The organism is Streptomyces sp. R41, assembly GCF_041053055.1.
Classification (GTDB): Bacteria; Actinomycetota; Actinomycetes; order Streptomycetales; family Streptomycetaceae; genus Streptomyces.
On the sequence record NZ_CP163443.1, the window covers coordinates 4,320,077 to 4,377,747 of the forward strand.

The 57,671-nt window shown below is 70.5% G+C and carries 43 protein-coding genes (1 of these 43 cut by a window edge); 24 read left to right on the forward strand and 19 right to left on the reverse strand.

The genetic code is table 11. From position 1 onward, the window contains the following. Positions 1-234: 234 nt before the first annotated feature. The 6 genes from AB5J53_RS19865 (at position 235) to AB5J53_RS19890 (ending at position 11,102) form a co-directional block, all read left to right on the forward strand. The gene (locus AB5J53_RS19865; protein WP_369247000.1) at positions 235-1,143 is read left to right on the forward strand and encodes a carbohydrate ABC transporter permease; all 909 of its coding nucleotides are present in this window, start codon (positions 235-237) and stop codon (positions 1,141-1,143) included. Positions 1,144-1,318: 175 nt separating this feature from the next. Beyond that, the gene (locus AB5J53_RS19870) at positions 1,319-3,595 is read left to right on the forward strand and encodes a CDP-glycerol glycerophosphotransferase family protein (protein WP_369247001.1); all 2,277 of its coding nucleotides are present in this window, start codon (positions 1,319-1,321) and stop codon (positions 3,593-3,595) included. Positions 3,596-3,719: 124 nt separating this feature from the next. Then, positions 3,720-5,882: a CDP-glycerol glycerophosphotransferase family protein gene (locus AB5J53_RS19875; protein WP_369247002.1), complete on the forward strand. Its 2,163-nt coding sequence runs from the start codon at positions 3,720-3,722 to the stop codon at positions 5,880-5,882. A 1-nt stretch (position 5,883) separates the two neighbouring features. Next, on the forward strand, positions 5,884-8,106 hold the full coding sequence (locus AB5J53_RS19880) for a CDP-glycerol glycerophosphotransferase family protein (protein ID WP_369247003.1): 2,223 nt from the start codon (positions 5,884-5,886) through the stop codon (positions 8,104-8,106). Between the two features lie 56 nt (positions 8,107-8,162). Further along, complete coding sequence (locus AB5J53_RS19885; RefSeq protein WP_369252344.1) at positions 8,163-9,437, forward strand: hypothetical protein; 1,275 nt, start codon at positions 8,163-8,165, stop codon at positions 9,435-9,437. 84 nt (positions 9,438-9,521) lie between these two features. Further along, entirely contained in the window at positions 9,522-11,102 is a 1,581-nt protein-coding gene (locus tag AB5J53_RS19890; RefSeq protein ID WP_369247004.1) for a hypothetical protein, read from the forward strand. A 98-nt stretch (positions 11,103-11,200) separates the two neighbouring features. Here the strand turns inward: AB5J53_RS19890 and AB5J53_RS19895 are convergent, their stop codons facing one another. After that, positions 11,201-11,614: an organic hydroperoxide resistance protein gene (locus AB5J53_RS19895; RefSeq protein WP_369247005.1), complete on the reverse strand. Its 414-nt coding sequence runs from the start codon at positions 11,612-11,614 to the stop codon at positions 11,201-11,203. Positions 11,615-11,737: 123 nt separating this feature from the next. Between AB5J53_RS19895 and AB5J53_RS19900 the strand changes: the two genes are divergently transcribed. Further along, positions 11,738-12,244, forward strand: coding sequence for a MarR family winged helix-turn-helix transcriptional regulator (locus tag AB5J53_RS19900; RefSeq protein WP_369247006.1), 507 nt, complete (start codon positions 11,738-11,740; stop codon positions 12,242-12,244). Here AB5J53_RS19900 and AB5J53_RS19905 read toward each other — a convergent pair. Then, complete coding sequence (locus AB5J53_RS19905) at positions 12,241-13,806, reverse strand: hypothetical protein (protein WP_369247007.1); 1,566 nt, start codon at positions 13,804-13,806, stop codon at positions 12,241-12,243. The genes AB5J53_RS19900 and AB5J53_RS19905 overlap by 4 nt on opposite strands. 93 nt (positions 13,807-13,899) lie before the next feature. Between AB5J53_RS19905 and AB5J53_RS19910 the strand changes: the two genes are divergently transcribed. From AB5J53_RS19910 to AB5J53_RS19930, 5 genes are read left to right on the forward strand one after another with little or no spacing between them, the layout of a single operon-like run. After that, complete coding sequence (locus AB5J53_RS19910; RefSeq protein WP_369247008.1) at positions 13,900-15,180, forward strand: glycosyltransferase 87 family protein; 1,281 nt, start codon at positions 13,900-13,902, stop codon at positions 15,178-15,180. A 55-nt stretch (positions 15,181-15,235) separates the two neighbouring features. Beyond that, the gene (locus AB5J53_RS19915; RefSeq protein WP_369247009.1) at positions 15,236-16,831 is read left to right on the forward strand and encodes a glycosyltransferase family 2 protein; all 1,596 of its coding nucleotides are present in this window, start codon (positions 15,236-15,238) and stop codon (positions 16,829-16,831) included. A 58-nt stretch (positions 16,832-16,889) separates the two neighbouring features. Further along, positions 16,890-17,870, forward strand: coding sequence for a UDP-glucose 4-epimerase GalE (galE, locus tag AB5J53_RS19920; RefSeq protein WP_369247010.1), 981 nt, complete (start codon positions 16,890-16,892; stop codon positions 17,868-17,870). Positions 17,871-17,912: 42 nt separating this feature from the next. Continuing rightward, entirely contained in the window at positions 17,913-18,851 is a 939-nt protein-coding gene (locus AB5J53_RS19925; protein WP_369247011.1) for an ADP-ribosylglycohydrolase family protein, read from the forward strand. 47 nt (positions 18,852-18,898) lie between these two features. Further along, on the forward strand, positions 18,899-19,588 hold the full coding sequence (locus tag AB5J53_RS19930) for a class I SAM-dependent methyltransferase (protein ID WP_369247012.1): 690 nt from the start codon (positions 18,899-18,901) through the stop codon (positions 19,586-19,588). A 2-nt stretch (positions 19,589-19,590) separates the two neighbouring features. Here AB5J53_RS19930 and AB5J53_RS19935 read toward each other — a convergent pair whose 3' ends face one another. Next, positions 19,591-20,238 (reverse strand): response regulator, encoded by a 648-nt coding sequence (locus AB5J53_RS19935; RefSeq protein ID WP_369247013.1) that lies wholly within the window; start codon positions 20,236-20,238, stop codon positions 19,591-19,593. 25 nt (positions 20,239-20,263) lie between these two features. Beyond that, positions 20,264-21,457: a histidine kinase gene (locus AB5J53_RS19940; RefSeq protein ID WP_369247014.1), complete on the reverse strand. Its 1,194-nt coding sequence runs from the start codon at positions 21,455-21,457 to the stop codon at positions 20,264-20,266. 169 nt (positions 21,458-21,626) lie between these two features. On the opposite strand from AB5J53_RS19940, the gene AB5J53_RS19945 reads away from it, so the two are divergent. Continuing rightward, positions 21,627-21,809 carry a hypothetical protein gene (locus AB5J53_RS19945; protein WP_369247015.1) on the forward strand — a complete coding sequence of 61 codons (183 nt, stop codon included), beginning with the start codon at positions 21,627-21,629 and terminating at the stop codon, positions 21,807-21,809. A 62-nt stretch (positions 21,810-21,871) separates the two neighbouring features. On the opposite strand, the gene AB5J53_RS19950 is transcribed toward AB5J53_RS19945, so the two are convergent. Continuing rightward, the gene (locus AB5J53_RS19950; RefSeq protein WP_369247016.1) at positions 21,872-22,498 is read right to left on the reverse strand and encodes a TetR/AcrR family transcriptional regulator; all 627 of its coding nucleotides are present in this window, start codon (positions 22,496-22,498) and stop codon (positions 21,872-21,874) included. Between the two features lie 171 nt (positions 22,499-22,669). Here AB5J53_RS19950 and AB5J53_RS19955 point away from each other — a divergent pair, with 171 nt between their 5' ends. Then, complete coding sequence (locus AB5J53_RS19955) at positions 22,670-23,590, forward strand: ABC transporter permease (RefSeq protein WP_369247017.1); 921 nt, start codon at positions 22,670-22,672, stop codon at positions 23,588-23,590. Between the two features lie 4 nt (positions 23,591-23,594). Beyond that, positions 23,595-24,407, forward strand: coding sequence for an ABC transporter ATP-binding protein (locus AB5J53_RS19960; RefSeq protein WP_369252346.1), 813 nt, complete (start codon positions 23,595-23,597; stop codon positions 24,405-24,407). Positions 24,408-24,434: 27 nt separating this feature from the next. Here AB5J53_RS19960 and AB5J53_RS19965 read toward each other — a convergent pair whose 3' ends face one another. From AB5J53_RS19965 to AB5J53_RS19980, 4 genes are all read right to left on the reverse strand, one after another. After that, on the reverse strand, positions 24,435-25,592 hold the full coding sequence (locus AB5J53_RS19965; protein ID WP_369247018.1) for a glycosyltransferase: 1,158 nt from the start codon (positions 25,590-25,592) through the stop codon (positions 24,435-24,437). Next, complete coding sequence (locus AB5J53_RS19970; protein WP_369247019.1) at positions 25,589-28,477, reverse strand: CDP-glycerol glycerophosphotransferase family protein; 2,889 nt, start codon at positions 28,475-28,477, stop codon at positions 25,589-25,591. Before AB5J53_RS19970 ends, AB5J53_RS19965 begins: the two co-directional genes overlap by 4 nt. 37 nt (positions 28,478-28,514) lie before the next feature. Continuing rightward, positions 28,515-29,024 (reverse strand): GtrA family protein, encoded by a 510-nt coding sequence (locus AB5J53_RS19975; protein WP_369247020.1) that lies wholly within the window; start codon positions 29,022-29,024, stop codon positions 28,515-28,517. A gap of 170 nt (positions 29,025-29,194) precedes the next feature. Beyond that, positions 29,195-34,135, reverse strand: a complete 4,941-nt coding sequence (locus tag AB5J53_RS19980; protein WP_369247021.1) for an NAD-glutamate dehydrogenase — start codon at positions 34,133-34,135, stop codon at positions 29,195-29,197. Positions 34,136-34,916: 781 nt separating this feature from the next. Here AB5J53_RS19980 and AB5J53_RS19985 point away from each other — a divergent pair. Further along, positions 34,917-35,483 (forward strand): DJ-1/PfpI family protein, encoded by a 567-nt coding sequence (locus tag AB5J53_RS19985; protein WP_189184671.1) that lies wholly within the window; start codon positions 34,917-34,919, stop codon positions 35,481-35,483. A gap of 206 nt (positions 35,484-35,689) precedes the next feature. Here AB5J53_RS19985 and AB5J53_RS19990 read toward each other — a convergent pair whose 3' ends face one another. Both AB5J53_RS19990 and AB5J53_RS19995 read right to left on the reverse strand, forming a co-directional pair. Then, complete coding sequence (locus tag AB5J53_RS19990; protein ID WP_369247022.1) at positions 35,690-36,355, reverse strand: HAD family hydrolase; 666 nt, start codon at positions 36,353-36,355, stop codon at positions 35,690-35,692. A gap of 108 nt (positions 36,356-36,463) precedes the next feature. Next, complete coding sequence (locus AB5J53_RS19995) at positions 36,464-36,979, reverse strand: hypothetical protein (protein WP_369247023.1); 516 nt, start codon at positions 36,977-36,979, stop codon at positions 36,464-36,466. A gap of 977 nt (positions 36,980-37,956) precedes the next feature. Here AB5J53_RS19995 and AB5J53_RS20000 point away from each other — a divergent pair. Then, positions 37,957-38,226 (forward strand): Rv3235 family protein, encoded by a 270-nt coding sequence (locus tag AB5J53_RS20000; protein WP_369247024.1) that lies wholly within the window; start codon positions 37,957-37,959, stop codon positions 38,224-38,226. A 129-nt stretch (positions 38,227-38,355) separates the two neighbouring features. Here AB5J53_RS20000 and secA read toward each other — a convergent pair whose 3' ends face one another. Continuing rightward, positions 38,356-41,169 carry a preprotein translocase subunit SecA gene (gene secA, locus AB5J53_RS20005; RefSeq protein WP_369247025.1) on the reverse strand — a complete coding sequence of 938 codons (2,814 nt, stop codon included), beginning with the start codon at positions 41,167-41,169 and terminating at the stop codon, positions 38,356-38,358. 244 nt (positions 41,170-41,413) lie between these two features. Between secA and AB5J53_RS20010 the strand changes: the two genes are divergently transcribed. Then, entirely contained in the window at positions 41,414-41,998 is a 585-nt protein-coding gene (locus AB5J53_RS20010) for a GNAT family N-acetyltransferase (RefSeq protein ID WP_369247026.1), read from the forward strand. Positions 41,999-42,278: 280 nt separating this feature from the next. Next, positions 42,279-43,469: a winged helix-turn-helix domain-containing protein gene (locus tag AB5J53_RS20015; RefSeq protein ID WP_369247027.1), complete on the forward strand. Its 1,191-nt coding sequence runs from the start codon at positions 42,279-42,281 to the stop codon at positions 43,467-43,469. Positions 43,470-43,535: 66 nt separating this feature from the next. Here the strand turns inward: AB5J53_RS20015 and AB5J53_RS20020 are convergent, their stop codons facing one another. The 7 genes from AB5J53_RS20020 to mtnA form a co-directional block, all read right to left on the reverse strand. Next, complete coding sequence (locus tag AB5J53_RS20020; protein WP_369235919.1) at positions 43,536-44,282, reverse strand: response regulator; 747 nt, start codon at positions 44,280-44,282, stop codon at positions 43,536-43,538. A gap of 206 nt (positions 44,283-44,488) precedes the next feature. After that, positions 44,489-45,214 (reverse strand): ribosome-associated translation inhibitor RaiA, encoded by a 726-nt coding sequence (gene raiA, locus AB5J53_RS20025; protein ID WP_369247028.1) that lies wholly within the window; start codon positions 45,212-45,214, stop codon positions 44,489-44,491. 281 nt (positions 45,215-45,495) lie between these two features. Beyond that, a complete protein-coding gene (locus AB5J53_RS20030) occupies positions 45,496-46,434 on the reverse strand; it encodes a ComF family protein (protein ID WP_369247029.1) in 939 nt (312 codons plus the stop codon). Between the two features lie 245 nt (positions 46,435-46,679). After that, positions 46,680-48,524 carry an LpqB family beta-propeller domain-containing protein gene (locus tag AB5J53_RS20035; protein ID WP_369247030.1) on the reverse strand — a complete coding sequence of 615 codons (1,845 nt, stop codon included), beginning with the start codon at positions 48,522-48,524 and terminating at the stop codon, positions 46,680-46,682. After that, a complete protein-coding gene (gene mtrB, locus AB5J53_RS20040) occupies positions 48,514-50,601 on the reverse strand; it encodes an MtrAB system histidine kinase MtrB (protein WP_369247031.1) in 2,088 nt (695 codons plus the stop codon). Before mtrB ends, AB5J53_RS20035 begins: the two co-directional genes overlap by 11 nt. A gap of 1 nt (position 50,602) precedes the next feature. Beyond that, the gene (mtrA, locus tag AB5J53_RS20045; RefSeq protein WP_015659998.1) at positions 50,603-51,292 is read right to left on the reverse strand and encodes a two-component system response regulator MtrA; all 690 of its coding nucleotides are present in this window, start codon (positions 51,290-51,292) and stop codon (positions 50,603-50,605) included. Positions 51,293-51,300: 8 nt separating this feature from the next. Then, a complete protein-coding gene (mtnA, locus tag AB5J53_RS20050; protein ID WP_369247032.1) occupies positions 51,301-52,446 on the reverse strand; it encodes an S-methyl-5-thioribose-1-phosphate isomerase in 1,146 nt (381 codons plus the stop codon). 141 nt (positions 52,447-52,587) lie between these two features. Between mtnA and AB5J53_RS20055 the strand changes: the two genes are divergently transcribed. The 5 genes in view from AB5J53_RS20055 to AB5J53_RS20075 are tightly spaced (at most 4 nt apart) and all read left to right on the forward strand, a layout consistent with a single transcriptional unit that may run on beyond the window. Then, the gene (locus AB5J53_RS20055; protein ID WP_369247033.1) at positions 52,588-53,952 is read left to right on the forward strand and encodes a glycerophosphoryl diester phosphodiesterase membrane domain-containing protein; all 1,365 of its coding nucleotides are present in this window, start codon (positions 52,588-52,590) and stop codon (positions 53,950-53,952) included. A 4-nt stretch (positions 53,953-53,956) separates the two neighbouring features. Beyond that, positions 53,957-54,703, forward strand: coding sequence for a DUF4129 domain-containing protein (locus AB5J53_RS20060; RefSeq protein ID WP_369247034.1), 747 nt, complete (start codon positions 53,957-53,959; stop codon positions 54,701-54,703). Continuing rightward, a complete protein-coding gene (locus tag AB5J53_RS20065) occupies positions 54,700-55,890 on the forward strand; it encodes a DUF4350 domain-containing protein (protein WP_369247035.1) in 1,191 nt (396 codons plus the stop codon). The genes AB5J53_RS20060 and AB5J53_RS20065 overlap by 4 nt, the downstream gene beginning before the upstream one ends. Further along, positions 55,890-56,879 (forward strand): AAA family ATPase, encoded by a 990-nt coding sequence (locus AB5J53_RS20070; RefSeq protein ID WP_369247036.1) that lies wholly within the window; start codon positions 55,890-55,892, stop codon positions 56,877-56,879. Before AB5J53_RS20065 ends, AB5J53_RS20070 begins: the two co-directional genes overlap by 1 nt. Continuing rightward, positions 56,879-57,671, forward strand: partial view of a DUF58 domain-containing protein gene (locus AB5J53_RS20075; RefSeq protein ID WP_369247037.1) — the 5' portion only. Its footprint extends 518 nt past the window's final position; only the first 793 of its 1,311 coding nucleotides appear in the window; its start codon is at positions 56,879-56,881; its stop codon lies off the right edge, out of view. Before AB5J53_RS20070 ends, AB5J53_RS20075 begins: the two co-directional genes overlap by 1 nt.

The window sequence follows — 57,671 nt, forward strand, 5'->3', positions numbered from 1 at the left end:
GGCGGCTTCGGCGGGAGGTGCGGCGATGACGGCACGCCCGTTTTTCGGCCGGGGGTTCGGGGGTCGCCCCCCCGGGAAAACGCAGCAACGTCCGGCGGCTTCGACGGGAGGTGCGGCGATGACGGCACGCCCGTTTTTCGGCCGGGGGTCCGGGGGCCCGCGGCGACAGCCGCTGACGTCTCAGCCCGCGGAGAAATGCAGCAATGTCCGGCGTCTGCGACGGGAGGTACGACGATGACCGCCCATGCCGACAGGCTGCCGAAATCCGCGCCCGTCAGCGCCGTGAAGGCCAAGCAGTCCCTCGGCGCACGGCTCGCCGGCGGCGTCAGCGGCGGGCTGCTCCGGGTCTTCCTGCTCCTCGTCGGCCTGTTCTGGCTGGTGCCGACCATCGGGCTGCTGCTGTCCTCGCTGCGCAAGCCGGAGGACATGAGCGCGAGCGGCTGGTGGAAGGTCTTCAGCGAGCCCTCGCAGCTCACCGTGGACAGCTACCAGAAGCTGCTGGAGAACAGTGACATCACCAACTCGCTGGTGAACACGGTACTGATCACGGTCCCGGCCACCGTCCTCGTCGTCGTGATCGGTTCGCTCGCGGGCTACGCCTTCGCCTGGATGGAGTTCCCCGGCCGCGACTGGTGGTTCCTCGGCGTGGTCGGACTGCTGGTCGTTCCCGTGCAGGTGGCGCTGATCCCGATCGCCGAACTCTTCGGCAAGATCGGCATCTTCGGGTCGATCATCGGCGTGGTCTTCTTCCACGTGGGCTTCGGCCTGCCCTTCGCGGTGTTCCTGCTGCGGAACTTCTTCGCGGAGATCCCGCGGGAGCTCCTGGAGGCGGCCCGGCTGGACGGCGCGGGTGAACTGCGCCTGTTCGTACGGGTCGTGATGCCGCTCGGCGGTCCCGCGATCGCCTCGCTCGGGATCTTCCAGTTCCTGTGGGTGTGGAACGACATGCTCGTCGCGCTGGTGTTCTCCAACTCGAGCAGCCAGCCGATCACGGTCGCACTGCAGACACAGGTACGCCAGTTCGGCAACAACATCGACGTGCTGGCGCCGGGAGCGTTCATCTCGATGGTGATCCCACTCGCCGTGTTCTTCGCGTTCCAGAGGCAGTTCGTGTCCGGAGTCATGGCGGGCGCGGTGAAGTAGAGCCCGGGAAAAGAGCACTTGAGGGGCGGGTCGACAGCGGGCCGCCCCTCCGTGTTGTCACCGGCCCGTCCCTCCCCGTTCACCAAAGTTCCCCCGTATGCCACATCTGGCGTAACCAAGTCACCCCTTCGGCCGTTCCCGGGCAGGTATGCCCGCGCCGACCCATGGATGTCCCTTGCCCAGGTTCAGTGTCATCGTCCCCGCGTACAAGGTTCAGGCGTACCTGCACGAGTGCCTGGAATCCGTCCTCGAGCAGTCCTACCCGGACCTCGAACTGATCGCGGTCGACGACTGCTCGCCCGACGCCTGCGGGGCGATCATCGACGAGTTCGCGGCCCGCGACGCCCGCGTACGCGCCGTACACCTGCCGGAGAACGTGGGCCTGGGCCGCGCCCGCAACGCGGGCCTCGAACAGGCCACCGGCGACTACCTGATCTTCCTGGACAGCGACGACAGCCTCACCCAGGACGCGCTGCGCGCCATCGCCGACCGGCTGAAGGAGACCTCCGAACCGGACGTCCTGGTCTACGACTACGCGCGCACGTACTGGTCGGGCGAGGCCGTCCGCAACCAGTTCGCCGCGCAGTTGACGGAGCAGGGGCCGGCGCCGTTCCGGCTGGCCGACCGGCCGGGGCTGCTGCGGGTCCTGATGGTGGTGTGGAACAAGGCGTACCGCCGGGAGTTCGTCGAGCGCGAGGGCTTCGCCTTCCCGCCCGGCTACTACGAGGACACGCCCTGGACCTATCCGGTGCTGATGTCCGCCGAGACGATCGCCACCCTCGACCGGGTCTGCGTCCACTACCGCCAGCGGCGCCACGGGAGCATCCTCGGCACGAGCAGCCGCAAGCACTTCGACATCTTCGAGCAGTACGACCGTGTCTTCGCGCACATCGACAGCCGCCCTGAGCTGGCCCCCTGGCGCCCGGTCCTGTTCCGCCGCATGGTCGACCACTTCTCGACGGTGTTCGTGAGGCGCGGCCGGCTGCCACGCGGCTCGCGGGCCGAGTTCCTGCGCAAGTCCCGTGCCCACTACCGCCGTTACCGCACACCGGGCGCCCCGGTCCCGCTCCGCACCCGCGTGCGGCACGCACTGGTCAGGCTGGGCACCCATCGCGCGTACCGCCTGCTGTCACTGGCGTCCCACGTCCGCAGACACACCGTGTACCGGGCCAAGGCGCTGCTGCGCAGGACCCGGGGCGCCGCGCTGCAACTCCACTACCGCGTCCAGCTCCGCCTCCCGCTGCGCGCCGACCGTGCCGTCTTCTCCAGCTACTGGGGCCGCGGCCACGGCTGCAACCCGGGCGCCCTGGAGTCCGCGTTCCGCACCTGGGCGCCGCACATCACCACCGCGTGGATCGCGCACGCCGAGCACCATCACACGATCCCGGCCTCGACGCGCAGGCTGCGCCCCGCCACGGCCGCGTACTGGACGGCGCTCGCCCGCTCCAAGTACCTGGTGAACAACGTCAACTTCGACCGGCGCCTGGTCAAGCGCCCCGGCCAGATCATGATCCAGACGCAGCACGGGACCCCGCTCAAGCACATGGGCCTCGACCTCCAGGACCGCCCGGCGGCCTCGCGCGGCACGGACTTCGCCGAGCTGCTGCGCAGCGTCGACAAATGGGACTACTGCCTGTCCGCCAACCGCCACTCCACCCTGGTCTGGGAGCGCGTCTTCCCGTCCTCGTACACGACGCTGGAGTACGGCCTCCCCCGCAACGACGTCTTCCAGCAGGCGACTTCGGGGGACGTGACCCGGCTGCGCGAGTCGCTCGGCATCCCCGAGAGCGCGGTCGCTGTCCTGTACGCGCCGACGTACCGCGACTACCGCCGCACCCAGCGCCGCACCCTCGACCTGGAGCGCATGCTGCGCCAACTCGGTCCACGCTTCGTCGTGCTGACCCGCGCCCATCACTCGTACGCGGGGTCCCCGGCGAGCGCCGCGCCTTCTTCGTCGGGCCGCCTCATCGACGTGTCCGACCATCCGAGCATCGAGTCGCTGTGCCTCGCCTCGGACGTGCTGGTCACCGACTACTCGTCCCTGATGTTCGACTACGCGGTCCTGGACCGGCCGATCGTGATCCACGCGGACGACTGGGAGGCGTACGAGGCGGCCCGCGGCACCTACTTCGATCTGCGCGCCTTCCCGCCGGGCGCGGTCGCGCGCAGCGAGGACGAGCTGATCGACATCTTCGCGACGGGGCACTGGCGCGGCTCACGCTCCGCACAGCTGCGGGCCGCGTTCCGCGAGCGCTTCTGCCCGTACGACGACGGGCGCGCCGCGGAGCGGGTCGTACGCCGTGTGGTCCTTGGCGAGACCGCCGGCCTGCCGCCGTTCATCCCGCTCGCCGAACGGCACCCGGTCCCGTCGGCGGCCGCGGCCCGCCCTGCCCCGCCCCTCGCGACCGTGCCGCCGCCCGGCGGCGCCGTCCCCGCCACCGAGAACCTCTGAACCGGAGTCCGCGTGCCCTCCAGCCCGTCGCGGCCCACCCCCACCCGGCCGGCCACCTGGCGGCCCGCCGGGCGACCGGGGCGATGAAACCCCAAGCTCAGTGCCCCTTGAGAGAAAGAGCAGAATGCCCCGCTTCAGCGTCATCGTGCCCACCCATGGAGTCGCCGGGCGACTGGCCCAAGCGCTGGACTCGGTCCTCAGCCAGTCCTTCGGCGACTTCGAGCTGATCCCGGTCTGCGACGCGCCCGACTCCCCGGCCGGGACGGTCGCCGCCGCGTACGCCGCCCGGGACTCCCGGGTGGCTCCGGTCCACTCGCCGCCGTCGGGCGGGCTGAGCGCGGCGCGCAATGCCGGGATGGCGGCGGCGAACGGCATGTATCTGCTCTTCCTCGACGGCGACGACGATCTGGTGGCGGGCGCGCTGGGAGCCCTGGACATCAAGCTGCGGGCCGACACGGATGTCCTCTACTTCGGGCACGAGCGGGTGCACTGGTGGGAGGGCGAGTCGAGCAGGCCCCCGCTCGACAAGGACCCGGAGGTCATCGGCGTACACGTCCCGGCGTGGAGCGCGGCCTACCGTCGCGCCTTCCTCACCGAGAACGGGCTCACCTTCCCCGGCGGGCACTTCACGGACGCGGGCTGGGGCGGCCTGGTGACCCTCGCGAGCGAACGCACGGCGGTACTGCACACGGTCTGCGTACGTCATCACCTGCGCCGCCAGGGCAGTCGCCTCAACACCCCGGGCGAGCACCATTTCGAACTCCTCGACCAGGTCGCATCGGTGCTCGCCCGTGCGGCCGAACAGACCGTGTCCGCGGCCAAGGCGCACGCGCTGTTCGGTCAGCTCTTCGCCCTCGTCCTGAAGACGGCGGCGCATCCGACGCGGGTGCCCCCACGCCGCCGCCGGGCCTTCTTCCGCCGCGCGGGCAGGCTCTACCGGCGCCACCGCCCGGCCGGGTTCCGGCCGCCGCCGGGCAGTCTCGGAGTGCAGCACCGGTTGCTCGCGACCGGCGCCTACAGCGCGTTCCGGGCTTTGCGCGGCGCCAACCAGGCGGCCGCGAAGGCGGCACAGAAGGTGCCGCGCCCGAAGATGCTGCGCACCCGCGTGCTCTACGCGGCCCACCTCCGTCGCGCCCTCGACGAGAACCTCGCCGTGTACTGCGCGTACTGGGGCCGGGGCTACGCCTGCAACCCGGCCGCCATCCACGCCAAGGCCCGCGAACTCGCCCCGCACATCCGCTCGGTCTTCCTGGTCGAGCCCGAAGCGGTGGACGCGCTGCCGAAGGGCATCGACCACGCGGTGATCGGCAGCCATCGATCCTGGGAGGTGCTGGCCCGCGCCAAGTACCTGATCAACAACGCCAACTTCGCGGACGGCGTCGTCAAACGCCCCGGCAGCGTCCACGTACAGACGCAGCACGGGACCCCCCTGAAGAAGATGGGCGTCGACCAGTCCACGTACCCGGTGGTGGCGGCCGCGACCGGCAGCTTCACCAAGCTGCTGACCCGGGTGGACCGCTGGGACTACAACCTCTCCTCCAACCGGCACTCGACCCAGATGTGGGAGCGGGCCTTCCCTGGCACGTACGAGGCGCTGGAGTACGGCTATCCGCGCAACGACGTCTACTACACGGCGACCGCCGACGACGTGGCCCGCGTGCGCGAGCGGCTGGGCGTCCCCGAAGGCAGGACCGCCCTCCTCTACGCGCCCACGCACCGCGACTACAGCACCGGCTTCGAGGCGCGTCTCGACCTGGAGGCCTTCTGCGAGGAGATCGGCGAGGACTTCGTCGTCCTGCTGCGCGCCCACTACTTCTACGACGAGGGCGACCGGCGAAAGAGCAGCGGCCGGATCATCGACGTCACCGGGCACCGCTCCTCGGAGGACGTCTGCCTGGCCGCCGACGCGCTGATCACGGACTACTCGTCGATCATGTTCGACTACGCCAACCTCGACCGGCCCATCGTCGTGTACGCGGACGACTGGGAGATCTACCGGGAGACGCGGGGCGTCTACTTCGACGTGATGCAGGCGCCGCCGGGGCCGGTGGCCCGCACTCCGCAGGACCTGGCCCGGGTCTTCACCGAGGCCTCCTACGCGGACTCGGCCTCCACGGCCCTGCGTGCCCGATTCCGCGAGCGCTTCTGCCAGTTCGACGACGGAAGGGCAGCCGAAAGGGTCGTACGAAGAGTGCTCCTGGGTGAGCCGCCCGAGGCCATCCCGCCCGTGGTGCCGCTCGCCGAGCGTCTGCCGGCCCCCGCCGCGTCCACCCTCGTAAGGAGCTGACGTGCCCCGCTTCAGCATCATCGTGCCCGTCTTCAAGGTGCAGGGCTTTCTGGCCGAGTGCCTCGAATCGGTCCTGGAGCAGTCGTACACGGACCTCGAGGTGATCGCCGTCGACGACTGCTCGCCGGACGGCTGCGGCGCGATCCTCGACGAGTACGCGGCCCGCGACCCGCGCGTACGGGTGCTGCACCTGCCCGAGAACGTGGGGCTCGGCCGGGCCCGGAACGCCGGAATGCCGTACGCCACCGGGGACTTCCTCTTCTTCCTCGACAGCGACGACACCCTCACGCCGGGCGCCCTGCGCGCCATCGCCGACCGCCTGGACGAGACCGCCGACCCGGATCACCCCGACGTCCTCGTATTCGACTACGCGCGCACGTACTGGTGGGGCGGGACACGCAGGAACGTCCTCGCGCGGGTGCTCACGGAGTCGGGTGACGGTACCTTCACGGCCGCCGAACACCCGGAGATCCTGGAGCTGTTGATGGTGGTGTGGAACAAGGTCTACCGCCGCGAGTTCGTCGAGCGCGAGGGCTTCGCCTTCCCGCCCGGGTACTACGAGGACACGCCCTGGACGTTCCCGGTGATGCTCAGCGCGGAGCGGATCGCCACGCTGGACCGGATCTGTCTCGCCTACCGCCAGCGCCGCCAGGGCAACATCCTGTCCACCACCAGCCGCAAGCACTTCGACATCCACGACCAGTACGAGCGGGTTTTCGCCTTTGTCGACTCCCGCCCGGAGCTGGCGAGTTGGCGCCCCTATCTGCATCGCAAGATGGGCGAGCACTGTCTGGACATCCTCTCCAAGCCGGACCGGCTGCCCGAGTCCGACAAGCGCGAGTTCTTCCGGCTGACGGCCGCGCTCTTCCGCAAGCACAAGACCACCGAGCCGGTGCCTCGCGAACTGCGGGTCCTGGAGGGCGGGTTCGCGCGCTATCGGGCCCGGCGTCAGGCGGGCCGCCTCGGCAGGGAACTGGGGAGGCGCGGGCAGCAGGCGCGCAAGGCGGCCGCCACGCGGGTCAAGCGCGGCTGGTCCGCGGTGCACGAACACCGCTCGCTGGATGCGAACCTGGCGGTGTACTCGGCGTTCTCGCACCGCGGGGTGCTCGGCGACCCGGCGGCCGTGTACCACAAGGCGCGGGAGATCGCCCCGCACATCCGCGGGGTGTGGGTGGTGCGGGGCGAAGAGGAGGCGGCGCTGCTTCCGGAGGGCGTCGAGCACGTGCTCCTCGACTCCCTGCGCTACCGCCAGGTCACCGCGCGGGCCACGTACTTCGTCAACAACGTCAACTGGCCCGGCACACTCGTCAAACGCCCCGGCAGCGTCCACGTCCACACCCACCAGGGCACCCCGCTGAAGTACATGGCGGCCGACCTGCTGGACAAGCCGGGCGCCCGGCACGGCCTCGACGTACCGCAGATGCTGCGCCGCGCGGACCGCTGGGACTACAGCCTGGTCGCCAACCGCCATTCCGAGCTGGTCTGGGACCGCGCCTACCCCTGCCACTTCACCTCGCTGCGCAGCGGCAGCCCGCGCAACGACGTCCTCGTGCGCGCGCGGCCGGAAGACGGTCTGGCCGTCCGCGAGCGTCTGGGCATCCCGGCCGACCACCGGGTGGTGCTGTACGCGCCGACCCGCCGCGACTACGTCCGGGGCGGGCACGTCGACCGCATCGACCTCGCCCGCTTCGCCGACGATCTCGGTGAGGGCCACACCCTCGTCGTACGGCTTCATCCGTCGCTGGCGGACGGCCCGGCGCGCGGGATGGGACTGTCCGAGCTGCATCGCCGCAAGATCGTGGTCGACGCGACCGACGAGCCGCACGTCGAGGACCTGATGCTCGCCTCCGACGTGCTGGTCACGGACTACTCGGCCCTCATGTTCGACTACGCCAACCTCGACCGGCCGATCGTGCTGCACACCGACGACTGGGGCGCGTACGCGGCGAGCCGGGGCGCCTACTTCGACATCACGGCGGACGCCCCCGGCCATGTGGCGGGTTCCTACCGGGAGTTGGTGTGGCTGTTCGCGTCCGGGGCGTGGCGGGACGCGGACGCGGCGCGGCTGCGGGCCGGGTTCCGGGCGCGGTTCTGCGAGTTCGACGACGGGCGGGCGGCCGAGCGGGTGGTGCGGACGCTGATGCTCGGAGAGAAGGCCGACGAGCCGGCCCCCGTCGTCCCGCTGCCGGCACAGGCGGGGCACGACGTCCTCGCGTCGTCGTGAGCGTGCTCGTGCGCTGTGCCGTGGGGCCCCGGTCGCCGCGCTCCCCGCGGTCCTGGGTGATCGTCCTGGCCGCCGTGTTCGCCGCCCTCCAGCTCGCGAACGTCACCGGCCGGGACACCCCCGACACCAAGAACTACCTCTCGTACGCGCTGAGTCTGCGCGGCGAGAGCAAGCACGACGCCGCGGCGATCACGATCGACTACGTCTGCGCCGGGAAGGCGTCCATCGCGCGCCGCAACCAGAGCGTCAACGTGGTGCGCTTCCACGCGCCGAGCCCCACGAAGCGGGTCATGGAGGACTGCCGGCGCGATCAGTGGTGGGGGGTGTCGAAGCGGCTCACGGCCGGGGAGACGGCGGGGCACACCACGCCGTTCATGCCGCCCCGCTTCATGCGGATCTTCGAGGTGCGGCCGGGGTATCCGGCGCTGCTGGTCCCCTTCATCACGGTGCTCGGCGTGAAGTGGGGCCTGTGGGCGTCGAGCGTCCTCATCACGGTCGCCGGAGGCGTCCTCGCCTTCCTCGTGCTGCGCACCCTGCGCGCCCCCGCGGTCGCGGCCCTGACCGGACAGGGCCTCTTCTACGTGCTGCCGTGCGGCACGACGGCGATGCGCCCGATGACCGAGGGCCTGCTGCTGACGCTGACCCTGGCGGCGCTCTGGGGCTGCGCGCTCGTGCTGGAGGGCCGCGCGCGGGCCGGAACCCGGCTCGTCGGCGGGTCCCTGGCGCTGCTCTTCACGGTGAAGCATTCGCACGCGCTGTTCCTCGGGCTGTGCCTGGCGGCCGCGTGCGCGGTGATCGGAGTACGGCGCGGGGGGCTGCGGCAGCCGCTGCGGGGACTCGAAGGTCCGCTGCGGGCCCTGACGGTGGTGGCGGGCTGCGGGGCGCTGGCCACGGTCGTCGCGGCGCGGGTGCTGCACTACCCGTCCGAGTCCGAGAGCATCCAAGACCTGCTCACGGCCCACTTCTCCCGCCCCGACCGCACCCACCTGTGGTCGGAGTTCCTCCATCTGGAGCTCAACTTCTGGGTGGAGTGGCTGCGCCGGCAGCTCTGGGAGCCGCTGTTCCTGACGACCCTGGTGGCCGCCGCGTGGGGCGCGCTCCGCCGCCGCCCGGCCTTCGCCGCCTTCCTGCTCGCGGCCGCGTTCACCGGCGTCCTCAACCAGGCCGGGCACCCCGACATCAACATCTGGGGCGACCGGCTGATCGTGCTGGCATGGCTGCTGCCGGTGGTGGGTCTTCCGCTGCTGCTGGAGGAGGTCGTACGGCCACGGGCGGAGGCCTCGGGTACGGTGCCGGGCCCCCTCAAGCGGCACACCGAGGTCGCTCGATGAGGTGATGACCGGCTAGGCCGTTGACCCTGAAGGGCATATACGGCAAATGCTGCGAACCGTCACTCAGTCCTCTCCCTCCGCCCGGTGAGCGCCGACGTCCTCGTCCGGCGGGTCGTGCGCGGCGCCACCGCGCTGCGCGGCGGTGCCGCCTGGCGTCCGACCCCGTACCAGCTCTTCGGCACCCTGTTCTGGCTGGTGATGTCGCTCGCGTACTGGCGTGTCCCGCTGTGCTGCGACGCCGGCCAGCACGCGGCGGTCGTCGAGCGCCTCAAGGCCCATCTCCTCCACCCTCTGCACCCGATGGCTGATCTGCCCGGCGCGGGCAGCCCGTACTACTCCCCGTACGCGGTGGCCCAGGGAGCCTTCGCCCGGCTGACCGGCCTGGGCGGCTGGGAGGTCGTGCGGCTCTCCGGCCCGTTCAACCTGCTGGTCCTGCTGACCGGCATCGGCCGTTTCGTCCGGGTCCTGACACCACGTCAGTGGGCGCCGGTGCTCGGGCTGTTCGCGATGGTGCTGCTGTGGGGCACCGAGCGGGCCTGGTGGAGCGGCTATCTCGGGCTGATGTCGATGACGGGGAACCTCGGCTATCCGTCGACGTTCGCCATCGGACTGGCCTTCTGGGCCTGGGCGTTGACGGGCGCGTGCGCGGGAGGCATCGACGGCCCCGTCCGGTACGTCGGTCCGAGCGGCCTGCGGAGCCTGTGGGGGTACAAGGGGCTCGGCGCGCTGTACGGCCTGATTCTGCTCGTGCACCCGATCACGTCCATCGCAGCGGTGCTCGGGGCCGTGGCGTTCGTGGCGGGATGGCAGCGCGGGTGGCGGCCGGCCGTTGTGGGCCGGTGGGTGATGGCGGGCGGGACGGCGATGCTGGTCGCGTCCTTCTGGCCGTACTTCGACGTCTTCGCGCTGACCGGGGACCGCAGCGTGGACGCGATGCACGAGCGGCTCTACGAGGGGATGCCCGGGCACTTCTGGCTGGCGTTGATCGGGGTGCCCGCGCTGTGGCTGCGGGCGCGGCGGGCCAAGCGGAGCGAAGGGCACTGGTGGCGGGATCCGCTCGTACTGATGTTCGCGCTGGAGTGCCTGGCGGTGGCGTACGGCTGGGTCAGCGGGCACTACACGTACGGCAGGATCCTGGGGCTCACACTGGTGCCGCTGCAGTTCGCGCTCGGGGTGGAGCTGGCCACGCCTCGACCCTGGGGCTTCGGGCGTCGCCTGCTGAGCTGGACGGCGGCTGCCGGGGCCTGCGTCGGTTTCCTCACCGTGCAGGCGGGGGCGGTGGTGCCGCGCGCTCTCGACCCGGTCGGCTTCGACCGGCCGCCGCACTGGCCGACGTACGCGTGGGCGGCGCGGCACATCGAGCCCGGCGAGGCGGTCATCACGGACGGGTACTACTCCGTCCACCTGATCGCGGGCTACGGACCGGACCTCGCCGCGCCCGCCTGGCCCGACCTCGCCCTCGCCGAGGGGGAGCGGCTGCGGCGGCTCGCCGCGGTTCGCGCGTATCTCGACCCGGCGTCGACCCGTGCCGAGCGCTCCGCCGTCGCCCGGCGGTATCACGTGCGCTGGCTGCTGCTCACGCGCTGGCGGCGGGTGCCGGAGGAGGCGACGGTGGTGGCGTGGAGTCGGCAGACGGGGGAGGTGTTGGCGCGGGTCGGGCCGTGAGAGGTCGTGCGGCCACCGCGGGCCGGTGGGGGCTGATCGCTCTGTGCCCCGCGTCCCTTACGGGCGCGGGGCACGAGGGTTGTTCACGACAACCGGAATTACTCGACGACGAGCTCGACCGGGATGTTGCCGCGGGTCGCGTTGGAGTAGGGGCAGACCTGGTGGGCCTGCTCGACGAGCTTGCGGCCGGTCGACTCGTCGACGGAGTCGGGCAGCTCGATGCGCAGCGTCACCTTGAGGCCGAAGCCCTCGCCCTGCTTGCCGATGCCGACCTCACCGGTCACCGCGGCCTCGGTGACGTCGACCTTGGCCGCGCGGCCGACGAGGCCGAGGGCGCTGGCGAAACAGGCGGCGTAACCGGCGGCGAAGAGCTGCTCGGGGTTGGTGCCCTGCCCGTTCCCGCCCAGCTCAACCGGCGGGGCCAGCTGCACGTCGAGCTTGCCGTCGGAGCTGATTGCGCGGCCCTCGCGGCCGTGGGTGGCGGTGGCGACAGCGGTGTAGATCGCGTCCATGGAGACCGTCCCTCTCAAGTCAAAGTCCTGCCAGGGCGGCCGGTCCGACCGCCTCACGACCTAATTAGAGCACGCAATTCAATTGCGCACAACTAAATGGCTCGCAAGAGCTATCCTGGAGTCATGACCGCCACGCCCGCCCCGAGCCCGCAGGCCCCGTCCGCTCCGTCCGACGGGGACTACCTCCGCCTCGACCAGCAGATCTGCTTCTCCTTGAACGCCGCCTCGCGCGCTTTCGGCGGCGTCTACCGCGTGATCCTCAAGGACCTGGGGCTCACCTACCCCCAGTACCTGGTGATGCTGGTGCTGTGGGAGCACGGCGAGCTGCCCGTCAAGAAGGTCGGCGAGCACCTGCGACTGGACTCCGGGACACTGTCGCCGCTGCTCAAGCGCCTGGAGGCGGCCGGTCTCGTACGACGTGAGCGCAACGCCCGGGACGAGCGCTCCGTGCACGTCCACCTCACCGACGAGGGCGTCGCCCTGCGCGAGCGCGCCCTGCATGTGCCGCGCCGGATCGCCGCGGCCACGGGCGCCGGCCTCGAAGAGATCCGCGAGCTCCGGGCCCGCCTCGACCGCCTGACGGCGGCACTGGACGAGGCGGCACTGGAGGAGACGCCGGGCTGCGTCTAGCCGATCGCCCAGCCCATGTCCTGCGTGGGCGCCCTGCGCACGTACAGGCGCAGCGTCACGCCTTTTCGTACGACCTCATCCAGGGGTACGAACTCCTCGTCGACCACGGCGAGTTTGACCCGTTCGGTCGGGCTGGCCGGATACCAGGCCGGGCGCAGCGCGAACGGCTCGGCGACCACCCACACCCGGTCGAGCCGGGCCAGGCGGCGGCGCAGTTCTCCCGGGTCCGCCTCCAGCCCGTACAGCGTTCCGGAGGCCGGCCCCGGCGCGCTGAGCGCGACATCCCGGATCCCGCGGAAGCCCTTCGGATACGCCAGCGCCGACCGCCGCACGATCGAGGGCAGGAACAGCACCGGGTCGCCGGGGCGCAGTTCGCGGCGGGCGGTGGCGGAGACGGCGGCGAGGTTGTCGGCGCGGTAATCGGCGGTGCGGTCCTGGCGGAGCAGGGGGAGCTGGACGGCGAAGGTGAGGGTGATGGTCAGGACGCCGGTGAGGGTGACGCGCGGTCCGGTGGGGACGGTGAGGCGCAGCCGGGGCATCAGACCCACCAGCCGTTCGGCGCCCGCCGCGGCGAGCAGTGGCGCCCCGGCGAGGGCGTACAGCACATACCGGTCGTCGTACAGCGGCCAGAACTGCGAGGCGGTCATCAGCACCACCGGCGGGACCACCATCAGGGGCAGGGCGACCGCCGGGAGCGACAGCTCTCCCCGGCGCACGAACGGCGGCCGCACGGCGAGGGCGATGAGGACCAGGTACGGCACGACCACCAGCAGCGTCGGCCCGGTGAACGCCGCCAGCAGCCGCTCCACGCTCCCGGCACCGGGCCGCGGCAGCCACGCGACCTGCGCCGACTGCCCCCGCGAGACGAGGACGAGCGGCACCAGCGCCAGGACGGCGGCTCCCGCCGCGCACCCCCATCGCCGCCACACCCGCGCCGGCACCCGCACGAGCGCCAGCGTTCCCGCGTGCGCGAGCAGCAGGAGCACCGCCAGCTCGTGCAGCAGACACGTGACGGCGACCACCCCTCCGTACGCCCACCAGCCCGCCGCCCTCCCCCAAGTTCCGGTCTTCGCTCGAACAGGGGGGACCTCCATGACCCGCACCAGCAGCACCGTCGCCCCCGCCGCCCCGGCCGCGACGAGCGCGTAGGACCGGCCCTCCTGCGCGAAGTGCCCGGCCATGGGCGTGACGGCGTACAACAGCCCCGCCCACAGGCCGACCCGCGGGCGGCACAGGCGGACGCCGAGGGCCGCGACGAGGCCCGCGGTGGTGGCGGCGGCGCAGACCGAGGGGAGTCGGAGGGCGACCTCGCCGGGGTGCGGGGCGAGGGCGGCGTGCATCAGGAGGTAGTACAGGCCGTGCACCGCGTCGACGGAGTGCAGCAGCTGCCAGATCTGCGGCACCGAGCGCCGCGCGACCTGGAACGTCACCGCCTCGTCCCGCCACATGCCGCCGCGGTCGAGCCCCCAGAGCCCGATCGCCAGCATGGCGGACACGGGCAGCAGCACGGCCGCCGCCGCCGAACGCCCGGCCCCGGACCACCTCACCCACGTACTCAGCATGGGACCGATTTTTTGCTATTAACCAACGTCTGAACGGTATTGACGGCGTATCAACTGTTGTGAGGCATCCATGCGGATTACGATCCGGGCTTGATGAGCGCCTTGAAGAGACCCCACCACGTGCTTGCCCTCGCCGCCGCCTGGCTCGCCACCCGCTCCCTGATGCTGTGGCTGCTCGCCCACGACGACCTCGACGCGCTCGGCCGGGGCGGGGTCTCGCGCGAGGTGGGGCACCTGTACTTCCGTTGGTACGGCGTCCTGTCGCAGGGCGCGTTTCCGGTGGGCGACCGCCTGTGGCAGTACCCGCCGGGCGCGGGCCCGGTGCTGCTCGCGCCCGCCCTGCTGCCGACGCTGACATACTTCACGGCCTTCGTGACCCTCACGCTCGTCGCGGACGCCGGGATCACCTATGCCCTCACGCGCGCGGGGCGACGCCCCGGGCGCAGCCTGCGCGGGGCCGCCCTGTGGACAGGGGGCCTCCCCCTGCTCCTGCACATCCCGCTCGCCCGGTACGACGTCCAGGTCACCGCCTTCGCCGTCATCTCGCTGTTGACGTTGTCGCGCTCCACGCGCGCGTGCGGCGCCTTCGCCGCACTGGGGGCGTTGGTGAAGGTCTGGCCCGCGCTGACGCTGATCGGGACACCCCGGGGCCGTACGACCCGGGAGGTCTGGACATCGGCGGTGATCACGGCGGCCGCGCTGCTCGCGCTTCTGACGGCCGTCTTCCGCGACCCGTTCGACTTCCTTCGCCAGCAGGGCGGCCGGGGCGTGCAGATCGAGTCGCTCGGGGGCACGGTCCTGGGCTTCGCGCGCCGCGCCGGGTGGCCGGGCAAGGCGCGCTACCAGTACGGAGCGATGGAGTTCGTCGGCCCGTACGTCTCCGTGGTGGCCGCCGTCTCGCTTGCCCTCACGCTCGCCGCGTTCGGGCTCCTGCTGCTGTGGCGGGTGCGGGCGCGGCACTGGACAGCGGCGACCGCGTACGACGCCGCGCTCGCCGCCGTGCTGCTGTTCACGGTGACGAGCCGGGTGATCAGCCCCCAGTACATGGTGTGGCTGCTCGGTCTGTCCGCCGTGTGCCTGACCTCGCGGCACACCACACAGCGCCCGGTGGCCGCACTGATCGTGGCGGCGACGGCGGTCAGCTCGGTGGCGTACCCCGGCCTGTACGGGGAAGTCGTCCACAGCACCTGGACGGGCTGCCTGCTGATGCTCGTACGCAACGGTCTGCTGGCGACGGCGGCGGGGATGTCGTTCGCGCGGCTGTGGCGGTCGGGCCTTCCCATGGCCATGACAGATACGGCAGACCGGGTCAAATCAGACGGGCCTCCACGGAACCCGCACCCGATTCCTGCCGTCTTCCGCACGAGACACTAAGTGCCTCTTAACGGAAAATTACCCGCAACACCTACCGTTTCGGCCCGTGGATCCCATGAGCTCTCAGCACGCGCAGGTCAGTGTGGTCGTCATCGGGTACAACGACGCCACCCACGTGAGGGAAGCGGTGCGCTCGGCGCTCGCCCAGGGCCCGGCCGTCCGTGAGGTGATAGCCGTGGACGACTGCTCGACGGACGGCAGCGCGGCCCTCCTCGACGGCCTCGCCGCCGCCGAGCCGCGCCTGAGAGTGATCCGCCGCGCGGTCAACAGCGGCGGCTGCGGCACTCCCCGCAACGACGGAATCGACGCGGCGACGGCCCCCTACGTGATGTTCCTGGACAGCGACGACGTGCTGCCGCCCGGCGCGGTGGACGCGCTGCTCGCGGCCGCGGACGGGCAGCGCGCGCAGGTCGCGGCCGGGCTGTGCGTGCGCCGCGAGCTGCCCTCGGGCCGCGAGGTGCCCTGGGAGCGCGCGCTCTACGCGAAGCCCGCCCTCGTCTCCCACCCCGCGCGGCGCACGCGCCTGGTCCGCGACACGCTCTGCGTCAACAAGCTGTACCGCACCGACTTCCTGCGCCGGCACGGGATCCGCTTCCCCGAGGGCCGCTTCCACTACGAGGACTTCGTGTTCACCGCGCGCGTGCTGGCCGCCGGGCCGCGTATCGCGCTCGTACCCGACACGGTGTACATCTGGCATGTACGGCGCGAGGCCGCACACCTCTCGATCTCGCTCGACCGCGCGGACATCGCCAACTGGCGGGCCAGGACCGATGCGAACCGGGCCGCGTACGAGATCCTGCTCGGCGCAGGCGAGAAGGGGCTCGCGCGGGCGGTGCACGCCAAGTTCCTCGACCACGAGCTGCGGATGTACACGCGCGAACTCGAACTGCGCGACCCGGAGTACCGGCGCGCCTGGTGGGAGCTCACGCGCGCCTATCTCTCGTCCTTCGACGCGACCGACTTCACCGTCAATCCGACCGCCCCCGGCCGCCTCGTCGCCCGCGTCGTACTGGCCTCCCCCGCACCCCGCGACCTGCCCCGCCTCAAGGAGCTCGCGGCCCGCCCGGCCCGGCTGCTCCCGCCGTACGCCCGCGCCTCCGACACCACGCCCATCTGGTCGGACGACCTCCCCCAGGTCACGCTGGACCATTTCCTGACGCGCCCCGCCCACCTGCTGCCGGCCGCCGTCGACGCCGAACTGCGGCCCCGCGCGCGTGGCACCCGGCTGCGGCTGCGTCTGCACGAGCTGTACGGGCGGATGGCTCAGGCGGGTCCGACGTCGGTGGGCGTGGAGTTCGTGCACCGGGAGGAGGGCCGGGTGGGACTGCGCCGCGAGGTGAACTTCCTGGCGGACCGGTACGGCGACGTCTGGACGGCCCAGACGCCGGTGGACCTGGCGGCGCTGGGCGCGGGCACGTGGGATCTCCGGCTGGAGCTCCGCTTTCGCGACGGCAGCAGCCGGGAGGCCACCGCGCACGCGCTCACGGGCCCCGGCCTGCTGCGCCGCCGCGCGGTCCCGGACGCCCGCCACGGCGTCCTGCTCGTGCAGCCGTACCGCACGCACGCGGGGGCGCTCGCGCTGCGCACGGCGTCCGGATGGAGAGGAATGACCGATGTAGTACGCCGCCGCCTCAAACGCCTGGTTCACTGATACGCGACCGCACGACACACGCACCACCACGGGCTCACTGACGAGGGGACGGTCGCACATGACCTGGCTGATCACCGGCGGCGCCGGCTACATCGGGGCGCACGTCGTGCGCGCGATGCTCGACGCGGGCGAACAGGCCGTGGTCTACGACGACTTGTCCACGGGGATCGCGGAGCGGGTACCCGCCGATGTCCCGCTGGTGGTCGGCTCGACCCTGGACTGCGAGCTGGTGTCCCGGACACTCACCGAGCACTCCGTCACCGGCGTCGTGCATCTGGCGGCGAAGAAGCAGGTCGGCGAGTCGGTGGACCTCCCGCTGCACTACTACCGGGAGAACGTCGAGGGCCTGCGGGTGCTGCTGGAGGCGGTGACGGCCGCGCGGGTCGGCTCGTTCGTCTTCTCGTCGTCCGCCGCGGTGTACGGCATGCCGGACGTGGACCTGGTCACCGAGGAGACGCCGTGCGTGCCGATGAGCCCGTACGGCGAGACGAAGCTGGCGGGCGAGTGGCTGGTCCGCGCGACGGGCCGCGCCACGGGCCTGTCCACCGCCTCCCTCCGCTACTTCAACGTGGCCGGAGCGGCATCCCCGGAACTGGCCGACGTGGGCGTCTTCAACCTCATCCCCATGGTCTTCGAAAAGCTCACGGAGAACGCGCCCCCACGCATCTTCGGCGACGACTACCCCACCCCCGACGGAACGTGCGTCCGCGACTACATCCACGTGGTCGACCTGGCCGAGGCCCACGTGGCCGCGGCCCGCGCCCTGGAGGCGTCTCCCGGCAGCGACCTCACGCTCAACATCGGCCGCGGCGAAGGCGTCTCGGTCCGCGAGATGATCGACCGCATCAACGCCCTCACCGGCTACGACCGCCCCCCGGTCACCACCCCCCGCCGCCCCGGCGACCCGGCCCGCGTCGTCGCCTCCGCCGACCGCATCGCCACCGAACTGGGCTGGAAGGCCAAGTACGACGTCCAGGACATGATCGCGTCGGCCTGGGCGGGCTGGGTACGCCTGCACCCCGGCGCGAGCCGCACGTAGCCCCGGGCCCCAGGCTCGCCGACGCCCCCGTACGCTCCCCCAATGACCGCTACCGGCACCATCCTCGGCTCGGCGGTGGGCGACGCCCTCGGGGCCCCCTTCGAGTTCGGTCCCGAAGGGGCGTTCACTGCCCGCTTCCCCACCCCCGGGTACGGCGGGGAGATGTGCGGAGGCGGTGGCTGGGACCCGGGGGAGGCCACCGACGACACGCAGATGGCCGTGCTGGTCGGCGAATCGCTCCTCGAGCACGACGGCCTCGAACTCCCGGACATCTTCCGCAGATTCCAGCGGTGGGCGGCAGCCGACCCCAAGGACATGGGCCTGCAGACCGAGGCCGTCCTCACCAGCGGAGACCCCTGGGACCTTGCCGCGGCCATCCACTACCAGGAGAACCAACGGGCCGCCGGAAACGGCTCGTTGATGCGTGCGGCGACCTCCGCCGTCCACTTCGCCCCGCACGGCCGGGACGCCACCATGGCCGCCGCCCGCCGCATCGCCGCGCTCACCCACGGCGACCGGGCGGCCTGGGAGGGCACGGCGCTCTTCCACGAACTGGTTCGAGTCGCCCTGAACGGAGGGGACCCCCTCAGCGCGATCCCGGAGACCCTCGGCGCCGTCCACCCGGACCACCGCGCCCGCTACGCCACCGTCCTCGCCCCTGACTGGCACCCCGACCAGGCAACCGAATTCAACGGCGCGGTGTGGCCCTGCCTCGGCTCCGCCGTCTGGGCCCTGCGCACCACCGAATCGTACGAGGACGCCGTACGCGCCGCGATCGACCTCGGCGGCGACACGGACACCGTCGCGGCCGTGACCGGCGGCCTCGCAGGCGCCGTATACGGAGCGGGCGCCATCCCAGAACGGTGGACCGAGGTGCTGCACGTTCCGCTGCCGGGCTCGGGTGGACGAGTCCTGCGGGCCGCGGAACTCACCGACCTCGCCCGCAGGCTGGCCGGACAGCCGGACGACGCCATGCCCTGAGCGAACAGCCCCATACGGTCGTGGGTGCTCTCCCTAGCATCAACGGCATGGGACCCAGGGCGAGCGCAGCGACGTATGACGAACACGCCGACTGGTACAACGACTTCATGTCGGCCGGTACGGCAGGGGCGTACATCGAGCGGGTGCACGCCGCGATCGAGGAGCTCCTCGGGCCCGGCGAAGGGACGTGTCTGGACGTCTGCTGTGGGACGGGGGCACATGCGCCCGCGTTGGCCGGGCTGGGGTGGACGCCAGTCGGTGTGGATCTGTCGGGTGGTCAACTAAGGCATGCCGTACGGCGGTTGCCCGTCGTCGTGGGTGACGCGACGGCGCTGCCGTTCGGGGACGGGGCCGTGCCCACTGTCGCGTGTGTGCTGGCCCATACCGACGTGCCCGATTACGCGGCCGTGCTGAGGGAGGTCGCCCGGGTGCTGCGGCCCGGTGGGCGGTTCGTGCATCTGGGGGTGCACCCGTGCTTCATCGGCGCGTTCGCCGACTGGAGCGACCGGCCGAGGGTGCTGCTCGACGAGCGGTACGCCGACCGGTCCCGCAGCTTCGACGCGTGGAACCCGGCGGGCGTCCGGGCCCGTGTCGGCGCCTGGCACCTCCCGCTCTCGGACCTCCTCAACGCCACCACCGCGGCCGGCCTGCGGATCGTGCGCACCACCGAGGCGGGGCCCGGCGGCGTGCCCGACCTGTTCGGCTTCCTTGCCGTAAAGGGCCGGGACGACCGCTGACTTCACGACCTCCTGTTGAGGTACGCCAGTACCGCCAGCACCCTCCGGTGTCCGCTGTCGGTCGACGGCAGGTCCAGCTTCAGGAACACGTTGCCGATGTGTTTGCTGACGGCGCTGTCGGAGAGGACCAGCGTCTTGCCGATGGTCGTGTTGTCGAGGCCCTCGGCCATCAGCTTGAGGACCTCGCGTTCGCGCGGGGTGAGCGAGTCGAGGGGTGAGTCACGACGGCGGGTGAGGAGTTCGGTGACGACCTCGGGGTCCAGGGCCGTACCGCCGGCCGCGACCCGGTCCAGCGCGTCGAGGAACTCGTCGACCCGGCCGACGCGATCCTTGAGCAGATAGCCCACCCCGCTCGCTCCGCCACCGAGCAACTCGGCCGCGTACGACTCCTCGACGTACTGCGAGAGCACGAGCACCGGCAGCCCGGGGATCTCCGCCCGTGCGGCGAGTGCCGCGCGCAGTCCCTCGTCGCGGAAGCCGGGCGGCATCCTGACGTCGAGGACAGCTATGTCCGGGCGATGCTTCAGGAGAGCCGGAAGCACCTCGGGCCCGCTGCCCGCGACGGCCACGACCTCGTGCCCGGCCGAGGTCAGCAGCAGCACCAGCCCCTCCCGCAGCAGGGCGTTGTCCTCGGCGATCACCACACGCACGGCAGCGCTCCCCCGGTCGTTCCCGTCACCACACGCACGGCAGCTCCACTTCGATCACCGTCGGCCCCCCTGCGGGGCTGGTCAGCGTCAACGTCCCGTCGAGCGCGGCGACCCGTCGCTGCATGCCGAGCAGCCCGGAGCCGCCGGCTTCTCCCCCAGAGCTGAACGCCTGGGAGGTGCCCCCGGCACCGCCGCGCCCCTCGTCCCGTACGACCACCCGCAACCCGGCGGGCAGCCCGAGCAGTTGGACCGACGCCCGCTCCGCCCCGCTGTGCTTCGCCGCGTTCGTCAACGACTCGGCGACCACGAAGTACGCCGCCGCCTCGACCGCAGCCGGGGCCCGGGCCCCGCTCTCGTCCCCGTCCTGCAGTCCCTCGACGCCCACCGTGACATCGAGCCCGCTGCTCGCGGCGAGCGCCCGTACCGCGCCCGCGAGTCCCCGGTCGGTGAGGATCGGCGGATGGATGCCGCGCACCACGTGCCGCAGCTCCGTCAGGGCCGCCTCGGCCTGGTCCTGGGCGTCGTCGAGGAGTTTGCGCGCGGCGTCGGGGTCGCGGTCGTACGCCCGTTTCGCGAGGCCGATCCGCATCGAGAGGGAGACCAGGCGTGCCTGCGTGCCGTCGTGCAGGTCCCGTTCGATGCGGCGCAGTTCGGCACCGTGCGCAGCGATCGCACCCGCCCGGGTCTCGGTCAGCTCCTCGACCCGCTCGGCCAGCCGCGCCTTCGGAGACGGCTTGAGCAAGGCGGTGGACCAGGACGCGTCGAGGTCGGCGAGCCGGCTGATCAGCGGGAGGACGACGGCCTCGCGACCCAGCAGCCCCTGCCACACGCCGTCGACGACCAGGCCCAGCGGCCACAGCGGCAGTGCCGGCAGCACGAGGAAGCCATAGCCGTAGTGCAGGACCATCCAGCGCAGGTCGGTGAAGGTGCCGGGGTCGCGGACCGCCGTGCGCAGCCGCTCGCGCAGCGGGCCCTCGATGGTCAGATACGCCTCGGGGATCTCCCGGCCCGTCCACGCGGCGACCATGCGCCGCTTGGCCCCGGCCATCCGCCGTATCAGCAGCACCGTCTCCGGCAGCAGCCCGGCACCGACCACGGCGAGCGTGCCGACGGCCGCGATCAGCAGCACGGTGATGAAGATGATCGAGCCGAAGGCCAGCACGGCGGCCGTCGCGAGCTGGACCGTGGCCCGCGCCGCCTGCCGCACCGTCTTCCACATGCCGATCAGATTAGCTGCGCGATGGTGCAGCCAGCTGCACCATCGATTCGGCAGCGCACTCCCTCGTGGCGGCCAGCGGCCCACGGGATCGTTGATCTCGGAAGTTCACGGCCCCGCGCTCGGGGCTCACGGCCCACCCGCAGGGGCCCCGCCCGAAAGGAAACTCCTCATGAAGTCGCTGCTCGCCTCGAAGCCCGTCCTCTGGTTCCTGTTCCTGTTCAACCTCGCCGTCGCCGCGGCCGCCCCCTTCGTGGTCGACGGCACGCAGGGCGTCATGACCGCGGTCGGCATGGGCGTCGTCTCGCTGGGAGCAGGCGTCAACCTCCTCAAGGGCCGCCGGACAACGGCGTGACCGGTCTCCTCAAGGGCCGCCGGGCAACAGCGTGACCGGTCTCCTCGGAGGCCGCCGCGTGATCACAACGCCTTGAGCGCCGCCGCCGTGGCCCGGGCCAGACTCGCCAGGTACCCCTTGGGCAGCTTGGGCCCGCGGACCACGACCGCCCGCCAGTACAGGGGCCCGGACATCAGGTCGAGCGCGAGTTCCAGGTCGATGCCCTCGCGCACCTCGCCCCGCGCGGCCGCCGCCGCGACGATCCCGCTCGCGACCCCCTGCTGGCCCTCGCGCAGCGCCTTCTGCATGGCGTCCGCGATGTCGGGGTTGCGGGCCGCCTCGGCCTGGAGGTCGGGGATGATCTGCCCGGCGACGGGGTGGCGCAGGGCGCGCGAGGTGACCTCGTACAGCAGACGCAGATCGCCCTCCAGGGAGCCCGTGTCAGGGGCGGGCAGCCCCTGGACCGCGACCGCGGAGACCAGGTCGAGCACCAGATGCAGCTTGGACCGCCAGCGCCGGTAGACGGCGGTCTTGCCGACGCCGGCGCGGCGCGCGATGCCCTCGATGGACATCCGGGCGTAGCCGACGGCCGCGAGTTCCTCGAAGACGGCGGCGCGGATGGCTTCGGTCACATCCTCCCGAAGGACGGCCGCCCCCGCGGGGGCCCTTCGGCGCGGCTGCGTCTTGGGGGCATCGGCGTTCGTCGTCATACGGACCAGCATAGGCCGTTACGACGAAACGGTTGCGTTCCGACGTCTGGAAGGCCTACGCTCGCGTTGCGACGATACGGTCCCGTCCCGACGTAAGAAGCTGGCAAAGGCGCAGTAAGAAACGTTAAGGACGGACCCCGCGCACTCCACCCCCGAGCGAAAGCAGCGGATGTGAGCCAGGTCCTCCACACACCGCCCCCGACAGCGACACCGGGCCCCCTCGCCGACGACGCCGCGGCGCTCGCCGCCCAGTACGGCCTGACCGTCAGCGGCGCCCGCCCGACCCTGCCCGCGTACGTCCGTCAGCTGTGGGCGCGGCGCCACTTCATCACCGCCTTCGCCACTGCCAAGCTCACCGCCCAGTACAGCCAGGCGAAGCTCGGCCAGATCTGGCAGGTGATGACCCCGCTGCTGAACGCGGCGGTCTACTACTTCATCTTCGGTGTGCTGCTCGGCACCAGCCACGGTGTGCCGGACTTCATCCCGTTCCTGGTCACCGGCGTCTTCATCTGGACCTTCACCCAGAGCTCGATCATGGCGGGCACCCGGGCGATCTCCGGCAGCCTGGGCCTGGTCCGCGCGCTGCACTTCCCGCGGGCCGCGCTGCCGGTGTCGTACGCCATCCAGCAGCTCCAGCAGCTGCTGTTCTCGATGGCCGCGCTGATCGTCATCCTGCTCTGCTTCGGCGTGCCCGTGAGCGCCTCGTGGCTGCTGGCCGTGCCCGTGCTGGTGCTGCAGTTCGTCTTCAACGCGGGCGTGGCGATGGTCATGGCGCGGATGGGTGCCAAGACGCCGGACATCGCGCAGCTCATGCCGTTCATCCTGCGCACCTGGATGTACGTCTCCGGTGTCATGTGGAGCATCGACAAGATGCTCAAGCACAGCAGCGTGCCGCACTGGGTGGAGATCGCGCTCGCGAGCAACCCGGCCGCCGTCTACATCGACCTGATGCGCTTCGCGCTGATCGACAGCTTCCACGCGCACCAGCTGCCGCACCACGTGTGGGCACTGGCGATCGGCTGGGCGCTGTTCGCCGGGGTCGGTGGCTTCATCTACTTCTGGAAGGCCGAGGAGACGTACGGACGTGGCTGACACCATCACGCAGGACATCCGGCCCACGACCGCGGCCGGCATCGAGGACGCGCGCGTCCCGACCGTCATCGCCGACCGAGTCGACATCGTCTACCGCGTCAACGGCACCGGCGCCGGGAAGGGCAGCGCCACCGCCGCCCTCAACCGCATCCTGCGCCGCAAGAAGGCCGAGCAGGCCGCGGGCGTCCGCAAGGTGCACGCCGTCAAGAGCGTCTCCTTCACGGCCTACCGGGGCGAGGCCATCGGCCTGATCGGCACCAACGGCTCGGGAAAGTCCACCCTCCTCAAGGCGGTCGCGGGCCTCCTCCCCGTGGAGAACGGCAAGATCTACACCGACGGCCAGCCCTCACTGCTCGGCGTCAACGCGGCCCTGATGAACGACCTCACCGGCGAGCGCAACGTCTACCTCGGCGGCCTCGCGATGGGCATGTCCAGGGAACAGGTCCGCGAGCGCTACCAGGAGATCGTCGACTTCTCCGGCATCAACGAGAAGGGCGACTTCATCACCCTGCCCATGCGGACGTACTCCTCCGGCATGGCGGCACGGCTGCGCTTCTCCATCGCCGCCGCGAAGGACCACGACGTGCTGATGATCGACGAGGCCCTGGCGACGGGAGATCGTTCCTTCCAGAAGCGCTCCGAGGAGCGGATCCGGGAGCTGCGCAAGTCCGCGGGCACCGTCTTCCTCGTCAGCCACAACAACAAGTCGATCCGGGACACGTGTGACCGGGTGCTGTGGCTCGAGCGGGGAGAGCTGCGGATGGATGGGCCTACGGAGGATGTGCTCAAGGAGTACGAGAAGTTCACGGGGAAGTAAGGGGCTGCGCCCCCACAGGGGGCGCTCCTACCTCTCCAAGAACGCGAACAACTCCTCCCACCTCCGTACGATCTCGTCCGCCGTGTAGCGCTGGATGTTCACCCGCGCCGCCTCGCCCATCGCGTCCCGCAGCCCCTTGTCCGACATCAACGTGTCGAGTCTGCGGGCGAGTTCGCCGGTGTTGCCGAGGGTGGCGAGGAGGCCGTCCTCGCCGTCGCGGATGATCTCGCGGACACCGGGGGCACAGTCGAAGGCGGCTGCCGGGAGGCCGGTCGCCATGGCCTCCATGAGGACGAGCGGGAAACCCTCCCCGCGTGAGGACAGCACGAAGACGGAGCCGCCGCGCATGGCGCCCGGTACGTCGCTCGTACTGCCCATCCACTCCACGGAGTCGTCGAGTCCGAGCGCGGTGCACTGCTTCTTCAGGATCTCCTCGTCCTCGTCCTCGCCGGAGCCGTAGATCCGCAGGCGCCAGTCGGGGTGGCGCGGCGCGACCTCCGCCCAGGTGTCGAGGAGTATGTCGATGCCTTTCTGGTCGTGCAGCCGGCCGACGCTGACGACGACGTTCTCGGTGCGCGGCGAGGGCACCTCGGGCAGGAACGGGATGGGGTTCGGCATGAACGAGGCGTTGTTCATGCCCTGCCCGATCCACAGGTCGGCGTCCTCGCGGGTGAGCGCCAGCATCCGGTCGACGTCCTTGTAGTGCTTGAGCACCCGCCGGAAGCGCGAGGTCGTCCTCGCGTACCGGAAGGACTCGTGGCTCATGCCGATGACGGTCTGACCGGTCGTGTCGGCGAGCTCCACCCACTCCATGGCCCACACCTGCGTGACGATCACGACGGCACCGGGGCGCGCGGCACGGAACAGCGCGGTCAGCTTGGCGGCCTGCTCCCGCATCCCCGCCGCACGTTCGGCGCGCAGCTTCCGCTCGGCCACGTTGAGCCGCCCCTTGATGCCGCGCGCGGAGCCGACACGCGGCGGGTGGACGTCGTACAACGTCGTGGTGGGGTAAGGGAGTTCGCCGAGCCTTTGGACGACCGCGGGCTCGGTGATGCCGACGACGTGAACGCGGTGGCCGCGCTCGGTGAACAGGCGGGCCATCTGGTGCGACCAGCTGGTCACCCCGCCCAGTTCGTCGACGCTGTTGGAGACGAAGAAAATGTCCCGCTGCGGATACTCGGTCATCCACGCCTCCACTGCGCGAAGAACTGCTCGACGATGCTCCGGGCGGCGGTGCCCTTGTCGTACTCGCCGAATTCGGCGATGAACTGCTCCCGCCTGGCCGCGTACTTGGTCACCTGTTCCTCCAACGAGGCGAGCACCGCGTGCAGTTCGTCCTCAGTGCGTACGACGGGACCGGGCGCCCTCTCCAACAGGTCGAAGTAGGTCCCGCGGCCCTCGTGCACGTACTCCTCGTAGTCGTAGGCGAAGAAGAACATCGGCCGGTCGAGGAGGGCGTAGTCGAACATCACCGACGAGTAGTCGGTGATCAGACCGTCGGCGAGCGCCAGCAGCGGGGTCATGTCGTGGTGGGCGGTGACGTCGATGACGCGTCCGCGCACGGACGGCGGGAGTACGACGTGGTTGAGGTAGTGGGAGCGGACCAGGAGGACGTAGCGGTCGCCGAAGGTGTCGGCGAAACGCTCGACGTCGAAGGGCAGCTCGAACCGCTGCCCACCGCCGCGCCGGCGGAAGGTCGGGGCGTACAACAGGACCCGCTTGCCCTCCGAGATGCCCAGCTTGGCGGCGAGCGGCCCGCGTTCACGGCGTCCGGTGGCCTCCTCCCGCTCCTTGGCGCGTACCAGTTCGTCGTTGCGCGGGTAACCCACCCGCAGCAGCGTCCGCTCCTGGAGCCGGAACGCCCGTGCGAGGGTGCGCACATCGTGCTCGGAGCGGATCAGGAACCGGTCGAAGCGGTCGAGGGTGCGCTGCTGCTCGGCCTGCGCGGCGCGGGACTTGAGCTTCCACTCGGGTTCGTCGAAGCCCATCCGCTTGAGCGCGGAGCCGTGCCAGGTCTGGATGTACGTCGTCTCCCGCCGCTTGGCGAGCTTCAGCGGATAGCTCTGGTTGTCGACCCAGAACTCGGCCTGCGCGAGAGCCTTGAGATACGGCAGTGACCAGCGGCGTACGAGGGCGGCGTCGGCCGGGAATCCCTTGGGGCTGTTCGCGTAGGCCCACACCGCCTCGAACTCCAGGCCCTGGCGGCGCATCTCCTCGTAGATCGCCTTGGGGCTGTCGCTGTACTGCCGGCCCAGGTGGCTCTCGAAGACGACCAGGCCCTTCTTGACCGGCAGTCGGCTGAACACCTCGTGGTACAGCCGGAGTTTGGTGTCGCCTGAGGTGAGTTGCTTGCGCAGCGCCCTGGCCTTGCGGTAGCCGGACTTGGCGAGCGTGGCGGCCCGGCCGTGCACACCCCGCTGGACGAGTTCGTTCGCCTTCTTGTCGGGGACGAGCCGGAAGGCGAGGTGGCCGCGTGAGGAGACCATCGGTTCGATGCGGTCGGCGACCAGCCGGGTGAGGCGGGGCCGGACGGGCAGCTGGCCGCCGGCCAGGTCGGGCTCGGAGGCGGTGAGCCGGGTGGTGGTGCGTACGTCGTCGACGTCGAGGTGGAGTCGTACGTCCCACACGGCGTCCACGATGCCCAGCGGCCTGACCGCCGCGAGGTCCGCCGAGGCCTCCCAGGTGAGGGCCTCGCCCTCGTGCCGCACACTCGCCACGGGGAAGCGGAAGGTCTGGAAGCGCACACCCGGGCGGCGGGCGTAGAACTCCAGCTCCCCGGCGAGCCGGGCGCCGGGCGGCACGACGCCCAGCGGGTTGGTGATCCGCCCGGCCAGCCGCACCTTGCCTTGGGACTCCTCATAGGAGGTCAGCGCGTTGCGCAGGAACATCTTCTCGACCGGCTTGGTGTGGTGGCCGAGCTCGGTGACGTCCAGGACGTGGCGGCCGAAGGCGTGGTCCTCGTCGAGGTGCTCGGCGCACCAGTACACGCGCCCGTCGCGCTCGACGAGCGGTGAGGAGATCTTGTCCCGGTTGGTGAGCGTGTCCACGGCGGGCAGGAGGTTGTCCCAGTCGCCCTTCTGCAGCAGATAGGCGCAGATGGCGTGGATGGGCTCGGTCTCGTCGAAGGCGGCGCGGTCGATGGACTCCAGGTACTCGCGAGCGATCGCGGCGAACTCCTGCCGGTAGCAAGCGTCCCGGAACGGCAGCTCCCGCAGATGCAGCACGAGGTCGTGCTTGAGCCACTTGACGTCCTTGGCGAACTTCAGCTCCAACAGGCCGTTGTCCGCGAGGAGCTGGTCGACCCGGCGGTGGATCTCCATCCGGTGCGTGAAGTTGGCGATCTCGTCGCGGCGGTTGCTGATGGACTTCGCGGCGGCCTTTTCCACGATCCGCCAGTCGTACACCCGGTTCGGGATGAGGGTGATGCGGCGGGCGGCCACATACGCCTGGGCGGAGAAGAGCAGATCCTCGTAGTGGATGCCGACAGGGAATTCCAGTCCCTGATCGAGCAGGAACCGCCGGCGGTAGCACTTGTTCGTGGACAGCGTGTCGAAGACCAGCAGGTCCGGCAGTTCGGAGATCGACTCCAGGGTGCGGGTGCGCTCGTACAGCCAGGGATACCACTTGACCTCCTTGCCCGTGCGCGAGTCGACGTGCACCCGGACGCACAGGCCGGAGACGAGGTCGGCGCCGGTGCTCTCGGCGGCCTCCAGCATGTTGCGGCAGGCGTTGCGCTCGAGTACGTCGTCGCTGTCGAGGAAGAGGACGTACTCGCCGCGGGCTCGGCCGATTCCGTGGTTGCGGGGAGCTCCACAGCCACCGCTGTTCTCGGGCAGCTGGAAGGCGCGTACGCGGTCGGGGTGCTCGGCGGCCAGCCGTCGCGCCACCTCGTACGAACCGTCCGTGCTCCGGTCGTCGACGACGACGACCTCGACACTCCGCAGCGTCTGGTCGAGGGCGGAGCGCACGGCCGTGGGCAGCCGGTCGGCGTCGTTGTAGACGATGACGACCACGGACACGGCGGGGACGGCCTCGGATACGACGGGCGCGCGGCGCTGATCCACATTCATCCTATTAATCCTAGACATACCTCCTCGCTGTGCCGTGTTACCGACCGTGCTTGGTGTGTTGGAACACCCACGTCCGATACACGAGGAAGCGGAAGGCCGAGGCCAGCACGATCGACAGCACCTTGGCGATGTTCGAGCCGAGCGGGCTGCTCATGCCCAGTCCGTGATAGCCGACGTAGAAGAGTCCGCTCTCCATGAGGACGCCGAGCCCGCTGAACGCGAAGAAGAGGACGATCTGCCGCCTGGTGCGCGAGGCCCGGTCGCGGTACGCGAAGAAACGGAAGCCCAGGTAGTTGGTCCCCATGGCGAGGCAGCTGGCGATCACCGTGGCGGCCATCGGGGCCCACTTCAGGCCGTGCAGCAGGAGGTTGAAGAGCAGCATGTTGACCGCGACTCCGCTACCGCCGACGACCCCGAACTTGGCCACCTCGAGAGCTATCCGCCGCGTCCGCGCGAAGACTCCGGGACGGGGACTGGCGACGGGCGGGACGAGGGTCGGCGCGGGGGCCTGACGGCCCACACGGGCCCGCCCCTCAGAGAGGTTCACAGTCACAATTGTCCCTTTTATCAGCAATAGGTAAATTTCAGGTTCGGTTTCCCCCAGAGATCGACAAGAAAAAAGGGGGGCGCCCCCGGCCATCAGGACCGGGGGCGCCCCCTCGACGTACGCGTCGCGGGCGGACTGCATCGCCGTCCGCACGACATCGCCCGTACGGACTACGAATGCGTCCGCAGAAGCGTCCGCATCGTCCGCATCGCCACCGACAGGTTCGCGAGGTCGAACGAGTCCGAGCCCCGGATCTCCTCCAGAGTCGTGCGGGCCCGTCCGAGGATCGCCGCGTTCTTCTCCTCCCAGGCCTTGAAGCGCTGCTCGGGAGTCGAGGTGCCGTTGCCCACCGCCAGGACGTCGGCGGTGAGTGCCGCGTGGGCCGCGTACAGGTCCTCGCGGATCGACGCGCGGGCCATGGACTGCCAGCGGTCGGCGCGCGGGAGCTCGATGATGCGGTCCATGAGCTGAGTGATGCCGAGTCGGTCGGCGAGGTCGTAGTAGACCTCGGCGACGGCCATCGGGTCCTTGCCCATGCGGTCGGCCACCGCGACGATGTCCAGCGTCGGGAAGGCGGAGGAGAACCCGGCCACGCGGGTGGCGAGTTCGTCCGGGACGCCGGCGCCCGACAGCTCGTCGTAGATCTGCTGGTACCACTCCAGGTCCGCGCCGCGCAGCAGCTTGGGCAGCTCGGACCAGACCTGCTCGACACCGTCGCTGAAGAAGCCGATCGTCTCGGCGAGCTGCAGCGGCTGCGGCCGGTTGTTGAGCAGCCAGCGCGTGCCGCGCTCGACGAGCCGGCGCGAGTGCAGCCGGATCCGGGTCTGGACATCGGCGGCGACGACATTGTCGAGCGCCTCCACGGCGTCCCACACCTTGCTCGACTCGAAGATCGCGCGGGCAGCGGTCTGCGCCCGGACGATCTCCTCCAGCGAGGCACCGGTCTCCTCGCGCAGACGGTGCAGGAAGCTCGTACCGCCCGTGTTGACCGTGTCGTTGACCAGGACGGTCGTCACGATCTCGCGGCGCAGCGCGTGCGCTTCGATCTGCTCGCGGAACTTCTCGCGCAGCGCCGTCGGGAAGTACGCGAAGAGCAGGCTCTGCAGGTGCGGGTCGTCGGGCAGCGAGGTGGAGAGCAGCTCGTCGGAGACCGTGATCTTCGTGTACGCGAGGAGGACGGCCGTCTCCGGACCGGTCAGGCCCTGCCCGCTGTTGAGCCGCTCGCGGATCTGCCGCTCGGTGGGCATGAACTCGAGGGCACGGTCGAGGTGACCCTCGCGCACCAGGTGGCGGATGAACCGCTGCTGGGCGTGGAGCATGCTCCCGGACTGGGCCAGCGCGTTGGCGATCGCCACGTTCTGCGCGTAGTTGTTGCGCAGGACCAGGGCGCCGACCTCGTCGGTCATCTCGGCGAGCAGCTTGTTGCGCTGCTTGACGGTCAGATCGCCGTTGGCCACCACCGCGTTGAGCAGGATCTTGATGTTCACCTCGTGGTCGGAGGTGTCCACGCCCGCGCTGTTGTCGATGGCGTCGGTGTTGATCTTGCCGCCGTGCTGGGCGAACTCGATCCGGCCGAGCTGGGTCAGACCCAGGTTGCCGCCCTCGCCGACGACCTTGACGCGAAGGTCGGCACCGTCGACGCGGATCGCGTCGTTGGCCTTGTCGCCGACGTCCGCGTGCGACTCGGCGGACGACTTCACGTACGTACCGATGCCGCCGTTCCACAGCAGGTCGACCGGCGCCTTGAGGATCGCCTTCATCAGGTCGGCCGGGGTCATCTTGGCGATGCCGGCCTCGATGCCGAGGGCCTCGCGGATGTGCGCGTTGATCGAGATGGCCTTGGCGGTACGCGGGAACACACCGCCGCCGGCCGAGATCAGCTCGCTGTTGTAGTCCGCCCACGAGGAGCGCGGCAGCGCGAAGAGGCGGCGGCGCTCGGCGTACGAGGTCTCCGCGTCCGGGGTCGGGTCGATGAAGATGTGCCGGTGGTCGAAGGCGGCGACCAGGCGGATGTGCTCGGACAGCAGCATGCCGTTGCCGAACACGTCACCGGACATGTCACCGACGCCGACCACGGTGAAGTCCTGCGTCTGGGTGTTGACGCCCAGCTCCCGGAAGTGCCGCTTCACGGACTCCCAGGCACCGCGGGCGGTGATGCCCATCTTCTTGTGGTCGTAACCGGCGCTTCCGCCCGAGGCGAAGGCGTCGCCGAGCCAGAAGTTGTAGCTCTCCGCGACCTCGTTGGCGATGTCGGAGAACGTCGCGGTGCCCTTGTCGGCGGCGACCACGAGATACGTGTCGTCCTCGTCGTGCCGGACCACGTCCGCGGGCGGCACGACCTCACCGGCCACCATGTTGTCGGTGATGTCGAGCAGCGCGGAGATGAAGGTCTTGTAGCTGCGGATGCCCTCGGCCATCCAGGCGTCGCGGTCCACGGACGGGTCGGGCAGCTGCTTGGCGACGAAGCCGCCCTTCGCGCCGACCGGCACGATGACGGTGTTCTTGACCATCTGCGCCTTGACCAGGCCGAGGATCTCCGTACGGAAGTCCTCCTTCCGGTCGGACCAGCGCAGGCCGCCTCGCGCGACCTTGCCGAAGCGCAGGTGCACGCCCTCGACCCGCGGCGAGTACACCCAGATCTCGTACGCCGGTCGCGGCGCCGGAAGGTCCGGGATGGCCGTCGGGTCGAACTTCATGGAGACGTATTCGTGCCACTTGGCACCCAGCGCCTCCTGGAAGAAGTTCGTGCGCAGGGTCGCCTTGATGAGGTTGAGGAAGGACCGCAGGATCCGGTCCTCGTCCAGCGACGCGACCTGGTCGAGCGCGGCGTCCAGCTCCTCCATCAGCGCGTCGGTCAGCTCGACACCGGCGCGCTGGCGGTCCGGCGACATCCGCGCCTCGAAGAGCGACACCAGCAGCCGGGTGGTGTGGACGTTGTTGCGGAGGGTGTCCTCCATGTAGTCCTGGCTGAAGGTGGAACCGGCCTGGCGCAGGTACTTCGCGTACGCGCGCAGCACCATCGCCTGCCGCCAGGTCAGCCCGGCGCTCAGGACGAGGGCGTTGAAGCCGTCGTTCTCGGCCTGCCCGGTCCAGGTGGCGGAGAAGGCGTCCTGGAACCGCTCGCGGCCGTCGTCTCCGAGGGAGTCGCCGTTGCCGATCAGGGACTTGGGCAGGCGCAGCCCGAAGTCGTAGATCCAGGCGGTCGTACGGTCCGAGCAGCGCAGTTCGTACGGGCGCTCGTCGGTGACCTCGACGCCCATGCGGTTGAGGGCGGGCAGCACCGCGGAGAGCGAGACCTGCTCGCCGGTGCGGTAGATCTTGAAACGGCGCTCGCCGGGCGCCGCGCCCACCGGCTCGTACAGGCTGAGCGCGAAGTCCTTGCTCTTGTCACGGGTGAGCGCTTCCAGGTGGACCAGGTCGGCGACGGCGGCACGCGGGTTGTGGTCCGCCTTGTAGCCCTCGGGGAAGGCGTTGCCGTAGCGGCGCAGCAGCTCGGCGGCGCGCTCCTCACCGAACTCGGCGGTCAGCGCCTCCCCGAAGCCGTCGGCCCAGGAGCGGGCGGCCTCGACGAGCCGCGCCTCGATGCGGTCCTTGTCGACGTCGGACAGCTGCGGCAGCTCGGTGCCCGGCGGGACCCGGACCACGAAGTGCAGCCGGGACAGGATCGACTCGGTGTTCCAGGCCGTGAAGTCGACGCTGGTGCCGTTCAGCTCTTCCTTGAGGATGTCGATGATCCGCAGGCGTACGCCGGTGGTGTAGCGGTCGCGCGGGAGATAGACGAGGGCGGAGTAGTAGCGCCCGTACTCGTCCTGGCGCAGGTAGAGCCGCAGCCGCCGCCGCTCCTGCAGGTACAGGACGGACGTGACGATCGAGCGCAGCTCGTCGACCGGCGTCTGGAAGAGCTCGTCGCGCGGGTAGGTCTCCAGGATCTGGAGCAGGTCGCGCCCGTCGTGGCTGTTGGGCGAGAACCCGGCGCCCTTGAGGACTTCCTCCACCTTGCGGCGGATGACGGGCACACGGCGCACGGACTCGGTGTACGCGGCGGACGAGAAGAGCCCGAGGAAGCGGCGCTCCCCGATGACGTTCCCGTGCTCGTCGAACTTCTTGACGCCGACGTAGTCGAGGTACGACGGCCGGTGCACGGTCGCCCGGCTGTTCGCCTTGGTCAGCACCAGCAGCTTGTGCTCGCGGGCCTTGGCGCGGGCGTCGGCGGGCAGCCGCTCGAAGGACGGGCTGACGGGGTGGCTGTCCTCGCCGGCGTGGTGCGGGTCGGAGCGCAGGATGCCGAGTCCGGTGCCGGGTACGGCCGCGAGCGAGTCGTCGTCGCGCAGCTCGTACTCCCGGTATCCCAGGAACGTGAAGTGGTCGTCCGAGAGCCAGCGCAGCAGCTCACGGGCCTCCTCCACCTCCTGGTCACGCAGGTCGTCGGCGGTCGGCTCCTTGGGCAGCTCCTCCGCGATGCGCAGCGCCGAGTCACGCATCTTCTCCCAGTCCTCGACGGCCTCACGGGCGTCGGACAGGACGCGCAGCAGGTCCGCGGTGATCTGCTTCAGATCGGCGCGGTCGGTCTCGCGGTCGACCTCGACGTGGATCCAGGACTCGATGTGGGCGTCGTGCGGAAGCTCCTCGGCGGTGGGCCGGCCGGGCAGCACCTCGATGAGCTTGCCGGTCAGATCACGCCGTACGACGAACTGCGGGTGAATGACGACGTGAATGCCACGGTTCTGGCGGGAGAGCTCGTTGGTGACCGAGTCGACGAGGAAGGGCATGTCGTCGGTGACCACCTCGACGACGGAGTGGCTGCAGGTCCAGCCGTTCTCGTCGACGGTCGGGGTGTGGACCCGCACGTTGGCCGTGCCCTGCGGGCGGTTCTCGGCCAGTCGGTAGTGCGAGAAGGCGGCTCCGAAGATGTCGACCGGGTCGCGGTCGGTGAGGTCCTCCGGGGCGGTGTGCAGGTAGTAGCGCTGGAGGAACGCGAGCACGGTGTCCTTGTCAGGGGTGCCCTCGCGCGTCGTCCCAGTCGGTAGGTGCCCCCCGACCGGGCTGTTCTCAGCTACCCGGGCGGCCCGTTCGAGCAGCTCGGCCTTGGCTTCGTCCAGCTTGGTCTGCATTGTCCTCTGGCTCCTGTCGCGCGCCGTTGCGTGACGTTGAAGGAAGTACGGTCTCTTCTCTTTCGACGTAACGCCGTGACGCGGGGTGTCCGGTCTGCTCCGACGCTATGCCGCAAGGTGAGATGAGCGGGGGGTTATCGGCCATTTTCGGCGCCCCTGGAGACTGTGACGCTGCTCTCGGCGACGTCCGTTCCGGGGGTGTCATCGGCGTCCGGAGTGCGCTTTCCGCCGCCCCTGCCCGCCCGCGAAGATCAGCGACCGCCGCCCGGTCACGGATGTCGTCCGTGCTCTCCGGGCGCAGGGCAGAGGCGACGATGCCCCCGCGAGATATCGCGCTGATCACGCCACAAGGCTATCGCCCCCTACCCGGTGGCCGTCATGAGCCGTATGTGTACAAAACCGGGGGTGGAACTTTGACAGTATGCACAGGGACGAAAGGGACGGGGATCCCGTACGTGGCAGTGGCGGCTGCGGGCGTGCGCGCCGCAAGCGGACGGCGTCCCACCCTTCCGTCATAGGCGTCCGACCCTTCCGTCATGGCTGCGGGCAGGCGTGCCGTCAGAGGCGGCGCGTGTCCCAAAGAGAGCGGCACCCTGTCAGCGCCGTGCCGCTCGACCCACCCCGAGCTCAGCCCCGACGCCGGGTGCCCGAAAGACGGCACACCCCCTTGGCAAGGCTCCTCACCCGAGGCAAGTTGACCAGGACGCCCAACGAAGACCGCAGCACAATTGAGGCATGGCTGACGCAAGGCTCAGGCAAGGCTGAGGGGAGCGGCACAGACATGACAGCGAAGATCCTGATAGTGACCGGCGACGCGGCGGAGTCACTGGAGGTCCTGTACCCCTACCAGCGCCTGCGCGAGGAAGGCTACGAAGTCCACATCGCGGCCCCCACCCGCAAGCAGCTCCAATTCGTCGTCCACGATTTCGAACCGGGCTTCGACACCTACACGGAGAAGCCGGGCTACACCTGGCCCGCAGACCTCTCGTTCGCGGAGGTGGACCCCGGCCAGTACGTCGCCCTCGTCATCCCCGGCGGCCGGGCCCCGGAGTACCTCCGCAACGACCCCGAACTCCGCAAGATCCTCAAGTCATTCTTCGACACCGACAAGCCGGTGGCCCAGATCTGCCACGGCCCCCTCCTGACGGCAGCCGTCGACGCCCTGCGCGGTCGCCGCGTGACGGCGTACCCCGCCCTGGAACTCGACATGCAGGCGGCCGGCGCGACCTTCCACGACGCGGAGGCCGTGGTCGACGGCATGCTGGTCTCCTCCCGCGCCTGGCCCGACCACTCCAGCTGGATGCGGGAGTTCCTGACGGTGCTGCGCGCGAAGGCCCCGGTGACCTGACCCGCCCGAGGCCCTGCTGAGCCGAACCGCTGTGGGCCCTACTGAGTCGAACCGCCGTGGGCCACGCTGAGCCGAACCCCGGGAGCGGCGGCTGCCCCACCGACGAGGGCTGCCGTCGCGCCTCCGCCTGGGGGGCGAATCCACCCGGGGGGAGAGACCGACGAGGCGTCCACGGTGCTGTCGGTGCTGTCCGGCCCTGCCCCGGGTCAGGCCGCCAGCCGCTCGGCCTCGTCGACCGCCTCCGCCAGGCTGTCCACCACGGGCACGCCCACCTCCTCCAGGCTTGCGCGACTGTGGGAACCCCCGGTGTAGAGGACCGCCCGCGCCCCCACGTGCCGCGCGGCGACCGCGTCGTCGGCCGCATCGCCGATCACCACGACGCGGGACGGCTCCACCCCGGCGAGCGCACCCACGTGCCGCACCATGTGCTCGGCCTTGCTGCCGCCGGAAGGCCCCGTCCGCCCGTCGACACGTATGAAGTGCGGCTCGATCCCGAACCCCCGCACCAGCGGGACCAGTTCGTCGTGCCCGTACATGCTCAGGATCGACTGGCTGCGCCCCGCCGACCCCCACTCGGCGAGCAGCGCGGGCACGCCTTCGGTGAGCTCGCACGCCGTCCGGTGCTCCGCGTAGTAGCGGTGGAAGGTCTCGTCCATGACCTGCCACTCGGCATCCGTCGGCAGCCGTCCTATCAGCCGCTCGTAGAACTTCGGCACCGGCACGCAGTACAACGCCCTGTACCGCTCCAGCGTGATCGGCTCGAGCCCCAGCTCGGCGAACGCCGCGTTCGTCGCCCCGATGATCGCGTCATTGTCGTGGAACAGCGTGCCGTTCCAGTCCCACACAATGTGCGCAGCTCCGTTCATCCCCATGACAAGAACGTACCCGCCGTCACTGACAACGGCCCCCGCCACCCGCAGGCACGCGAAGGCACCTGGGGGCGCTTGGGACCGTGGATACCGGGAGCCGGCAGGCCGGCGTCAGTCCCCCAGCCCCACCAGGTTGGGAATCTCCTGCGTGGCGAACCACAGCAGTTCGTGGTCCTCGGCCCCGTCGACGACGAACTGGGCGTCGTCGTCGCCGACGTCCGCCGCGCCCAGCGCCCCCGCCGCGGCGGCGACATCCGTCTCGGCGTCTGCCGAGTCGACGTGCACGGCGGCCGCCTTGGCCAGGGGCACGGCCTGGGAGACCCGGACCTCACCGAGCGCCGTGGGGTCGAGCCCCCGGTCGGGATCGGCGACCGCGACCCGGTCCGGGACGTCGACCGCGACGACGACCCGCCGCCGTACGGCCCCGGGGTCGACCGCGAGCAGCCGCAGCGAGGCCAGCGCGGCGCGGCTGAGCGCCGCGTACTCGAGTTCCTCGATGTCGTCGGAGAGGTACCACTCACGCAACGCGGGCGTGACGGCGTACGCGGCGAAAGGCCCCGCCTCCAGCTCTCCCGTCTTGTACGCCTCGGCGAGACCGGAGAGGGTCAGGGGGACGTAGACGCGCATGGCTGGCCACTTTCGTAGTCGGAGGGCTCCGATTTTCGCAGTCGGAGGGCTCCGAGGAGGGCGGTCCCGCGCCTCCCGGGAGGGCCTTCAGGATACGTGCGGGCGTCCCCTTTCGAGCCCCCGACCGCACCCTCCGGGGCGTCCACCCCAGGCCACGGATTCACCCGGTACGCCCCGCCCCCACCAAGGCCCGAGCATCGTCCCGCCACCGTGATAGGTGAACTTTCCGCCCGCTCCGGCGCGCGTCCGGCGTCCTTGCGGAGGCTCTCTCCCGCCTCGTACAAGATCCCCAACGCAAAAGTTACCGCCCGGTATGAACCGGGCCCAGCGAGCGGGGACGACGCATGAACAAGGTGATGACCAGGACGAGGCGCCACCCGGGCACCCGTCCACCCGGCCGCCAGGACACCCGCCGCCCGGGCAGCACACCGCCCCGCACCCCGGGAGCGGGAGCACCCCTCACGAGCCCGGATGGCAGCCCACCGTCCACGCCGCCCGGCGCGGGCGCACCCCGGCCGACCTCACCGGGCGCGGGCGCGTCACGACCGACCCCACCCGGCACAGGCGCGTCACAACCGACCACACCCGGCGCAGGCGCGTTCCCGGAGGCACCGACGGGCAGCCGTCCGCCGACCCTATCGACCGGCACACTCCCCCATAGAGCGCCGACTCGGGGCCGACCGCCGACGGCGCCGCGTGGAGGTCGCCCTCCGGCGGCGCCGAGTGGACAACGCCCGTCGGGGGCACTACCCGCTAGCACCCTTCTGGCCACACCCACCCGCGGCCCCCTGCGCCCGGCACAGGGCGACACCCGGGCACCAGGCGCCACCCCGCCCTCGCCGTCCCCGAGCGGCGGAGCCGCGCCCCTCACCGCCCCCGCCGACGGCCCGCGCAGGCCCGCTCCCCAACCCCGTCCCACCGACCTCTTCGCCGACCGGCTGCTCGCCGTACTGAGCGGTCAGCGTCCCGTCCACTGCATGCTGCGTCACACCGCGGGCCGCGCCTACGACGAACTGGCCTGGCTCGCCGAGCGCGGCCCCCTGCGCGCCCGCGGCACCCGCCCGGTCGTCCGCGACATCGGCTACTACGTACCGCGCCCGGGCGCGATCGAGGCCTTCGCCCGCATCGGCGCAGGCGAACAGCTGCGCGCCATGGCGTTCCGCCTGGAACAGGGCCCCGATCTCCGCTGGCGCTGCACGGCGGTGGAGCTGGGCGGCCCGCGCATGCCCCGCGCGGACGACGACTGAGCCGACCCGCCACGGTCGGCCCTCCTCCAGGCAACGCAAAGGGCCGGGCACCCAAGGTGCCCGCCCCTCACAAGCATCCGCGAGCGGCGCCGCCCGGCGGCGGGGCTACCGCCCGCCGCGCAGCGACCGTCACTTCTTGCGCCGACGCGTGCCCTTCTGCTGCTTGCGGCGCTCCGCGCGCGTGAGGCCGTCCGCCTCGGAGCGCACGGGCTCGTCGCCGTTGTCATCGACGAAGTCGCCCTCGACGATGCCACCCTCGCCGTCCACCTTCGGCGCGGAGAAGTGCAGCCGGTCGGGGCGCCGCGGGGCGTCGAGGCCCTTGGCACGGATCTCCGGACGCGCACCCGCGGGGACGACGTCCTCCTTGTCGAGGGAAGGCACGGAGGCCTCGACCGGAACCTCCTCGACCTGCTGCTCGACCTGGACCTCCAGGTTGAACAGGTAGCCGACGGACTCCTCCTTGATGCCGTCCATCATGGCGGAGAACATGTCGAAGCCCTCACGCTGGTACTCGACCAGCGGGTCCTTCTGCGCCATGGCGCGCAGGCCGATGCCCTCCTGGAGGTAGTCCATCTCGTAGAGGTGCTCACGCCACTTGCGGTCCAGGACCGACAGCACGACCCGGCGCTCCAGCTCACGCATGATCTCGGAGCCGAGCTGCGCCTCGCGGGCCTCGTACTGCTCGTGGATGTCGTCCTTGATGGACTCGGAGATGAACTCGGCGGTCAGACCGGCACGGTCACCGGCCGCCTCCTCCAGCTCGTCGACGGTGACCTTCACCGGGTAGAGCTGCTTGAAGGCGCCCCACAGCCGGTCCAGGTCCCACTCCTCGGCGAAGCCTTCGGCGGTCTCGGCCCCGATGTACGCATCGATCGTGTCGTCCATGAAGTGGTGGATCTGCTCCTGCAGGTCCTCACCCTCCAGGACGCGGCGGCGCTCGCCGTAGATGACCTCGCGCTGCCGGTTGAGGACCTCGTCGTACTTCAGGACGTTCTTGCGCGTCTCGAAGTTCTGCTGCTCGACCTGCGACTGCGCGGACGCGATCGCGCGCGTGACCATCTTGTTCTCGATCGGCACATCGTCGGGAACGTTCGCCATCGACATGACGCGCTCGACCATCTGCGCCTTGAACAGTCGCATCAGGTCGTCACCCAGCGACAGATAGAAGCGGGACTCGCCCGGGTCGCCCTGCCGGCCGGAACGACCACGCAGCTGGTTGTCGATTCGACGCGACTCGTGCCGCTCGGTGCCGAGGACGTAGAGCCCGCCGAGCTCCTTGACCTCCTCGAACTCCGCCTTCACCGCCTTTTCGGCCCTCTCCAGGGCGGCGGGCAGCGCGGCGGCCCACTCCTCGATGTGCTCCTCGGGGTCGAGGCCGCGCTGGCGCAGCTCCGCCTCGGCGAGGTCGTCGGGGTTGCCGCCGAGCTTGATGTCCGTACCACGACCGGCCATGTTCGTGGCCACGGTCACAGCGCCCTTGCGGCCGGCCTGGGCGACGATCGTCGCCTCCCGGTCGTGCTGCTTGGCGTTCAGCACTTCGTGCTGAATCCCGCGCTTGGAGAGCTGCTGCGAGAGGTACTCGGACTTCTCGACCGACGTCGTACCGACGAGGATCGGCTGGCCCTTCTCGTGCTTCTCGGCGATGTCGTCGACCACCGCGTCGAACTTGGCCACCTCGGTGCGGTAGATCAGGTCCGACTGGTCCTTGCGGACCATCGGCATGTTGGTCGGGATCGGGACGACACCGAGCTTGTAGATCTGGTGGAACTCGGCGGCCTCGGTCATGGCCGTACCGGTCATGCCGGAGAGCTTGCCGTAGAGGCGGAAGAAGTTCTGCAGGGTGATCGTGGCGAGGGTCTGGTTCTCGTCCTTGATGTCCACCCCTTCCTTCGCCTCGATCGCCTGGTGCATGCCCTCGTTGTAGCGGCGGCCGGCGAGGATACGGCCGGTGTGCTCGTCGACGATCATGACTTCGCCGTCGATGACGACGTAGTCCTTGTCCTTCTTGAAGAGTTCCTTGGCCTTGATGGCGTTGTTCAGGTACCCGACGAGCGGCGTGTTCACCGACTCGTAGAGGTTGTCGATGCCCAGCCAGTCCTCGACCTTGGAGACGCCGGGCTCGTGGATGGCGACGGTGCGCTTCTTCTCGTCGACCTCGTAGTCCCCGGTCTCCTCGATGCCCTTGAGCTGGTTGCCGGCCTCGCCCTTCTTCAAGCGGGTGACCAGCTTGGCGAAGTCGCCGTACCACTTGGTGGCCTGGTCGGCCGGGCCGGAGATGATCAGCGGCGTACGGGCCTCGTCGACGAGGATGGAGTCGACCTCGTCGACGATCGCGTAGTTGTGGCCGCGCTGCACCAGTTCGTCCTGCGACCACGCCATGTTGTCGCGCAGGTAGTCGAAGCCGAACTCGTTGTTCGTGCCGTACGTGATGTCGCACGCGTACTGCTCGCGGCGCTGGGCCGGCGTCATGTTGGCGAGGATGCAGCCGACGGTCAGCCCGAGGAACTTGTGGACGCGGCCCATCATTTCGGAGTCGCGCTCGGCCAGATAGTCGTTGACCGTGATGAGGTGAACGCCGTCTCCGGAGAGGGCGTTCAGATAAGCGGGCAGGGTGCCGACGAGCGTCTTGCCCTCACCGGTCTTCATCTCGGCGACATAGCCGAGGTGGAGGGCGGCGCCGCCCATCATCTGTACGTCGTAGTGACGCTGGCCCAGCACGCGCTTGGCCGCCTCACGGACGGTCGCGAACGCCTCGGGCAGCAGGTCGTCGAGGCTTTCGCCGTCGGCGTACCGCTGCTTGTACTCATCGGTGAGGGCCCGCAGCTCGGCGTCGGAGAGGTCGACGAAGTCCTCTTCGATGGAGTTGACCTGGTCCGCGATGCGGTGCAGCTTGCGCAGGATCTTGCCTTCGCCTGCACGCATGATCTTCGAGAGGACGGACACGGGGGTATGTCTCCTTGCCGGTCGGGCCTGGGACGGTCGGTTTCAATGACAGTTACAAATCACAGCTTGAGCAACGGCCATCGTAAGCGAGGACCACACCGCGCCGGGAGGTCTGCCAGTGACAGCCACTAGGACAACGGACAGGGGTTGCTGAAGGTGCCGCGTTCTCGCTGCGAAAAGTGACGACCCACTCACTCACAGCAAAGGAATGGCGTCCTTCCGGTTGCCCGAGCAGAATCGGCCGATGGACCCCGTCACCCTGACCACCGACCGTCTCGTCCTGCGCACCGTGGGCCCGCACGATACGGACACCGTGTACGACGCCGTCCAGGACCCCGACATCCAGCGCTGGACCACGATCCCGTCGCCCTATCTGCGCGAGCACGCGGTGAGCTTCACGGACCAGATGGTGCCCGACGGCTGGTCGGACGGCTCCATGTTCACCTTCGGCGTCTTCCTCCCCTCCGGGGAGTTGGTGGGCATGCTCGCCATCACCATGCGCTCCCTTGGCGTCGGCGAGATCGGCTTCTGGACGGCGAAGGAACACCGCGGCAACGGCTACATCACCGAAGCCGCCACCGCCGCCTCCCGCTGGGCCTTCACGGATCTGTCCATCGACCGCGTCGAATGGCGCGCCGAGGTCGGCAACACCGGCTCCCGAGCAGTGGCCGAACGAGCCGGCTTCACCGTAGAGGGCACCCTCCGCTCCGCCATCAACAACAAGGGAGTACGCCGAGACTGCTGGGTGGGCTCCTTGCTCCCCTCGGACCTGGGCATCCCGTCGACGGCCCCGTACCTCCCGGCACCCGCCGGCCCGTCCGGCACCTGAACCCGAGCATTCCCGGTCGGCGCTTGATCTTTTAGCCCGTCCGGCGTTCGAGGACGAGGCCGTCAAGGCCGAAGCGGGGGTCCGGGGGCGGCAGCCCCCAGGGACGATGGGCCCCTGCTCGAGCGAAGCCGAGGGCTCGGGGGAGAGTAGGGGCGGAAGGGGCGAAAAACCCCTGGGCGACACCCGCGCCGGCCACACACGAACCGGCCGGCCACCCCTGGTCTGGCCCCCAAACCCCAGGCCGGCCCCCGTTGTCAGTGGCACCGCCTACCGTGTGGGCATGACGAGTCTCCCGCGTCCCACCGCCGAACTCTCCACCGACGAAGCCCGCCGCATCGCTCTCCGGGCCCAGGGCTTCCTGGGCGCCCCGGACCGCAGGGCGGGCGTCCGCGGAGTCCTGCGACACCTGGGCGCGGTCCAACTCGACACCATCTCCGTCCTCGCCCGCTCCCACGAACTCATCCCGTACGCCCGCCTGGGCGCGGTGGGCCGCAAAACGGTCGACAACGCCTACTGGACGCCGGGCTCGCACGGCGCACCGCACGCCTTCGAGTACTGGTCCCACGCCGCCTGCATCCTCCCCGTCGAGGAGTGGCCCCACTTCGCCTTCCGCCGCCGCGCCTACAGAGCCCGCCCGCACTGGAACCACGCGTTGCCGGACGGCACCTACGACCAGGTCATCAAACAGCTCCGCGCCGAAGGCCCCCTCACAGCCACGGAGTTGGGCGGCGCGAAGAAGACCAGCGAGTGGTGGGACTGGTCGGGCACCAAGGTCGCCGTCGAGCGCGCCCTGATGTACGGCGAGGTGGTGTGCACGGAACGCCGCGGCTGGAAGCGGGTGTACGACCTCGCCGAGCGCGCCATCCCCGACCCGCTGCTCCACGACGAGCTGGACGACGCGGAGTGCCTGCGCCGCCTCGTCCGCCTCGCGGGCCAGTCCCTCGGTGTCGGCACGCGCGCGGACATCGCCGACTACCACCGCCTCAAGGGCGAGCAGGTCGACGCGGTGATCGCGGACTCGGGCCTGGTCCCGGTGACGGTGGAGGGCTGGGGAAAGTCGGCGTGGGCCGACCCGGCGGCCCTGGAGACGGCCCCGCGCGGCCGCCACCGTACGACCCTGCTGTCACCGTTCGACTCACTCATCTGGGAACGGGCCCGCACGGAGCGGATCTTCGGCTTCACCCACCGCCTGGAGGCGTACACGCCCAAGCCGAAGCGGATCTACGGCTACTTCGCGATGCCGGTCCTGGCCGGCGGCCACCTCGTCGGCCGCGTGGACCCCGCCCGCGAGGGCCGCACCCTGGTCGCCAAGCAGGTCACCCTGGACGGTGCCAGGGCCGTCCCGGCCGTGGCCCAGGCCCTGGTCGAGGCAGCGAGCTGGGTGGACTGCACGGACGTACGGGTGGAGCGGGTGGACGCGCCCGAACTGCGCGAGCCGCTCACCAGAGAGCTCTCCCGCGCCCTCGCGTAGCCACAGGCCGGGCCGGCCGAGCACCACAGGCGAGGTCGGCCACGTGGCTGGTGGTCGGCCACGTGGCTAGCGGATCTCGAGGATCTTCTCCCGCATCGCGTACACCACGGCCTCCATCCTGGAGTGCAGCTGCAGCTTCTCCAGGATGTTGCGCACATGGTTCTTCACCGTGTTCTCGGAGATGAACAACTCCTTGGCGATATCCCGGTTGTTCATCCCCGTGGCGACGAGCTTGAGGACCTCCAGCTCGCGATCGGTGAGCCGCGGTGCGGGCACCAGCCGGCGCTCGTCCGTCCGCTGGATCATCGACTTGAACTCGGTGAGGAGTTTCGACGCCATCGAGGGACTGATCTGCGACTGCCCGTCGGCCACCGCGCGAATGGCCGTGGCCACCTCGTCCGTGGAGATCTCCTTGAGGAGATAACCCGTCGCGCCCGCCTTGATCGCGTCGTAGAGGTCGGCCTCCTCGTCACTGATCGTCAGCATGATGATCTTCGCGCTGGGGGCCACCTCCTTGATGGAGGTGCACGCCTCGATGCCGCCCCGCTTCGGCATGCGTACGTCCATCAGCACGATGTCGGGCAGCAGATCGGCGGCCTTGTCGACCGCCTCCGCCCCGTCGCCCGCCTCGCCGACGACCTGGATGTCCTCCTCGGCCGCGAGCACGATCTCCAGACCGCGGCGGAAGAGGGCGTGGTCGTCCACGACAAGGACCCTGATGGGCTCTTTGCGTGGAGAGCCCGCGTCCGGGCCCATGCCGACGACGCCGTCGTCGGCATCCTCGTCACGCATCGGTCCGAAGCTGTCCGCCATCGTTCCTCCCCCTGAAGGCCGTGGCCTGTGTTTCTGTGCCATCGCCAACCCAAGGCAACGGCCCACCGGTTGGGGCCGGTGCGGCCATGATTTCATGCCCGGACGACAGTGCGGTGACAGAGCGGGTTGCGAAGTGGTCGCACACCGGTGCCCCTGGGGGCGCACGCGCACTCCAGGGGCACCGGTTCAGCTGTCACCGGGGAGGGTCAGCCGCCGAGCGCACCGCCCGGCGCATCCGCTGCGGCCTGGGCGACCATCGGGTCCGTGCTGAGGTGGATGACGCCGTAGTCGTACGCGTGCCGCCGGTAGACGACACTCGGTTCCTTCGTCTCGGAGTCGACGAACAGATAGAAGTCGTGCCCGACCAGCTCCATCTCGTAGAGCGCCTGGTCGAGCGTCATCGGTGCGGCCACGTGGGTCTTCTCGCGGACGACGAGGGGCCCTTCACCCATGACCTCGAGGGAGCCGATCTTCTTGGTCGGCACGCTGTCGGGTTCCTCGTCGTGGACGACGCTGCCGTTGCCGTTCAGCGTCGCGGCACCCGGGACGTGGTCGGCTACCTCGGCGGCCGAGATCCTGCCGTTGCCACGGCGGGTATAGCGCTTGTCGTGCTGCTTCCGCAGCCGGGCTTCGAGTTTGTCCGCGGCCAGGTCGAGTGCTGCATACGGATCGCTTGCCGCTGCCTCCGCCCGGATCACCGGACCGCGGGAGCGGAGCGTGATCTCCACTCGGTCGCAACGGTCGGCCTGTCGGGGGTTGGGCTCCTTGGACACCTCGACGTCGAGGCTGATCACCTTGCCATCGAGCTTCTGGATCTTCTCCAGCTTCAGCTTCTCGGCCACGTGCTTGCGGAACCGCTCGGGCACCTCGGTCTTGCGGCCCTTGACGACGATGTCCACGCAGAACTCCGTTCCCGGATAGCCCCGCTCCACTGGCGGAGCATCTCCCTTTTGCACCAGGCTCCGGTGTGTCCCGGAACCTCGGACTCGGTGACTTTCACCTCCTCCTCCCCCAAGGACAAGATCTACACCCCACCGACGCGGGTGATTGCAGAAAACCCGCAGGACAGCATTCGGATTCGCGAGGTACGGCCACGCCATTGCCTCACAACCGAACATATCTCGCCCGGACGGATGTCGTCACCCTCTACTGCGGCGTACCTCCGTTCAGGTGAATTGACCCTCTCATTACCTGCAACGATGCAAGTTCTCAGTCAGTTCCGGTTTATTTCGAAAGAGTCTGGTGCAGCTGCGACCACAGCCGCGCAGATCGTTTCGCGGCCAGTGTCGCCGACTTCACCCGTACCGACCATTCGCCGCGTCACTTCTGTCAGGTCCGCCCCCTCCGCCATTGCCTCCGCGGCCCGTACGGCCCGCGCCGCCTCCGTCAACGAGGCGCCCGTCGTCATCAGGTCGTCCACGAGCACGATCCGGCCACCGTCCGCCAGCAGCCGGGCACCCCCGGCGGCCACCTCCAGGGCACCCGCGAGATTGTCCAGCCGCTGCCGGGAGTTGAGCCCCGACTGGTCGGCCACGGCACGCCGCTGCACCAGCACGCTCAGCACCCGGGCCGGCAACCCCGTACGCCGCAGCTCACCCGCGGCCGCGAGCGCGATCCGCCGCGCCGGATCATGCCCTCGCGCCCGCACCGCCCGCCGCGACGACGGCACGGGAACCAGCAGCACGGGCCTTCGGACGACTCCGGCGGCAGCTTCCTGCCACGCCCGTCCGCTCCGCGACGACATCGGCTGCCCATCGCCGAACCCCGGCCGGCCGCCCTCATCCTGCAGTTGCCCCTTGCCGAGCCTCAGCCGCCCCTCCGGAGCGATCGGCCGCCCGCCCGGACCAGGACGTCGTACGTGCCCCAGCCCCGCCCGCACAGACCCCGCCAGAGCCACGCCGAGAGGCGCCGCGAGCGCCAGCGCGCCCCGTTCCTTGTGGGCGAGGAGCGCCGCCCGTACCTCGTCCTCGTAGGGAGCCGCCGCATACACCACCGGCAGCCCAACCGGCTCCGGCACCGGTCGCACCCGACTCGGTACGGCCCCACTCAGGGCGACACGGCACTCAGGGCAGAGCACCGTGCGAGGCCTCCCGCAGCCTCCGCACTCGGCCGGCAGCACCAGATCGGTGAGGTCCTGCCACCACCCCCGCATGCCCACCACTGTGCCAACGCACGGGCCGACCGGCCACCCCTGTGGATAACTACCTGTGGATAACTCTCACAGCCGTAGCGCACGGGCAGGCTCACCGGGAAAACGAGCAGACTTCCCCGGGAACAAGCGGGCTTACCCAGGGAAACGAGCACGCTTACCCGGGCAAGCGAACAGCTCCACGCAGAGAAAAAGCGCACGTCCACCCCGGAAAGACGCCCAGGCCCGCCCGGGACAGACGCACGGACCTATCCGGGATAGACCGGCGCGGTCCCGTCCTTGACCACCTTCTGCCACTGCTCTCCGGACGACAGCCGCACTATCCCGTCCTCATGCGAGTGCGCCACCAGCGGCAGCCGCTCGTCCTCGGACGCTGCGATCTCCTTCACGCCCGTCAGGGCCGAGGGCGCGGTGCCCACCGGAGTGGACCCGTCGACCTGGACGTACCGCATCTGCTGGACGCCGCCCCGTTCGCTTCCGACCACCACGAGCCGGCTGTCCCCGGCCCACGACATGGCCGTGACCTCCTCCAGCTGGGGTGCCACGGAGCGCGGATCGAAGATTGAGACGGCAGGCGGCTCACCGGACTTGGTCTCGCGCTCGATGCGCCCGATCTGCAGCGAGCTCTTGCCGTCCTTCTCGACGATCAGCGCGATCCGCACACCGTCGGCGGCCACCCGCACGGCCTCGATGCGCCCGTTGAGGTTCGGCGTCTGAACCACCAGCGGATCGCCCGCGCCCTTCTGCAGCAGAAGCAGCCGGGGGTTCTTCGGGTCGCGATCGGCCACCCACAGGTCGCCCTGCCCGTCCCAGCTGGGCGTCGTCAGCCGGTCGGCCGCCGTCCTGCCCTGGCTGTGCAGCACCGCTTCGCCGAGCGAACCGCCCGACACCAGCGACCCCACGTACAGCGAACTGCCGTCGGTGGACACCCCGGCCGCGCTGCTCTCGTCCCGCGACACCGCGGCCGCCCGCAGCTTCTTGTCGCCCTCGCCCAGCGCACCGGGCACCGGCTCGGGCTTCTTGTCGCTTCCGCTGCTGGGCATCCGCACGAGCCGCTGCTTGCTGTCGATGAAGTACTGGTAGTCGGCATGACGCCCGGTCCCGTTCGAGGCGATGCCCTCGGCCTGGTCCTCGGTGAGCACGCACAGCTGCGAACCGTCCGACTTCTGCAACTCCACCTCGTCCACCCCGGTGGGCGTCAGATCCTTGAACGTGAAGAGGAGTTGGGCCGCCATCTTGGAGCACTGCCCCTGTCCGACGTGGTCGGCCTTCTGGTTCAGCGGCACAGTGACCCTGTTGCGGTCGTCGGGCGACAGCGACTTGACGCCCTTCTTCAGCTCCGTACCCGAAGGGAAGCTCGACCCGACCGCCCGGTCCAGCCAGCGCGTGGGGCCCTTGAGGAGCACGCGGACCATCTGTGTCATCGGGTCCACCTGTTTGCGCACGTAGACCGGATCGGCGACGGTCTCCAGCTGTCCGCCCGTCCCGGAGGACACGTTCGAAGCGAAGTAGTACTTGTTGACCGACTTGTAGTTGCGCTGGAAGTCGGACCTGCCCATCACGACACCCTGGGGCAGCCCATCGATGCGCCACTCCTTGGTGTTCTTCTGCCGCGTGAGATGCACCGTCCTGCTGTACGAGCCGGAGCCCGGCGCGTACGCGTGCTGAGTGTCGACCATGGCGACCTTGCTGCCGCTCAACCGGTACAGGAAGTCGTCGGTGCCCGCCCTGGTCCCCGAGGACACCGACTCGGCGTTCGGTCCCTCCGCGAGCACAGTCGTGGACCGGTTCGGATCCCACGTCTTCGAGGCGCTCGCCGTCAGATACTGGCGCGCCGTGTGGTAGTCGGGGTCATCGCTGGTCAGCGCTTCCAGGAAACCCTGCACGATCTCCGCGGGCGTGGCGTTCTCACGCGGTGGCTTCGCGAACACCCGGACCTGCGCGTCCTGCCTCGGCGTCGACTCGACCCCGCTCAGCCCCCCGCTGTCGGGCATCGAGGCACACCCCACCAGCAGGAGCGCACCGCAGCCGACGTACACCCCCACACGCACCGGACGCCCACGGCCGCCGCGCCTCTCGCGGTCAGCGCCCACGAAATGCCTCCCCTTGTCCGAGCTCCTCCGGCTTGCCGCCGTCAGGCCCGCGTTCCTCCACCGTCAGCTCCCCGCCCGCGGCAGGTGTGTCGTCCGGCCGTCGCGCTGCCCCGGTGGGCCGCGGCACCACACGCGCGCCGTTGCCCGGCAGCGCCGTCGGGTCGGCCGTGGGCGACACCCCGGCCATTCGCGGCACGATGGGTGCCCGCGGCGGCATAGGAGGCACATTCCGGCCTGGCTGCTGCACCGGCACCGTGGCGAGCTTGCCGCTGCCGCCGAGCGGCAGACCGGCGTCATTAAGTCCACGATTTCGCCGGGAGTCCTTGGGCTCCAGCGGTATCGGCGACCCCCGCAGCGGTTCGTCCGCCGTCCGCGGCAACGTCAGCCGGAACTGCGAACCGCCGCCCGGCTCACCCCACGCCTGCAGCCAGCCGCCGTGCAGCCGCGCGTCCTCCAGCGCGATGGACAGCCCGAGCCCCGTGCCACCGGTGGTACGCGCGCGTGCCGGATCGGCCCGCCAGAAGCGGCTGAACACCCGGGTCGCCTCGCCGGGCTTGAGCCCCACGCCGTAGTCGCGCACCGCGACCGCGACCGCGCCGCCCGCCGCGGCGAGCTTGACCACCACGTCCTTGCCCTCGCCGTGCTCCACGGCGTTGACGACGAGATTGCGCAGCACCCGCTCCACGCGCCGGGCATCCGCCTCGGCGACCACCGGCTGCTGGTCGCCGACGACACGTATGTGCGTGCCCTTGCGCTCGGCGAGCGGCTCGGCCCCGCTGACGACCTTCCGCACGACCTCGCGCAGGTCTATCGGCTCGGCCTCCAGGGCCGCCGCGCCCGCGTCGAACCGGCTGATCTCCAGCAGGTCCGCGAGCAACGACTCGAACCGGTCCAGCTGGTCGGCGAGCAGCTCGGCCGACCGCGCGGTCACCGGATCGAAGTCCACGCGCGCGTCATGGATGACGTCCGCCGCCATCCGGACGGTCGTCAGCGGCGTACGCAGCTCGTGCGACACGTCGGACACGAACCGTCGCTGCATCCGCGACAGGTCCTCCAGCTGCTGGATCTTCAGCTGCAGGTTCTGCGCCATCTTGTTGAAGGCCTCGCCGAGCCGCGCGATGTCGTCCTCGCCGGTGACCTTCATACGTTCCTGGAGGCGCCCGGCGGACAGCCGTTCGGCGATGCCGGCCGCCATCCGCACCGGCGTGACGACCTGGCGCACCACGAGCCACGCGATGGCCCCGAGCAGCACCACGACGAACAGTCCGGCGGTGGCCAGCGTCCCCTTGACCAGGCTCAGCGACTTCTCCTCCTGCGTCAGCGGGAAGAGGTAGTAGAGCTGATACGGGTCTCCGTTCGGGTCGTTTACCTGCTTGCCGATGATCAGCGCCGGCTGGGTCTCCCGATCGTCGGTGTAGATGATGCGCGTGTAGCTCTGGGCCACGCCGGTGCCGGCGTCGACGCGCTTGCGCAGGTCCTCCGGCACGCTGAGGGTCGGCTCGACGAACCCTGAGGCGCGCTGTCCGAGCCCCCTGTTCTCGTTGTCCGCGGCCGTGGTGCTGAGGGTCACGACGTCGAAGGCGCCCTGGCCACCGCTGGAGAGCGACTCCACGAGGTCGCTCATCCATCCGCTGACGTTTTGCACGGGGTTGCCGTCGGAGCCCGCGTTGTCGTCGGCGCCGCTCGCGCTCGCCGCGCTGTCGGCCTTCTGTCCGGCGACCGCGAACCCGCCCACGGCCTGGCTCTGCGACGCCTTCACCTTGGCGTCCAGCAGCCCGTTGCGCACCTGCCCGATCACCACGAAGCCGAGCAGCAGCACGACTCCGAGCGACATCAGCAGTGTCGTGACGACGATCTTGAGCTGGATGTTGCGCCGCCACAGCCGCATCACGGGCAGCAGCGGACGACGCACCCAGCGCATGAACAGCCGAAGGACCGGGCTGCCCTGGACTCCGCCCTGCAGCAGCCCGCCCTCCATGAACCGTCCCCAGCGGGAGCCCGTCATCTTCCGGCCGACAGGCCGCCCCGAACGGACCCCCGGCTCACCGGGCGCCGAAGCGGCACTGTCCCGGGACATGTCAGCTCGGTCCGGCCTTGTAACCGACACCACGGACGGTCACCACGATCTCCGGCCGCTCAGGGTCCTTCTCGACCTTCGAGCGCAGCCGCTGGACATGGACGTTGACCAGGCGGGTGTCCGCCGCGTGGCGGTAGCCCCACACCTGCTCCAGCAGAACCTCACGCGTGAACACCTGCCACGGCTTGCGGGCCAGCGCCACCAGCAGGTCGAACTCCAGCGGCGTCAGCGCGATCGACTGCCCGTCCCGCTTCACAGAGTGACCGGCCACGTCGATGACGAGATCGCCGATGGCCAGCTGCTCGGGCGCCGGCTCCTCCGAACGGCGCAGCCGCGCCCTGATCCGCGCCACCAGCTCCTTTGGCTTGAACGGCTTCACGATGTAGTCGTCGGCACCCGACTCGAGGCCCACCACGACATCGACGGTGTCGCTCTTCGCCGTGAGCATCACGATCGGCACCCCGGACTCCGCCCTGATCAGGCGGCACACCTCGATGCCGTCCCGGCCGGGAAGCATCAGGTCCAGGAGCACCAGATCAGGCTTGGTCTCACGGAAAGCGGCCAGCGCCTTGTCGCCGTCGGCTACGAAAGACGGCTCAAAACCTTCACCACGCAACACAATGCCGAGCATCTCGGCCAGTGCGGTGTCGTCATCGACGACAAGGACTCGTCCCTTCATAAACGACATCATCCCATTAACTAAATCGTTACCTGGCGTGACCTGTCACACAGCTCGGCGAGCGCCTCAGCCGTCACGGGCGAAACGGCGCCCACTTCGGTGACGATCGCCGTCACCAACTCGGGTGGCGTCACGTCGAACGCCGGGTTGTACGCCTGGGTCCCCAGAGGTGCCACCGGTATCCCGCCTCCCGCTTCCGCTCCCGCCACCGGCACCTGGGGTGCTGTGAGCTCGGTCACTTCATGACCTGCACGCTGCTCGACCTCGATGGACGCTCCGTCCGGGGTGTCCGGATCCACCGTCGTTACCGGCGCCACCACGATGAACGGCACGTGGTGATACCTGGCCAGCACCGCGAGCGGATAGCTCCCCACCTTGTTCGCCACCGAACCGTCGGCCGCGATCCGATCGGCCCCGATCAGCACCGCGTCCACCTCCCCCGCCGCGAACAGCGAGCCCGCCGCGTTGTCCGTGAGCAAGGTGTACGCCATTCCGTTGCGCGCCGCTTCGTACGCCGTCAGGCGAGCACCTTGCAGCAACGGCCGTGTTTCGTCCACCCAAAGCCTTCGCAGCTGCCCCGCTCGGTGCGCCGCGAGAGCGACGGCGAATGCCGTGCCCTCCCCACCGGACACCAGTGACCCGGTGTTGCAGTGGGTCAGGATCCGGAGCCCGCCGCCCGGCAGCAGCTCGTTGAGCAGCGCCAGGCCGTCCACGGCCATCCGAGCGCTGGCCTCGGCGTCCTCCCGGTGCAACGCCCGCGCCGCGTCGAGCGCCGCCCCGGCGGCCTGCTCCTGACCACCACCGCCGGAGAGCGCGGCACGGTACGCCGCCTGCGCCCTGCGCACGCCCACAGCGAGGTTCACCGCGGTGGGCCGGGCACCGGCCAGCGCCCGGGCGGCGTCGTCCACATCGAAGCCGCGTACGGCGGCGAGCGCGACGCCGTACGCCCCCGCGATGCCGAGCAGTGGCGCCCCGCGCACGGCGAGCGTGCGGATCGCCTCCACCAGCGCGGGAGCGTCGGTGCACACCAGCTCGACTTCCTCGGCCGGCAGTCTCGTCTGGTCGAGAAGGACCAGTACGGGGCCTTCGGGTGGCTCGTCCCAGCGGATCACCGGTATCTCTGTCGACCCGCTGTCCTGGCGGGATTGCGCGTACTGATCAGCCATCCGCCCAGTCTGCCCCGTACCCGGCGGACAATTGAAGGTGCGCAGCCCATACGGCGCCCGGTCCCTTGCCGGGCACACCGTGGCACGATGGCTGCCAACCTGCCGCCGCGACCCGCGGACGGGCACCGTGAAGGAGCGACGATGAAAGACACTCCGGGCTGGGCCTCGCCCGGATCTGCCCCCTCCGACGGGCAGGAGCCGGACTCCTCCGGCGCCGCGCAGCCCACGGAGCAGCCCTCGGACCAGGGCGGCACGGACCAACCGGAGCCGCCCTCGAAGTGGTCCAAGGAGCAGCCCCCGCCCGGCCAGTGGTCCGCTCCCAGCCCGCAAGCCCCCGGCCAGACCCCGCCACCACCTCCGCCCGGCCCGGGCTGGGGCGGCCAACGCCCCGGAGTCCCCTCCGGTGGCGGAGGCCAGGGAGGCGGACACGGCGGCTGGGGAGGTCCCGGTCGTGGATACGGCGGCCCCGGAGGTCCCGCCGGCTGGGGAGGCAACTGGGGCGGACCGCCGCCCGCCGCCAAGCCCGGCGTGATCCCGCTTCGCCCGCTGGGCGTCGGCGAGATCCTCGACGGCGCAGTCTCCACGATGCGCACCTACTGGCGCACCGTCCTCGGTATCTCGCTGACCGTCGCGGTCGTCACGGAGATCGCGGTCATCCTGCTCCAAGGCTTCGTCCTGAACGACAGCGCCAGCACGGACGCCCTCAACGACCCGAGCGCCACCGTCGGCGAGCTGAGCCGCGCCCTGGGCGACACGATGCTGAGCTCCGGCGTCGTCCTGCTCATCACCCTGCTCGGCACCATCGTCGCCACAGCCCTGCTCACCTCGGTGACCAGCCGTGCGGTGCTCGGCAAGTCGGTGACCACGGCCGAGGCCTGGCGGGATGCCCGTCCTCAGCTGCCGAAGCTCTTCGGCCTGACCTTCCTGCTGCCGCTCATCGCCGTCGGGGTCATCGCCATCGGCACTCTGCCGGGCGTACTCGCCGCGCTGGCCGGTGCGGGCGACGCGGGCGTCACGCTCGCCGTCCTCGGCGGACTCGCCGCGGGCGTCGTCGCCCTCTGGCTGATGATCCGCTTCTCCCTCGCTTCTCCCGCCCTGATGCTGGAGAAGCAGAGCATCTGGAAGTCGATGAGCCGCTCCGCGAAGCTCGTGCGCGGCTCCTGGTGGCGGGTCTTCGGCATCCAGTTGCTCGCCACGATCATCGCCAACATCGTGGCGTCGATCGTCGTGATCCCCTTCGCCTTCCTCGCCGCGGCCCTGAGCGGCGACGGCGTCACCGGCTTCCTCAACAGCGGCAGCGGCAACCTCGGCTGGACGTTCCTGATCGTCAGCGGCGTCGGCTCGGTGATCGGATCCATGCTCACCTTCCCGATCACCGCGGGCGTCACCGTGCTCCTGTACATCGACCAGCGCATCCGCCGCGAGGCGCTCGACCTCGACCTGGCCCGCGCCGCCGGCGTCCAGGACTACGGCCCCGACGCCCCCGGCACCACTCCGGGGAGCTGATGCGGTGAGCCCGGCGGGGGGAGTTCTCACGGCGGTACTGGCACTGCCGCACACCGGCGCCACGGCCGCCCTCGCGCTGCCGCGCGGCGACGAACCACCGGTGACGATCCCGCGCGACCCCGCGCGGGAGGCGGCCAAGCGCGAGCTGTCCAAGCGGATGTACCACGAGAACGACCCCGGCCTGGTCCAGCGCGCGCTGAACGCCTTCTGGGACTGGGTCGACAAGCTGTTCAGCGCCGCCTCCGCCGCAACGCCCGGCGGAGCGCTCGGTCTTGTCGTCATCGTGCTGGCCGTGGTGGCGGTCGTCGCCGCCCTGTGGTGGCGCCTGGGCACCCCCCACCGCAGTCCCACGTCGTCCGCCGCGCTCTTCGACGACCGCCCCAAGAGTGCCGCCGAACACCGCGCGGCCGCCGAGGCCCACTCCGCCCAGGGCCACTGGAACCAGGCCGTCCAGGAACGCATGCGCGCCATCGTCCGCTCCCTGGAGGAGCGCGCCCTGCTCGATCCGCGCCCCGGCCGCACGGCGGACGAGGCAGCCGCCGAAGCGAGCCGCACCCTGCCCTCCCACACAGACCGACTGCGCGCCGCGGCCCGGGACTTCGACGACGTCACGTACGGCGGGCGGGCCGCCGACTCGCGCACGTACCAACGCCTGACCGAACTCGACCGCGATTTGGAGCGCACCAAACCCGTACTCGCCAACAGCGCCCAGAGCACGGCCCACAACACCCGCCAGGGGGCCGCCTCATGACCGAGGCCACCCTCACGTCCACCTCTGTCTCGCCCACCGCCCGCCAGGTGTGGTCCCGCGCCCGCGGGGTCGTCATCGCGCTCGTGATCCTGCTGGCCGCCGCTGTCGCGATCGCCGCGGTCCGCTCGGACGCCCAGCACGGCCGCCTCGACCCGCGCTCCGCCGACCCCTACGGCAGCCGCGCCGTCGCCGAACTCCTCGCCGAACGGGGCGTCTCCACGCGCGTGGTCACCACACTGGACGACGCCCGTGCCGCGGCCGGCTCCGACACCACTCTCCTGATCGCCGCTCCCGACTTGCTGACCAAACGTCAGCAGACGCTCCTCCACACGGCGACCGAGAACTCCGACGGCCGTACGATCCTGATCTCCCCCGGGTCGCCCTCCCTCGGCACCCTCGCCCCAAGGGTCACAGCGGACCCCGCGGTCAGCTTCGACTCGACGCTCTCCCCCGACTGCAGCCTGCCCGCCGCCCGGCGAGCCGGCAGCGCGGACACGGGCGGCGTCCGCTACACCACCACCGATCCAGGCGCCGACACGTGCTACCCCAGCGACGGCCTGCCCACGCTCCTTCGCATCCCGGCACCCTCCGGGAGCGGCGACACCGTCGTACTCGGCGCCCCCGACATCCTCTACAACGACCGCGTCGACGAGCAGGGCAACGCCTCGCTCGCCCTTCAACTGCTCGGCTCCCGCTCCCACTTGGTCTGGTACCTCCCCTCGCTCTCCGACACCTCGGCCACCGACGCGGGCGACCAGAGCTTCTTCGACCTGCTCCCCTCGGGCTGGCTCTGGGGCACGCTGCAGCTCTTCATTGCGGCAGCCCTGGCCGCGCTGTGGCGGGCACGCCGACTCGGCCCCCTCGTACCAGAACGCCTCCCCGTCGCGATCCGCGCCTCCGAAACCGTCGAAGGCCGCGCCCGCCTCTACCGCAAAGCCAACGCCCGCGACCGCGCGGCAAGCGCTCTGCGCTCCACCACCCGCACCCGCCTCGCCCCCCTCATCGGCGTACCCCCCACCCAGGCGCACGCGCCCGAGGCCCTGCTCCCCGCCCTGTCCGCCCACCTCCAAGGCGACGGCCAGGCCCTGCACTCCCTCCTCTTCGGGCCGCCGCCCGGCGACGACGCGGCCCTCATCGCACTCGCCGACCAACTCGACGCCCTCGAAAGAGAGGTACGCCGTCCATGATGGACCCGACCACTGACAACGCCGGGTACGCCGGGGATCCGGGCACCGCCCGCTCCTCCCTGGAGGCCCTGCGCGCCGAGATCGCCAAAGCCGTGGTCGGCCAGGACCCCGCCGTGACCGGCCTCGTCGTCGCCCTCCTCTGCCGCGGACACGTTCTACTTGAAGGAGTCCCCGGAGTCGCCAAAACGTTGCTCGTCCGCGCCCTCGCATCCGCACTCGAACTCGACACCAAGCGTGTCCAGTTCACTCCCGACCTGATGCCGAGCGACGTCACCGGCTCCCTCGTCTACGACGCCCGCACCGCCGAGTTCTCCTTCCAGCCGGGGCCGGTCTTCACCAATCTCCTCCTCGCCGACGAGATCAACCGCACCCCGCCCAAAACCCAGTCGTCCCTCCTCGAAGCGATGGAGGAACGCCAGGTCACGGTCGACGGCACCCCGCGACTGCTCCCCGAGCCGTTCCTGGTCGCCGCGACCCAGAACCCTGTCGAGTACGAGGGCACCTACCCCCTCCCCGAAGCCCAACTGGACCGCTTCCTCCTCAAACTGACGATCCCTCTGCCGTCCCGTCAGGACGAGATCAGCGTCCTCACCCGCCACGCCGAGGGATTCAACCCGCGCGACCTGCGCGCCGCCGGCGTACGCCCCGTAGCGGGCCCCGCCGACCTCGAAGCCGCACGCGCCGCCGTCGCCAAGACAGCCATCTCCCCCGAAATCACTGGCTACGTAGTCGACATCTGCCGCGCCACCCGCGAATCGCCGTCCCTCACCCTCGGCGTGTCACCCCGTGGTGCGACAGCGCTCCTCGCCACGGCCCGCGCCTGGGCCTGGCTGACCGGCCGCGACTACGTCATCCCCGACGACGTAAAGGCCCTGGCCCTCCCCACACTCCGTCACCGCATCCAACTCCGCCCCGAGGCGGAGATGGAGGGAGTGACGGCCGATTCCGTCATCAACGCGATCCTCGCCCACGTCCCCGTTCCCCGCTGATGGCACTCACCGGACGTACCGCCCTCCTGGCGGCCCTCGGCGCACTCCCCGTCGGCATCTGGGAGCCGAGCTGGACGGGCATCCTCGCCGTGAACGCGCCCCTGGCCCTGGCCTGCGCCTGCGACGCCGCCCTGGCGGCTCCCGTACGGCGCCTCGGCCTGACCCGCTCCGGCGACACCTCGGTACGCCTCGGCGAAACCGCCGACGTCACCCTGACCGTCACCAACCTCTCCGGCCGGCCCCTACGCGCCCGCCTGCGCGACGCCTGGCCGCCGAGCAGCTGGGAACCAGGCACGGAGGTAGCCGCCTCCCGCCACCACCTGACGGTCCCCGCCGGCGAACGCCGTCGCCTCACCACCCGTCTGCGCCCCACCCGCCGCGGCGACCGCCAGGCGGACCGCGTCACCATCCGCTCCTACGGCCCGCTCGGCCTCTTCGCCCGGCAGGGCAGCCACAAAGTCCCCTGGACGGTACGAGTCCTGCCGCCCTTCACAAGCCGCAAGCACCTCCCCTCCAAACTGGCCCGGCTTCGCGAACTCGACGGCCGCACCAGCGTGCTCACACGCGGCGAGGGCACCGAATTCGACAGTCTTCGCGAGTACGTCCCCGGCGACGACACCCGCTCCATCGACTGGCGCGCCACGGCCCGACAGACCACGGTCGCCGTACGCACCTGGCGCCCCGAACGCGACCGCCACATCCTCGTGGTCCTCGACACGGGCCGTACCTCGGCGGGCCGAGTGGGCGACGCCCCCCGCCTCGACGCATCCATGGACGCGGCCCTGCTCCTCG

Bases quoted from the DNA above. Each gene is read 5' to 3' on its own strand.
- mtnA (WP_369247032.1), bottom strand. From the start codon at position 52,446: ATGGCTGATCAGTACGCGCAATCCCGCCAGGACAGCGGGTCGACAGAG.
- AB5J53_RS20030 (WP_369247029.1), bottom strand. From the start codon at position 46,434: ATGCGGGGGTGGTGGCAGGACCTCACCGATCTGGTGCTGCCGGCCGAG.
- AB5J53_RS20020 (WP_369235919.1), bottom strand. From the start codon at position 44,282: ATGGCGGACAGCTTCGGACCGATGCGTGACGAGGATGCCGACGACGGC.
- AB5J53_RS19910 (WP_369247008.1), top strand. From the start codon at position 13,900: ATGAGCGCCTTGAAGAGACCCCACCACGTGCTTGCCCTCGCCGCCGCC.
- AB5J53_RS19905 (WP_369247007.1), bottom strand. From the start codon at position 13,806: ATGCTGAGTACGTGGGTGAGGTGGTCCGGGGCCGGGCGTTCGGCGGCG.
- galE (WP_369247010.1), top strand. From the start codon at position 16,890: ATGACCTGGCTGATCACCGGCGGCGCCGGCTACATCGGGGCGCACGTC.
- AB5J53_RS19950 (WP_369247016.1), bottom strand. From the start codon at position 22,498: ATGACGACGAACGCCGATGCCCCCAAGACGCAGCCGCGCCGAAGGGCC.
- AB5J53_RS20055 (WP_369247033.1), top strand. From the start codon at position 52,588: ATGAAAGACACTCCGGGCTGGGCCTCGCCCGGATCTGCCCCCTCCGAC.
- AB5J53_RS19985 (WP_189184671.1), top strand. From the start codon at position 34,917: ATGACAGCGAAGATCCTGATAGTGACCGGCGACGCGGCGGAGTCACTG.
- AB5J53_RS19990 (WP_369247022.1), bottom strand. From the start codon at position 36,355: ATGGGGATGAACGGAGCTGCGCACATTGTGTGGGACTGGAACGGCACG.
- AB5J53_RS19965 (WP_369247018.1), bottom strand. From the start codon at position 25,592: ATGACCGAGTATCCGCAGCGGGACATTTTCTTCGTCTCCAACAGCGTC.
- mtrA (WP_015659998.1), bottom strand. From the start codon at position 51,292: ATGATGTCGTTTATGAAGGGACGAGTCCTTGTCGTCGATGACGACACC.
- AB5J53_RS20070 (WP_369247036.1), top strand. From the start codon at position 55,890: ATGGACCCGACCACTGACAACGCCGGGTACGCCGGGGATCCGGGCACC.
- AB5J53_RS19995 (WP_369247023.1), bottom strand. From the start codon at position 36,979: ATGCGCGTCTACGTCCCCCTGACCCTCTCCGGTCTCGCCGAGGCGTAC.
- AB5J53_RS19900 (WP_369247006.1), top strand. From the start codon at position 11,738: ATGACCGCCACGCCCGCCCCGAGCCCGCAGGCCCCGTCCGCTCCGTCC.
- AB5J53_RS19865 (WP_369247000.1), top strand. From the start codon at position 235: ATGACCGCCCATGCCGACAGGCTGCCGAAATCCGCGCCCGTCAGCGCC.
- AB5J53_RS19915 (WP_369247009.1), top strand. From the start codon at position 15,236: ATGAGCTCTCAGCACGCGCAGGTCAGTGTGGTCGTCATCGGGTACAAC.
- mtrB (WP_369247031.1), bottom strand. From the start codon at position 50,601: ATGTCCCGGGACAGTGCCGCTTCGGCGCCCGGTGAGCCGGGGGTCCGT.
- AB5J53_RS19940 (WP_369247014.1), bottom strand. From the start codon at position 21,457: ATGTGGAAGACGGTGCGGCAGGCGGCGCGGGCCACGGTCCAGCTCGCG.
- AB5J53_RS19945 (WP_369247015.1), top strand. From the start codon at position 21,627: ATGAAGTCGCTGCTCGCCTCGAAGCCCGTCCTCTGGTTCCTGTTCCTG.
- AB5J53_RS20000 (WP_369247024.1), top strand. From the start codon at position 37,957: ATGCTGCGTCACACCGCGGGCCGCGCCTACGACGAACTGGCCTGGCTC.
- AB5J53_RS19980 (WP_369247021.1), bottom strand. From the start codon at position 34,135: ATGCAGACCAAGCTGGACGAAGCCAAGGCCGAGCTGCTCGAACGGGCC.
- AB5J53_RS19875 (WP_369247002.1), top strand. From the start codon at position 3,720: ATGCCCCGCTTCAGCGTCATCGTGCCCACCCATGGAGTCGCCGGGCGA.
- AB5J53_RS20010 (WP_369247026.1), top strand. From the start codon at position 41,414: ATGGACCCCGTCACCCTGACCACCGACCGTCTCGTCCTGCGCACCGTG.
- AB5J53_RS20015 (WP_369247027.1), top strand. From the start codon at position 42,279: ATGACGAGTCTCCCGCGTCCCACCGCCGAACTCTCCACCGACGAAGCC.
- AB5J53_RS19970 (WP_369247019.1), bottom strand. From the start codon at position 28,477: ATGAATGTGGATCAGCGCCGCGCGCCCGTCGTATCCGAGGCCGTCCCC.
- AB5J53_RS19895 (WP_369247005.1), bottom strand. From the start codon at position 11,614: ATGGACGCGATCTACACCGCTGTCGCCACCGCCACCCACGGCCGCGAG.
- AB5J53_RS19925 (WP_369247011.1), top strand. From the start codon at position 17,913: ATGACCGCTACCGGCACCATCCTCGGCTCGGCGGTGGGCGACGCCCTC.
- AB5J53_RS20065 (WP_369247035.1), top strand. From the start codon at position 54,700: ATGACCGAGGCCACCCTCACGTCCACCTCTGTCTCGCCCACCGCCCGC.
- AB5J53_RS19930 (WP_369247012.1), top strand. From the start codon at position 18,899: ATGGGACCCAGGGCGAGCGCAGCGACGTATGACGAACACGCCGACTGG.